This window comes from Streptacidiphilus sp. EB129, assembly GCF_041262645.1.
Lineage (GTDB): Bacteria > Actinomycetota > Actinomycetes > Streptomycetales > Streptomycetaceae > Streptacidiphilus.
In genome coordinates this window covers 337,821-395,491 of sequence record NZ_JBGCCS010000001.1, presented here as the reverse complement: position 1 = coordinate 395,491, position 57,671 = coordinate 337,821, and the positions used below count along the sequence as shown (strand labels likewise).

The following is a 57,671-nucleotide window of genomic DNA, read 5'->3' as shown; positions in this document are numbered from 1 at the left end:
ATGTCGCGGGACTCATGGGCTTCTTCGTCAACACCCTTGCGCTGCGGGTCGACCTGACCGACGCACCGACGGGGTCCGTCCTGCTCAAGCGGGTACGGACGGTCCTGCGGGGGGCGCTGGACCGGGTCGACCTGCCGTTCGAGCGGGTGGTGGAGCTGGTCAACCCGCCGCGCAGCGCCGCCTACAGCCCGTTGGTGCAGGCCATGTTCGCCTGGGTCCCCTCGATGACCGGCCTGCTGGATCTGCCGGACGTCGTGGTGCAGCCGCTCGCCGTTCCCCACGCTCCGGCCAAGTTCGACCTGGCGCTGTCGCTGACGGACGAGGGCGACCGCGTCGTCGGCCAGCTCGACTACGCCACCGCCCTGTTCGACCACGAGACGGTCGAGCGGTTCGCACGCTACCTGCCGCGGGTGCTGGCGCAGCTCGCCGAGCGGCCCGACCGGGGGGTGGCGGACCTGGACCTGATGGACCCGCAGGAGCGCCGGGAGCTGCTGGCCGCCTGGAGCGCCGCCGACGACGAGGGTGTGGCCTCGCCGTCCCGGCGCGGCGGCCTGGTGCAGCGCTTCGAGGCGCAGGTGCGTACCCGGCCCGACGCGCCGGCGGTGGTCTGCGACGGACAGCGGCTGGACTACGCCGGGCTGGACCGCCGGGCGAACCGGCTGGCGCACGCCCTGATCGGGCGAGGGGTGGGCCCCGGCCAGGTGGTCGGACTGCACGCGGGCCGGTCGGCGGAGCTGGTGGTGGGTGTACTGGGCATCCTCAAGGCCGGCGCCGCCTACCTGCCGTTGGATCCCGGCCAGCCGGCTGAGCGACTGGCCGCCATGGTCGCGGACGCCGCACCGACGCTGGTGCTGAGCGACGCCGACGCGCCGCCCGGCGACTGGGAGGCCCTCTGCGCAGTCGAGGCTTCGGGACGGCGCGAGGACGCCCCCGGAATCGTGGTCCGCCCCGCCGACCTGGCCTATGTGATCTACACCTCCGGTTCGACCGGCAGGCCCAAGGGCGTGGCGGTCACCCACGGCAGCGTCACCAACCTGTTCGACCAGTGGCTGGCGCGCTTCGGCGACCGGCCCGGCGAGGCCGCCTCGGCCTGGTCCAGCATCGGCTTCGACGCCTCGGTGCACGAATTGCTGATGCCGCTGACCACCGGCGCGGTGCTCCATCCGGTCCCCGACGCGCTGCGCGGCGACCCCGGGGCACTGCTCGGCTGGATGCGCGAACACCGCGTCACCCAGGCGTTCCTGCCCCCGTCCTACGTCACCTGGATCGACGAGGATCCAGCGGCCCGGCTGGACGGACTGGTACTGCGTCAGTTGCTGACCGGGGTGGAGTCCCTACCCGAGTCGGCGCTGTACCGGATCCGGCAGGCGCTGCCCGGTCTCAGCGTCTGCTACGGCTACGGGCCGACCGAGACCACGCTCTACAGCACCGCCTACACCGGCCCGCAGCCGCTGGAGCGGCCGTGCCCGATCGGCGGGCCGCTGCCCCGTACCCGCCTCTACCTGCTGGACGAGCGGCTGCGGCCGGTGCCGGCCGGAGTGGTGGGCGAGGTCCACCTCGGCGGCGCCGGCCTGGCGCGCTGCTATCTGCACCGGCCCGACCTGACCGCCGAGCGGTTCGTCGCCGACCCCTTCGCGCCGGGCGAACGCATGTACCGCACCGGCGACCTGGCCCGCTGGCTCGCGGACGGCAGTGCCGTCTACGCCGGCCGCCGCGACGACCAGGTCAAGCTGCGGGGCTTCCGGATCGAGCCGGGCGAGGTCGAGGCCGCGCTGCTGGAACTGCCCGGTGTGCGCGAGGCGGCGGTGCTGGCCGATCACGGCGGCGCCACCGGGGAACTGCGCCTGGTGGCGGGCATCGGCCGTGGCGACACGGCGTCACGAACCCCGCACGAGTGGCGGGCCGCGCTCTCCCGGCGGCTGCCGGACTACATGGTCCCGGCAGTCTTCGTCGAACTCCCGCGGCTGCCGCTGAACCGCAGCGGCAAGCTGGACCGGGCGGCGCTGCTGGAGCAGGCCCGGTCCGCCGCCCCCGCCCAGGTGAACACCGCCAGCCCGCGCGACCACGTGGAGATGGCGCTGTACCGGATCTGGAGCGGGCTGCTGCTGCACCCGGCCATCGGGGTCTCCGACAGCTTCTTCGACCTGGGCGGCACCTCGATATCCGCGATCAAGGTGGCCCACGCCATCCGCGAGGAGTTCGGCGAGACCCTGCCGATCCGGGACATCATCCTGCACCCGACCATCGAGGCCCTGGCCGAGCGGCTGCGGAAGGGGGCGGCCGGCCGGGCGGACGGCAGCCTGATCGAGTTCCGCAGCGGCGACGGCGGGCAGCGGGTGGTGTGCGTCCACCCGGCGGGCGGCACCGCTTTCTGCTACCTCTCGCTGGCAACGGCACTGCCCGACTCGGTGGGCGTGGTCGGCATCCAGTCGCCCGGCCTCAACGAGGGCGAGGTGCCGCTGCCCAGCGTCGAGGCCATGGCACAGGAGTACCTGAAGCTGATCGATCCGCGGCCGGACGAGTCGCTGGTCCTCTGCGGCCTCTCCTACGGTGGCCTGGTCGCCCACGAGATGGGGCGCCTGCTGGCGGGCGCCGGGCACACCCGGCTGAGCGTCGTCCTGCTCGACACCCACGGCACCGACGACGCGGCCCGCCGCGCGGCGGTCGAGCCGGTGGAGGCGTCCGAGTTCCGCGAGAAGCTGGTCCGCTTCAACGGCATGTACCCGGGCATCGAGGACGACCAGATCGACCGGTACTTCCGCATCTACAACCACAACCGGATGACCGCCGGAGACCACGACCCGGCGCCCTCGCCGGCCCGGCTGGTGTTCGTCCAGGCCACAGCGGACCCGGACGACGACGGGGACGGGACCGAGGTCGTCGGGTTCTGGCGGCGGCGCGCCGAGAACGGCCTGCTGGTCGAGCCCGTGCGCTGCGGCCACTGGGACCTGCTGGAGAGCGACGAGGTGCCGCGCGTGGCCGGGCTCATCGTCGCCGAGCTGGAGCGCGCGGCCGGACCGGACCTCGCACCAGGGCCGGACCACCCATCCGCCCCCGCCCCTGCTCCCGCTCCCCTGCCGATCGCCGGGGAGCCGACCGGCCCGTCCCACGCCCTGGAGTCCTGATGCGGTCCGCGACCGACCTCCCCGCCGCGTCCCCGCCCGTGTCCCCCGCCGTGCCGGAGGAGCCGTCCCCGGCCACCGGGCTCGCGCAGGGTGTGCACGTGCGGGCGCTGCGCACGCCGAACGCCGTCGCGTTGGTCGACGGCGGCCTGCGGCTCGACTACGCCGCCCTCGACGCGGCCGGCGCTGCGGTCGCCGACGGGCTGCGCCGCAGCGGTGTCGGCCCGGGGCAGGCGGTCGCGGTGGCGCTGCCGCGCTCCTGGCAGCTGGTCTGCGCGATGCTCGGCGTGCTGCGCCTGGGCGCGCAGGTGGTTCCGCTGGACACGCAGAGCCCGCCGGACCGCGCCCGCCACATCCTGACCGACTCCGGCAGCGTGGCGCTGATCCACGGCGGCACGGCTCCCGACGACCTGCCGGACGCCGTGCGACCGCTACCGGTCGCCGAACTCCTGGCAGTCGAAATCCCGGCGGCCGAACTCCCGGCGGCCGGCAGCGGCGAGGGCATCCACCCCGGGCCGCCGGCGTCCGCCGCGCCGGTCTCCTTCCTGTTCTACACCTCGGGAACGACCGGCACTCCCAAGGGCGTCGAGGTACGGGAGGCCGGAATCTGCCGGCTGGCCCTGCCGGGCTACCTCCGGCTGGAGGAGGGCGCACGCTATGCCTGCCTGTCCAACCCGGCGTTCGACGCACTGAGCTTCGAGGTCTGGGTGCCGCTGCTGACCGGCGGCTGCTGCGTGATCCTGGGCGACGAGGCGGTGCAGACCCCGCACAGGCTGGCGGCGGCGCTGCTGCGCGAGCGCATCGACACCCTCTTCCTGACTGTCGCGCTGTTCAACGCGGTGGTCGACACCGTGCCCGACTGCTTCGCCGGGGTGGGGCAGGTCCTGGTCGGTGGTGAGCAGCTCAACGCCCGGCTGATCCGCCGCTGGTACGAGCACAACGGCGCGAGCGGCACCCGGCTCCACAATGTCTACGGCCCCACCGAGAGCACCACCTTCGCGCTGTGCCACCCGATCCCCCGCGACTTCGACGGCGACGTGGTGCCGATCGGGCGGGTACTTCCCGGCACCGGCGCGGTCCTGGTGGTGCCCGGCGCCGACCGGACGGCCCGGCCCGGCGAGGTCGCCGAACTCCTGCTGAGCGGGGACGGCCTGGCGGCCGGCTACCGCAACCTGCCCGAGGAGACCGGGCGCCGCTTCGTGCTGCTGCCCTGGTACGACGGCGGCCGCGAGCGCCACTACCGGACCGGCGACCTGGTCCGCAGCGACGCCGACGGCCTGGTCGAGTACGTCGGGCGGGCCGACCGCCAGGTCAAGGTCCGCGGCTTCCGGATCGAGCCCGGCGAACTGGAACGGCAGATCACCGCGCACCCCGCGATACGCCAGGCGTATGTGTGCACCCGCCGCGACGGCGAGCACGGCCCGTACGAACTGCTGGCCTACCTGGTGCTCGGTGACGAGCTGTCGTTCGAGGAGTTCGGCCGCCACCTGGCGGCCCGGCTCCCGGCCTATATGAGGCCGCATCACATCCACCTGGTGGAGGCGCTGCCGCTGAACGGCAACGGCAAGGTCGACCAGGCCGCGCTGCTGCGCCGCGACGACCGCCCCTGGCGTCCGGAGGGTGGCCACGACGGCCCGGGACCCACCGCCTGGCAGCGCGAGGTGCTCGACCTGGCCGAGGACGTGCTGGGCGTACCGGAACTGCGGCTCGGGGACCACTGGATCGCGGTGGGCGGTGACTCGCTCAAGGCGCTGCGGCTGCGCTTCGAGGTCCGCCGGCGCTGGGGCTGCGAGCTGCCCCAGCACCTGGTGCTCCGCGCGGACCTGGCCGCCGTCGCCGAGGCCGTCGCCGAGGCCCGCGCCGCAGCCGTCACCGCGCCCGGCAATGGCACGGACGGCAATGGCAAGGACGGCGACGGCACGGACGGCAGCGGTACCGACCGGTCCGCCGGTGCCTCCCCCTATCCGGTGCCGGCCGCCCCGAGCGGGGCGCGCACCGCTCCGGCCACCAGTGAGCAGCAGCGGCTGTGGCTGCTGCAACAGCGCTCGCCGCAGTCCCGCGCCTACCACGTGGGGCTGGCCTTCCGGCTGGACGGCGCGGTCGACGCCGACGCGCTGCGCGGCGCGCTGCGCGGGCTGGTGGAGCAGCACCCGGCCTTGCGCACCGGCTTCGAGCCCGCGCCCGAGGGACTGCTGCAGACCGTCGGCGACCCCTACGACCCATGGGCCGGGCCCGGCCCGGGAGCCGTCCGCGACGAGGCGGGCGTCCGGGACTTCGCCGACCGGTTCTTCGCGCTGCCCTTCGACCTGGCGCAGCCCCGGATGCTGCGCGCGTGCTGGCTGCCGCAGGAGGGCGGTGGCGTGCTGCTGCTGCGGCTGCACCACATCGCCGTCGACGGCTGGTCGCTCAACGTCCTGTTCCACGACCTCTCGACCGGCTACGCCCGGGCCCTAGACGGCGCGGAGGGCGCGGAGGGCGCGGACGGACCGGTCGGCCCCGACTCGGCGCAGGTCCGCACCCCGCTCGACTTCGCGGCCTGGCAGGCCGAATGGTTCACCCGCCCCGGTTACCGGGCCCGGCGCGAGGAACTGCGGGCCCACTACGCCGCCCTGGACGAGGCCGGCGAGGCCGACGAGACCGGTGAAGCGGGCGGGACGGGCGACGGCGACGAGCCGCTGCGTCCCACCCGCGCGGGCTCCCGCCGCGAGGGGCGTCTGCTGCACACCTCGCTCGACGTCGTCCGCCGCACCACCGTGGACCGGCTCTGCGCCGAGCTGGGACTGACCCGCTTCCAGCTGCTGCTCGGCGTCTTCGCCTGGAGCCTGTACGGGGTGACCGGGCGCACCCGCCCGCGCGTCGCGGGCCCGGTGGCCAACCGTCCCGTACAGGAGTTCGAGTCCGGCGTCGGCATGTTCGCCAACACCGTGCTGCTGCCGCTGCGGGTCGCGCCGCAGGAGGACCTGCGCGGTCAGCTGCTGCGTCTCGGCGCCGGGACCCGGGATGTGCTGGACCGTCAGGAGGTGGTGCTCGCCGACGTCCTGAGCGACCGGGCGGCGAGCGGTGGCGAGGCGCCGTTCGACTTCCTGTTCGTCCTGGAGAACACCGACTTCGACGCGCTGGCGCTGCGGGACTGCTCCGCGCGTCCGCTGTGGTGGGCGCCGGCCGAGGCCAAGTGCCCGCTGACGCTGTCCGTGGTCGAGCGCCCCGACGGCCTGGCCTGCCTCTGGGAGTACTCCGACGACCACTTCAGCGCTGCCGAGACGGAGGCCATGGCCGCCCTGTTCCTGCGCGGCCTGGACCTGCTCGCCGAGGGCGGGACGGCGACCCCGGCCGAGCTGGTCGCCCCCTACCGCCGCACGCTGCCCGAGCCGGGCCGTGGCGCGTCGGTACCGCCCGGGTGGACCACGGTCGCCGAGGGCTTCGCCCGGCAGGTGGCGCTCACCCCCGACGCCCCGGCCCTCGCGACGGACGACGGCACCACCGTCGGCTACGCCGCACTCGACGCCTACGCGGCGGCGCTCGCCGCCGAACTGCGCGCCGTCCAGGGGCCGGCGGCGGACGACGGGCTGCCGCGCTGCGTCGTACTGCACCTCGGACCCTCGGTCGAGCACGTGGTGGCGCTGCTGGCGCTGGCCCGGCTCAACCTGACCATCGTGCCGCTCGACCCGGCCTATCCCCCGGCCCTGCTGCGGCAGTTCCTGGAGCAGCTCGACCCCCTGTGCGTGCTGCTCCCGCCGGGCGGGGAGCACGGATTCGACCAGGTCGACCCGGACGGCCGCATCGTCCGCCACCCGGTCATCCTGTCCACCGCCGCCGCGCCGGCGCTGCCCCCGCACGACGGCGTCCGCCCGCTCTACACGCTGTTCACCTCGGGCTCCACCGGCACGCCCAAGGGCGTGCAGGTCTCCGACCGCACGCTGTGCAACCTGCTGCTGTGGCAGACGGATTCGGGAGGCCTCGCGGCACCGGCCGACACCCAGCAGTTCTCCATGCTCTCCTTCGACGTGTCCTTCCAGGAGGTCTTCGGGACGCTGTGCGGCGGCGGCTGTCTGCACCTGGTGCGGCCGCAGTGGCGGCAGGACGCCCCGGCGCTGCTGGAGCAGCTGGAGTCGTCGGGCGTACAGCGCGTCTTCATGCCGTACGTGGCGCTGCAGTTGCTCGCCGAACACGGCGTCCACCTGGGCCGGTTCCCGACGCGGCTGCGCGAGGTGGTCACCGCCGGGGAGCAGTTGGTCTGCACCGACGCCATCCGCCGCTGGTTCGCGGGCATGCCGGGGGCGCGGCTGTTCAACCACTACGGGCCGACCGAGACCCATGTGGTCAGCAGCCTGTGTCTCGACGGCGACCCGATGCGGTGGCCGGACCGCCCGGCCATCGGCCGTCCCGTCGCCAACGCCGTGCTGCGGGTGGTGGACGGGGACGGCCAGGCCGTCCCGGCCGAGTGCACCGGCGAGCTGCTGCTCGGCGGGACCATGGCCACGCGCTGCTACCTGGGCAACCCGGCTCTCCACGACGAGCGTTTCGTCGAGCTGCCCGGCCTCGGCCTCTTCTACCGCAGCGGCGACCGGGCCCGTTTCGACCGCGAGGGCCTGCTGCACTACTGCGGGCGCGACGACCAGCAGATCAAGCTGAGCGGGCACCGGCTGGAACTCGGACAGGTCGAGGCGGCCCTGCTGCGGCATCCGCGGATCCTCAACGCCGTGGTGGTCCGCGACGGCGAACAACTGGACGGCGAGCAACTGGTGGCCTGCCTGCAGCTCCGTGACGGGGCACCGGCAGCGGAGGGCCCGGCGGCCGAAGAACTGGCGGCTCACCTCGCACCGCTGCTTCCGCCGTACGTGCGGATCGAGCGTTTCCGGGTGCTGGACGCCCTGCCGCGTACGCCCAGCGGCAAGCTGGACCGCCGGGGCGCACTGCGGGCGCCGGGCCGGGAGCTGCGCCGCCTGACCCGCACCGCCCAGCCGGACCGGCCCCAGCTGTCGGCCCTGGAGGCCCGCCTGGCCCGGGAGTTCGAGACGGTGACCGGTTCGCCCGTCGGCCCCGAGCAGACCTTCTTCGAGGCGGGGGCGTCCAGCCTCGGCCTGATGCGCTTCCAGCTGCGCTGCACGGCCGGACTGGGTCTCCGCTTCACCATCGCCGACCTGTTCGAACACGTCACCGTCCGCGCGCTGGCCCGCTTCCTCGACGGGCAGGACACCGCGACCACTTCGCCCGACCCGGGCCGCGCCGACGCGAACGGCAGCGGGAGGCCGGACGAGCCCATCGCCGTCATCGGGATGGCGGTACGACTGCCGGGCGCCGTGGACCTGCCCGCGTTCTGGGAGCTGGTCCGGACCGGCGGACGCGGCATGGAGCACTTCGACGCCCCGGACCCCCTCGTCGGGGTGCGCAGCCAGATGGACGGCCTGCTGGCCTTCGACCCGGACCACTTCGGGATCAGCCGGCAGGAGGCCCTGCTGATGGACCCCCAGCAACGCCATCTCCTGATGAGCTGTGTCGAGGCACTGGCGCACGCCGGGATCGCCGACCCGTCCGCCTCGCGGGTGGGACTGGTCGCCGGAGCCGGTGAGAACACCTACTTCCAGGCGATGCTGCGCGGGGCCGATCCCGCGCGACTGCCGGATGGCTTCCAGCTGGCGCTGCACCACGAGAAGGACTTCCTCACCACCAAGGCGGCCTACCACCTCGGGCTGACCGGCCCCGCCTTCACCACCCAGGCGGCCTGCGCCAGTTCGCTGCTCGCGGTGCACGTCGCCGCCGGGCTGCTGCGTCAGGGCGACGCGGAGGTGATGCTGGCCGGCGGCGTGCTCGTCGACACCGAACTGACCGACGGATACCACTACCGCCCGCAGCACATCTTCTCGGTGGACGGCCACTGCCGCCCGTTCAGCGACGACGCCAGTGGCACCGTGGGGGCCAGCGGCGTCGGCATGGTGGTGCTCAAGCCACTGCGCCTGGCCCGGCGTGACGGCGACACGGTCTACTCGGTGATCACCGGCTCGGCCGTCAACAACGACGGCTCCGACAAGCTCAGTTACAGCGCACCCTCGCTCGCCGGACAGCGCGAGGTGATCCGCGCCGCGCTGCGCCGGAGCGGCCGGACCGGGGCCGACCTCGGCTATGTCGAGGCGCACGGCACCGGCACCCGGCTGGGCGACCCGGTCGAGGTCGGCGCGCTGCGCCAGGCCTTCGCCGTGACGGAGCCCGACCGGTGCGCGCTGACCTCGGTCAAGAGCCAGATCGGGCATCTGGGAGCTGCCGCCGGTGTGGTCGGCCTGGTCCGCGCGACCCTCGCCGTGCACCACGGCCTGATCCCGCCCAACGTCGACTTCCACGCCCTCAACCCGCAGATCGGTCCCGATCCGACCCCGTTCTACATACCGTCCACTGCCCGGCCCTGGCCCGAGGGCCGGGAGCGGGTGGCAGCGGTCAGCAGCTTCGGCATCGGCGGAACCAACGCCCACCTGGTCATCGAGTCGGACCAGGCCCAGGTCCCGGCGGCCGGGCCAGTTCCGCATACCCCGTCAACCGCGCCGGCCGCGGCGGTGGTGCAGCCCTGTCTGGTGCTCTCGGGCAGCAGCGAGGCCGCCCTGCGCACTGACGCCGCCCGTATCGCCGACTACCTGGAGGGCCGTCCCGAGTCCTACCCGCAGGTGCTGCGCCACCTGCAGGCCGGTCGGCCGCCGCGTCGCCTGCGGATCGCGGCGGCCTGCCCGGACGCGCCCTCCGCCGTCGCGTGGCTGCGCGGCGCAACGGTGTCGGCCACTCCGGTCCCGGTCCCGGCGACGGGCGGGCCGGGGGTTCCGGCAGTGAGCCGTCCGGCGACGGACCTCGCCGGGGACTGGCTGGCCGGGCGGGCGATAGCCTGGCCCACCGGCCCGGCCCAGGCCCCGTGGGACTTCCCGCCCCCCGCCTTCGCCCTCGCCGACTACGACTTCGACCGCGCCCCGCGTCCGGCGGACACCCTCGAAGCGCCCCGAACCGCCGGGGCCGGCACTGCTGCCGGTTCTGCCGGTTTCGAGGCACCGCCACGGCTCCCGGAGGCTGACTGGCTGCACCAGCCCCAGTGGGTGCGACGCCACCGCGCCGCCGCCACCGCCCCGACCGCCGGTCCGTCACGCACCGGGCGGCTGCTGGTGCTGATGACGGACGGTCAGGCCCCCTCGGCGGCGGTCCGCACCTTCGACGCGGTCTACGACCGGGTGGTGCGGGTGGAAGCCGCCGACACCTTCGCGCGGCACGGCGACGATCTCTTCGAGGTCGACCCCGCCGACGCCGTGTCGCTGCGCCTGCTGCTCGACTCCCTGGCGGACGCGGGCCCGGACGGCATCGACTGGCTGCACGCCCTGCCGCTGGGGGTCGACGGACCGGTCGGTCCGGACTCCCTGGAGCGCGCCCGCCGGGCGTGCCTGGACACGGCGGCCGCCCTGGTCCAGGCGGCAGCCGGCGCTCCGTGGGCAGCGCGGCTGCGGCCCTGGTGGCTGTCGTACCGGGCCAGGCCGGTCGACGGGCGATTGCTGCGGCCGGAACTGGGCCTGCTGGCCGGTGCCGGGGAGGTGGTACCGCAGGAAAGCCCTGTGCGCGGCCACTGGATCGACCTGCCACACGCCGACCCGTCCCGCTGGGCCCCGCAACTGGCGACCCTGCTGGCGCAGGCCCGTCCCGGATCCGACACCTCGGCCGGGCTTCCGCGACAGCTGGCGCTGCGTCAGGGCTTCTGGTGGGAACAGGTCGCGCTGCCGGTGGCCCCAGGCGGGATCGCGCCCCTGGCACTGCCCGCCGGACCCGGCGTCCACCTGGTCCTGGGCGGTACCGGCGGCATCGGCGCGGCGCTTGCGTCCTGGCTGCTGGCGGAGACCGACAGCAGGGTCCTGCTGCTGGGCAGACAGCCGCAACCGCCGCAGGAGCTGGCGCCCTGGGCCGACCGCGTCGAGCTGATCGCCGCGGACCTGGCCGAGGAGCCGCTGCACGAGGTGCTCTCCCGGATCGCCGGGCGCACCGCCCGGATCGACAGCGTGGTCCACGCCGTCGGCCTGGCGGCGGGCGGTCTGATCGTCCGGCGCGACACCGCGACAGCGCGGGCCGGTACCGAGGCGAAGCTCCGGGGCGCACTGCTGGTGGAACGGCTGATCGAGCGGTACCGGCCGACGCTGGCGGTCTACTGCTCCTCCATGTCGGCGCAACTGGGCGGCGTCGGCCAGTTCGACTACGCGGCCGCCAACGGCCTGCTGGACGGCTTCGCCGGGCACCGCACCGACGACGCGGAGACCACCGCCCGGATCAGCATCGCCTGGGACGTCTGGGCGGAGACCGGCATGGCGGTACGGGTGATCCAGCCGGACGCACGGCACCGGGCCCATCTCGCGGTCGGCCTGTCGGTCGAGGAGGGGAAACGTCTCTTCGCACGCGCCGTCGGGCTGCGACTGCCGCAGGTGCTGGTCTCCACCACCGACGTCGACGCCTCCCGCGCCTTCTACGCCGGAGCGATCACGACGGCCGCGCCCGCGCCCGCCCCCACGACGACCCCTGCCACGGCCACGGAGCCGGCCCCGTCCAGCGCGACTCCCGCCGGGATCCTCTCCGAACGGCTCTGCGCATGGCTGGGCGTCGACGGATTCGACCCGGACCTCTCGCTCTACGACCTGGGCGCCGACTCGCTGACCATGCTGGACCTGATCGAGGAGGTCAAGCGCCGCTTCGACGTCGAACTGGAGCTCTCGCAGCTCAGCCACCGGGTCTCGCTCAGCGAGATCCTGGACCGGCTGCGGCAGGCCACGGCGGCGTCCGACGTACTCGGGGCCGGCGAGGTGACGGTGGAGGTCTGGCAGCAGGGCACCGGGAACCAGGTGCTGTGCCTGGTGCACCCGGTCGGCGGCGACATCCAGGCCTACCGTTCGCTGGTGTCGGCACTGGACGCCCGGCTGACGGTCTGTCTCATCGCCGACCCGGCGCTGCGGCAGCCCGGAACGTCCGCCTGGACACTGGCCGAGCGGGCGCGCCGCTACCACGCCGCACTGCAGGCGCGCTTCCCGCACGGCACCTGGCGTCGGCAGGTCGCCGGGTGGTCCTTCGGCGCCTGGGTCGCGGTGGGAATGGCCGCCGAGGCGGAGGCCGCCGGTCGTCCGCTGGACGCACTCCACCTGCTCGACCCGCCCCCACCCGGTGCCGGGGCGCTGCTCCGCCGCTACGACGAGAGCCAGCTCGCAACGGTGTTCGCCAACGAGCTGGGCCACAGCGGGACAGGATCGGCCGGCCCGCAGGCCCAGGCCTACGCCGAGCGGCTCGCCGAGTGCTGCCGGGCCAACCTGCGCAGCATGACCGACCACCAGGTGCCCCGCCTGGCCGCCACACCCAGTCAGCTCTGGCTGGCCGGGCAGCCGGTGGACGGCCTTCCGTCGTACGGCACGCCCGAGCGGCAGCAGGCGCTGTGGCGGGGCCACCTCCCCGAGCCGAGCGACTGGCACCGGCTCGACACCACGCACTACGGCATCGTCCGGCCGCCGTACGCGGACGCGGTGGCCGCAGCGATCAACGCCGCGTCGCAGCACCCGTCCAGGAACCGCTGACCCGCCGACCCCCTGACCCGCCGATCCGCCGACTGGAGACCGACTCCTTGAACCCCTACCAGGCACTGCCGGCGCGCTCGTTCTGGCGCCCCGCGGTGGCCGAGCCGGACCCGTTCGCCATCGACGACCTGTGGACGCCCGCGTTCACCCTCGGACAGGACGACCCGGTCCTGACCGCCGGCTCCTGCTTCGCCGCCCGGATCGGTCCGGCCCTGCTGGAGCAGGGGATGAACTGGTACGACGCGGAACCGGCGCCGCCGGGGCTCACCGAGGAGCAGCGCCGGGCCCGCCACTACGGCGAGTTCTCGTTCCGCACCGGCACCGTCTACACCCCAGCCATGCTGCGGCAGTGGCTGAGCTGGGCCTTCGGTCGATCGGCACCGCCCGAGGCGGGCTGGGTGGAGGACGGCCGCTGCTACGACCCCTACCGCCCGTCCGTCGAACCCGAGGGCCACGCGTCGGTCGAGGAGATGCTGGCGGCCCGCGCCACCACCCTCTCCGCCATCCGCCGTGCCGTCGGCGGAGCCCGCTGCCTGATCTTCACCATGGGCCTGACCGAGGCCTGGCTGGACCGGATCGACGGCACCGTTCTCCCGGCCTGCCCCGGCACCGTGCGCGGCGCTTTCGATCCCGGGCGGCACACGTTCCACAACTACGGCTTCGTCGAGCTGCACCGCGATCTGAGCGAGGCCGTCGCCCTGCTCCGGGAGGCCAGTCCGGAGCTGCGGGTGCTGCTCACCGTCTCCCCGGTTCCGCTGACCGCGACCGCCACCGGCGGTCATGCACTCACCGCGAACACCTACAGCAAGTCCCTGCTGCGGGCGGTGGCCGGCCAGCTGGCACTGGAGGACGACCACGTCGACTACTTCCCGTCGTACGAGCTGATCACCGGCGCTCCCTTCAAGAGCGCGTTCTACGCCCCGAACCTGCGCACGGTCACCCCCGAGGGAGTGGCGTTCGTGATGCGCCACTTCGCGGCCGCGTTCGGCCCCGGCCGCGACGCCACCGCGCCGCAGAGCCGTCGCCCGCTCGTCAAGGGAGGGGACAGCTGTGACGACGCCGTACTCGACTACTACAGCCCCCGCTAGGTTCCTGCTCCTGGGCGACTCGCACGCCGGACCGATAGGGCGGGCCGCACAGGCGGCCGGCATCCCGTTCCAGGGCGGCCCGATCGGCGCCGGGCGCGAGTTCACCGACGGTTTCTTCGAGCCGAGCGCGAGCGACGTCGCCTTCCACAACCCCGAGGCGGACGCGTACTACCGGGGTTTCCTGAAGGAACTGGACGCACCCGGCCTCGGCGGCCTCACCGTCCCGCTCGTGGCGACCTTCGGGTTCAGCGCCCACTTCATGGCCACCAGGGAGAACTGGCACGTCTACCGGCGACACGACGGCGGCTTCCCCGAGGGCTTCCTGACGAGCCCGTTGTTCGACGCCATCGTCTGCGCCATGGTGCGCGACGCGCTGGCCTTCTACCGGCACGCGTGCACCCTGGGCCTGCGGGTGCTGGCGGTGATGCCGCCGCAGCGGGTGCCGGGGCTGTCCGACCCGGCGGTGTTCATGGCGGCGCAGGAATGCGTTCGCCGGGCGGTCGTCGGGCTGGGCGTCGAGGTGGTCGACCTGCGGGCCCGGACGACCGGTCCGGACGGGTTCCAGCGTCCCGAGCTGTGCGAGGCGGACGACGAGATCCACGGGAACCTCGCCTCGGGCCGCCTCATCCTGGCCGATCTGCTGGCCCGCGGCCTGTAGCCGTCATCGCTTCTCCCCTCCCCCCTGTCGCCCCATCCCATCGCACAGAGAGACGACTTCATGGAGCAGTACGAACTGGACGCCATCAGAGGCATCACCACCCGGCCCGCACAGAAGTACCGCACCATCGCGGTCGACACGCTGACGCCGGTCATCGGCGCCGAGATCTCCGGGGTCGACCTCTCCCAGGAACTGACGGAGGAACAGCTGGCCGAGGTGAAGGCCGCGTTCCTGGACCACCATGTGCTGGTCTTCCGCGACCAGACCATCACCCCCGAGCATCAGAAGCGTTTCGCGGGCCACTTCGGCGAGCTGCGCCCGGTGAACCCGCCGCCGCCGGAGGGCGACCCGTACATCCTGGAGATCAGCACCACTCCCGAGGCGGAGAACGTCGCGGGCAACGGCTGGCACGCCGACGGCACCGCGGACGCCGAACCCTCACTGGGGTCGATGCTCTACATCACCCGCGTGCCCGAGACCGGCAGCGGCGGCGACACCCTGTTCGCCAACATGCACCTGGCGTACGAGATGCTGTCCCCGGTGATGCGGGACCTCCTCGACGGAATGACCGCCGTGCACGACGGCGCGATCGCGTTCCAGGGATACACCCCGCCCCCCGGGTACGTGATCCCCAAGGCCGAGCACCCGCTGATCGTCCGACACCCGGAGACCGACCGCAAGATCCTCTACGTCAACCCGGCCTACACCGGCCGCATCCCGCAGCTGTCCGCGGACGAGAGCCGGGCCCTGCTCGACATGCTGTTCAGCGTGGTGCCGCGCCGGCCGATCCTCAGCTGCCGGGTCCGCTGGACCCCCGGCACGCTGGTGTTCTGGGACAACCGCTGCGTCCAGCACCACGCGGTCTACGACTACTACCCGTTCACCCGCTACGGCCAGCGGGTCGCCATCAACGGCGGTCCGCTCAAGGCCTGAGGCCGCCACGGAGGAAGCCGCGCCCCGTCGAGCAACGACTCGGCGGGACGCGGCTCGGCCGGGCGCGCGGCTCGCGCGTGCGGTCAGCCGATCAGGCCGGGGCGCCGACGCCCGCCCGGGCCAGGCAGTCGGCGAGGCCGTCGGCCAGCCGCGAGCCGACCTCCTGACGCTTCACCACGTCCAGTTCGGCGTGCGCTCGGAGACACGCCTGCACCTGGGCGAACGGATAGGTCGCGGCGTAGGCGGTCGCGTCCGCCGCCGCGAAGGCCGCTGCCGTCGCCGCCGCGACCGCCAGGGCGTTCGCGTCCGCGTGGGCCCGGACGTTGGCCTCGGTGCTCGACCCGGCGTAGGTCTCGCCGTACTCGGTGGCCTCGATCTCGTCGTAGCCACGCGACAGAGCGAAGGCGCGCGCGGCCCCGGAGGCGGTGGCGTAGGCCTCCGCGTAGGCGTAGGCGTGCCGGTAGACCTCCCGCAGCGCCGGTTCGAGCGCGCTGCGCCAGTCCGGCTCGGCGACCTGTTCACCCGCCAGCGCCCGGAGGTGCAGCAGCCGCACCGCCTGGTGCGCCGCCGCGTCGCCGCCGCGCCGCGCGCTCGCCTCGGCGGTGAGCGGACCGAGGCCGGAGGCGTGCCAGTCGTGGACCACGCTGAACGGCACACCGTCCAGCCGCTCCAGTTCGCCGGCGACCCGGCGCGCCCAGACCTCGGCCCGCTCGGAGCCCATGACGTCGCAGAGAACCTCGGCCACCTGCGCCAACCAGCCGGGCACCCGCCCCTCGGGCAGCGTCGCGGAAGGTGTCTGAAGAGAGTTCAACTGCTCGGCTCCTGCGTCGGCATGGGACAGGGCATCCAGCGCTCGCCCGGCCCGGCGCGGCGCGCCGGTGTCACGGCTGGCGATCACCCTACCCGGGCGGTGGTCGCTCACGTCCTGCCCGGGGGTGTGTCCACCAGCGTTCGGATTCGGCCAGGAGGCCCGCCGGGCGAGGGTGGTGCGGATGTGACCGAGGTGTCCTGGAGTGGCTGAGGAAGAAGACTCTGCCGGCCACCGGGAAGCGTGCCGGCCGAGGGCCGGAAACGGAACCGGAGGCAGGCGTCCTCCCTTGCCGCAGCCCTGGGGCCGACTCGGCGCGGGGCTCCGGGAGAGCGGTCGACGGGGGCGTCCAAGCAGCGGTCCGCCGGGCCGGCGGCGGATGGTTGGTGGTCGATGGATTGAGCCAAAGCGCCCGGCTCCTCTGGCCCATGGCGTCGGAAGCCGCCTAGGCTCCTGGTCGTCGAGGAAGTGACGCGTACATGCCCCAGATGACAGCCCGACGAGCGAGGGGATCTGCCGTGGACATGCGCTACGAGGCCTACTCCTACGCCGATCCGGTGTTCTACGACTCGCCGGTCCGGTGGGGCTCGGTCGAGGAGTTCCCCCAGGTCGCGGCCCCGCTGCCGGCCGGGTGGACGGCCCAGGACCGGGGCGTGTGGGCCGCGGCGCACCCGGACGGGGTCCGGCTGCCGCTGCAGGGCTGGAAGATCCATGTCTCGGCCTGCCTGGACAACGCCGAGGAGATCCTGGACGTGGTCCGCGCCTACTGCCTGGGCGAGCGGATCTCGTTCAAGTACCTGCGCGGGCTGCCGATGCTCCAGGTGCAGAACGCCAAGTACGCCCCGCGCGGATCGAGCGGGAAGTTCTGCACCCTGTATCCGGCCGACGACGCCCAGCTCCAACGATGTCTGGTCGACCTGGGCGACCGGCTGCAGGGCCGTCAGGGCCCGTACATCCTCAGCGACCTGCGCTGGGGCGAGGGCCCGCTCTACCTGCGGTACGGGGCGTTCGCCGAGCGCTGGTGCCGTACCGGGACGGGCGAGCAGGTGCTGGCGTTCGCCGACCCCGAGGGCCGGCTGGTGCCCGATGTGCGGGCCGCCGTGTTCGAGGTGCCGTCCTGGGCGCCGGTCCCGGAGTTCCTCCAGCCCGTGCTCGCCGCCCGCGCCGCCGGCCGGGGACGGCAACTGCCCTACGCGGTCGAGAAGGCCCTGCACTTCTCCAATGCCGGGGGTATCTACCTGGCCCGGGACCGCGACTCGGGCGAGCAGGTGGTGCTCAAGGAGGCCCGTCCGCACGCCGGACTGGACCAGCGCGGAACGGACGCGGTGGCCCGCCTGCTGCACGAGCGCGACATCCTCGCCCGCCTCGACGGGCTCCCCTCGGTGCCGGGGCTGCGGGCCCATCTCACCACCTGGGAGCACCACTTCCTGGTGCAGGAGTTCATCGAGGGCCAGACCCTCAACGACTGGCTGATCCACGAGTACCCGCTGGTCCACCCGGACCCGGACCCCGCCGACGTGGCCGCCTACACCAGACGGGCCCTGGACATCCTCGACCGGGTGGAGCAGGGTCTCGACGCCATCCATGCCCGGGGCGTGGTCTTCGGCGACCTTCACCCGCGCAACCTGATCCTGCGCCCGGACGGCACGGTCGTCTTCGTCGACTTCGAACTGGCCAGCCCCATTGAGGAGTTCACCCGCCCGGCGCTGGGCGCGGCCGGATTCGCGGCCCCGGCCGGCCACACCGGCACGGAGCTGGACCATTTCGCGCTGGCCGCGCTGCGGCTCTGGCTCTTCCTGCCGCTTCCGCAGTTGCTGATGCTCGACCCGGGCAAGGCCGACGACCTCGCCGATGCCATCGAGCAGCGTTTCCCGATACCGGCCGGCTGCACGGCGCAGATCCGCGAACGCCTCGTGCCCCGGCCGACGGCCGTCCGGCCGGGCCTGGAGGCCCTCGGCCACCGCCGCGCGGAGCTGACCGCACTGCTCGCGGCCCCGCAGCCCGACTGGGAGGCGATCCGCGACTCGCTCGCGGCCGGCATCGGCGCAACCGCGACCCCCGACCGCACCGACCGTCTCTTCCCGGGCGACGTCGCCCAGTTCACCCACGACGGCATCGGCCTGGCCTACGGCGCCGCAGGCGTGCTCTACGCCCTGCACACCACCGGCGCCGGGATCAACCCCGAGCACGTCCGCTGGCTCATCCATGCCGCGCGCGCCAGACCGGCCACCCCCGGCCTGTACACCGGCGGCCACGGCACCGCCTACGTGCTGGACCTGCTGGGCGAGCAGGACGAGGCCCTCGACCTGCTGGAACGCCTCGCCCTGAGCCCGGTGGACGAGCTGGGGGCCGGGCTGGCGGGCGGCCTGTCCGGCGTGGCGCTGACCCTGCTGCACTTCGCCGCCGCGACCAAGGACGAGCGCCTGCTGGACCAGGCACTCGCCCTCGCCCACCGCGCCGACGCCGTCCGCGCCGACGCCATCCGGGCCGACGGCATCCGGGGTGACGGGCCGTCCGGCCCGGCAGCCGCCAAGGTCGGCCTGATGCACGGGGCCTCGGGCACCGCCCTCGCCTTCCTCCGCCTCTACGAGCACACCGGCGAGCCCGGGCTTCTGGACCGGGCCGAGGCGGCGCTCCGCCGGGACCTCGACCAGTGCGTGACGCATGCCGACGGCACCGTCCAGGTCCACGACGGGGCGCGGGTCCTGCCCTACCTCGAATCCGGCAGCGCGGGCATCGGACTGGTCCTGGAGAACCTGCTGGTCCATCGTCCCGACTCCGCTCTGGCCAGTCGTCAGGAGGCGGTCCGGCGCGCGGCCGAGCCCGAGTTCATCGTCCAGCCCGGGCTCTTCAACGGCCGCGCCGGACTGCTCGGCTACCTCCGCCTGCTGCGTCGGGGCGGCCCCGACACCGCGCGGGTCCTGGCGGTCGCGGACCGGCACCGGCGGCTCCTGGCCTGGCACCAGGTCTCCTATCACGGCCACCTGGCCTTCCCCGGGGACCAGTTGCTGCGCCTGTCGACGGACCTCGCCACCGGCTCCGCCGGGGTTCTGCTGGCCCTCGGCACCGCACTGGCGGACACGCCCTTCCTGCCCTGGAGCACCGCCGCGCCAGCCACGACCGCGCCAGCCCGGACCACCCGCGGCCGACCCGCACGGGAGAGCAGCACCGTCGCGTCCGGCGGATGTGCCGCAGTCGGATGAGCCGCAGTCAGCACACCGGGCCCAGGGCCCACCATCGGGCACGGCCACCGTGCCCCCACCTGCCGCCCGGCCGACCGGCCGGGGGAACGCCGCACCAGTGAAGGAGAACAGTCATGGAGATTCTTGAGCTGCAGGGCCTGGAACTGCCCGAGGCCGTCGGTGAGGAGCAGAACGAGAGCACCCTGAGCGTCATCAACTGTGGTGTCAGCACCACCAGCACCATTCTCTGCCTCTGATCCCCACGGCCAACACGACACGCACCTGAACGTCACCGGCACGCGGTGAGAACCGCTCCGGTCATGGCCGGCCCCGGGGGCATCCGCCCCCGGGGCCGGCACAGCGACGCGGGCCCCGCGCGAGCGCCCGGGACACCCGTGCGGCCCGGCCCCACCAGCCCTCAAGCAGAAAGCGCCCCAGATGGGAGCGGACCAGCCGGACGCAGAGCCGCACACAGCCCCGGACGCGGCGCCGTACGCCGACCCGGACACGGAGCCGGACGCAGTGCCGATGGCGGAGCCGACCGAAGCGCTGCGCGGTCGGCGTGGTGACCGGCTGCTGCGGCAGTGCACCCGCGCAGGTGCGGTGCCCACCGCCGCCCTGCTGCTCTCGGTCGTGGTGAGCACCACGGCGGCGGTCCTGCTGCCCGCCGCCCTGGCCCGCGCGGTGGACGCCGGACTCAGCGGCTCCCGCAACGACGCGGTACCCGTCTTCCTGACCCTGCTCGGCGTCCTGACCGCGGCGGAGACCCTGACCCAGTTCGCCGAACCCTGGTGCGCCGCGCACAACACCGGCTATCTGAGCCGCCGTCTGATCCGGCACTGCCTGGCGATCGGCGTTCCGGGCACCCACCGCTACACCACCGGCGATCTGGTCGGACGCCTGGTCACCAGCGCGCCCGAGGCGGGTGCCGCGAGCGCGGCCCTGGGCTACGCCGCGGTCCAGACGGCCGGTTCCCTCGGTGCGGTCGTCGCCCTCGCGCTGATCGATCCCTGGCTCGCGGTGGTCGTCCTGCTCGGCGCGCCGCTCGGCTTCGTGATGGTCCGGCTGTTCGTACGGCGTGCCTCGCTGGTCGCCACCGACTACCAGCGGGCGCAGGCGGCGCTGGTGAACCGGCTGCTCGACGCCCTGGCCGGGATCCGCACCATCAACGCCAGCGGCACCCGGGACCGCGAGGTCGAACGGGTGCTGGCACCCCTGCCCGAACTGAACCGGGCCGGACGCGCCCTGTGGGAGAGCCAGCGCACCGTGCTCTGGCGGACCGGTCTGCTGCTGCCGATCCTGCAGATCACCGTGCTGAGCGTGGCCGGTGCCGAGGTCGGCGCCGGGCAGGTCAGCCCCGGGCAGTTGCTGGCGGCCGTCGGCTACACGACGCTCGCGCTCGGATTCCTCGGCAGCGCCCAGAGCCTGCTCGCCCTCGCGCGGGCCAGGGCCGGAGCGGTCCGCATCGCCGACGTGCTCGCGCACCCGACGATGGTCCCCGGCGACCGTCCCCTGTCCGAGGGGCCGGGCGAACTGGTCGTCGAGGACGTCACCGTGCGCCTCGGGTCCACACCCGTGCTGCGCGGACTGTCCCTGCGCGTCCCGGCCGGCACCAGCGTCGCCCTGGTGGGCCGCACCGGGGCGGGGAAATCCACCCTCGCGGCGGTGATCGGCCGGCTGATCGACCCGGACGAGGGCCGCGTGCTGCTGGACGGCGTCCCGCTGCGCGACCTCCACCCGCACGACCTGCGCCGCGCGGTCACCTACGCGTTCGCCCAGCCGGTGCTGCTGGGGGACACCGTCGGCGACGCCCTGGCCTTCGGCGGTCCGCCGACGCCGGACGCCGCACGGGTACGCGAAGCCGCGCGCACGGCCGACGCCGACACTTTCGTCGCACGCCTGCCGCACGGCTACGACACGCCCCTGCGCCGCGCGCCGATGTCCGCGGGCCAGGCACAGCGGCTGGGACTGGCGCGGGCGATCGCCCACGCCGGACGCCTGCTCATCCTGGACGACGCCACCTCCAGCCTGGACACCGCGACCGAGGCCCGGGTGAGCACCGCCCTGCGACGCGCCCTGCCCGGACGCACCAGGGTCCTGATCGCCCACCGGGTGACCACGGCGGCCGACGCCGACCTGGTCGCCTGGCTCGCCGACGGCCGCCTGCGCGCCCTCGCCCCGCACCGCACCCTGTGGGCCGACCCGTCCTACCGAGCCCTGTTCAGCCCCCACCCGGCCGACGGCACTGCCGCCCTCACCGCGCCGGACAGCACAGATCCGGACAGCACAGATCCGGACACCACAGAGACGGGCGCCATCCCGCCGCGCCACGCGAGCGCGAGGTCCGAGTGAACCGGACCGGGATGCGGAAGACCGGAAGGAACCGGGCGAGGGTCGGCCCGACCGGCTGGGCACTGCTCTGGGGTCAACTGCGGCTGCGCAAGCGCCCGCTGGTCCTGATGACGGCCTGGACCGCGGCGGAGGCGCTCCCCGCCGCACTGTCCGGACGCCTGATCGCACAGGCCCTGGACGCGGGCTTCCTGGCCGGCCACGTCGCCGCAGGCATCGGCTGGCTGCTCGCCCTCGGCGCCGCCACCGTCGTCGGCGCCTGGGGCCAGCGCCAGGTGTACCCCCACCTCGCCGACGTCGTCGAGCCGCTGCGCGACGCCCTCACCCGGCGCGTCGTGACCGCCACGCTCAGCGCGCCCCAGTACGCCCTGGCCCCCGACACCACCGCGGTCTCCCGCCTCACCCGCCAGATCGAGACGGTCCGCGACTGCGTCGCCGGCCAACTCCTCGTCATCCGCCATTTCGCGATCACCGCGGTCTTCGTCATCCTCGGCGCCGCCTCGCTCGGCACCGCCTTCCTGCCCCTGATCGGCATCCCGCTGGGCGCGGCGCTGCTGCTCTTCGTCCTGCTGATGCCCCTGCTGGCCACCCGTCAGTACGCGCTGCTGGCAGCCGAGGAGGAGTTCGCCCACCTCGCCACCGAGAACCTCACCGCCCTGCGCGACGTCATCGCCTGCGGCGCCGCCGACCGCAGCGGTACCGTCCTGGACGACTCCGTCAGCACCCAGACCCGCGCCCGGTACGCGCTGGCAGGCATCGGAACCCTGCGTCGCCTGGCCGTCGGCGTGGGAGCCCACCTGCCCGCGGCGCTCATCGTGATCGACGCCGCGCGCCTGGTCCGCCACGGCCTGCCCCCCGGCGCCGTGGTCGGCGCCCTCGCGTACCTCACGCTGAGCCTCGAACCCGCCCTGCGCACCCTCGTCCAGGGCATCGGCGCCTCCGGCCTGCGGCTGACGGTGGCCCTGGACCGCCTCGCCCGTACCACCTCCCAGGCCCCGGCCGAACAGCCCCCCGAGCGTCCTCCGGCAGTCGGCGCCCGCAGCCCGCAGGGGTCCGGCGTCGACCTCGACCACGTCACCTTCGCCTACCACCCGCAGGCCGAACCGGTGGTGGACGCGCTGACGCTGTGCCTGGCGGACGGCGAGCACCTCGCCCTGGTCGGGCCCAGCGGCACGGGCAAGTCCACCGTCGCCAACCTGGTCGCCGCGCTCACCACCCCGACCGGCGGAGCGGTCCGCCTCGGCGGAGTGCCCCTGGACACCCTCCCACCACGGGAACTCGCCACCCTCAGGACGCTGATCCCCCAGCAGGCCTACGTCTTCGACGGCACCGTGCGCGACAACCTCGGCTATCTGCGCTCCGACGCGACCGACCACGCGATGGGCCGCGCCGCCGAGCTGCTCGGCCTGGCCCCCCTGCTGCACCGCCTCGGCGGACTGGGCGCGCACCTCGACACCCGGGCCCTCTCCTCCGGTGAGAAGCAGCTGATCACCCTGGTCCGCGCCTACCTGTCCCCGGCCGCACTGGTCATCCTCGACGAGGCCACCAGCCACCTCGCCCCCGCTGCCGAGGCCCGGATCGAGGAGGCGTTCCGCGCCCGCCCCGGCACGCTGATCGTCATCGCCCACCGCATCAGCTCAGCCCAACGCGCGGACCGCGTCCTGCTGATGGACGGCCCCGGCACCGCCACCGGCACCCACCGCGAACTGCTGGCCAACTCCCCCACCTACCGGGAGCTGGTCGGTCACTGGACCGGCGAGCCCGGTTGAACGCGGACGGACGTCGTCACCGGCCCGTCCCCGGCGGGAGGTAGGTGTCGGCGAGCTCGGTGGGCGCGGCCTGGCGCCAGGAGTCGACCAGGATGTCGCGGAGCTCGTCCAGTCCTTCCAGCGCCTTCAACCGGACCCGCACCCAGGAGGAGTTGGCCTCGTGCGGCGGCACCCAGAACTTCTCCGGCTCGGAGGCCATCAGCTCGTAGCGGTCGATCCTGGGGCAGCGCACGGCAAACGACGTCCCCTCGTCGGGGACGGTGACGAACATGCGGCCCGCGACGTGGAAGGTCGGGTGGTTCCAGAGTTCCCGCTCCACCGTCTGCGGCAGGGACAGGGCGATACGACGGACGTCGTCGGCGTCGAGCACGGTGGTTGCCTTCCCTCTTCCATCGGCACGTGGGGATACCCGCGGGGGTGGGCCGGCGCACCCGGGGCGGGCCCGCGCACGGGATGGCGACTCCGACAGTGTACGGCGCGCCACCCCGCCGTACCCGGCGCCGCACCCCGACGACCACGGGGTGCGGCGCCGCACGGAACGCTGCCGCCGAATGCTGCCGCCGCCTGTTACCGCCAACGGCTCCTACAGCGTGCGCTCCAGGCGGTCCGCCATCAGCGTGATGAACCGCGACGGGTCCTTGAGTTCGCCTCCCTCTGCGAGCAGCGCCATGCCGTACAGGAGTTCCGCCACCTCGGCGGTGCCGGGCCCGTCCGGGGCCTCGGTGTGCGCCCGGTTGAGGCCGCTGACCAGCGGGTGGTCCGGGTTGAGTTCGAGGATCCGCTTGGCGCGCGGCACGTCCTGGCCCATGGCCCGGTAGAGGTTCTCCAGGGCCGGCGTCGCGTCGTTCGTGTCCGAGACGACGCAGGCGGGCGAGACGGTCAGCCGCGAGGAGAGCCGGACCTCCTTCACCTCCGCGTCCAGCTGCCCGGTCATCCAGGTCAGCAGCTCGGCGAACTCCTGCTGCCGCTTCTCGCGCTCGGCCCCGGCCTCCTTCTTCTCCTCCTCGGTGCCGAGGTCCACCTCGCCCTTGACGATGGACCGCAACTGCCGGCCGTCGAACTCGGGAACGGACTCGACCCAGACCTCGTCCACGGGGTCGGTGAGCAGCAGAACCTCGATGCCCTTGGCCCGGAAGGCCTCCATGTGGGGCGAGTTCTCGATGCTCTGCCGGGACTCGCCGGTCACGTAGTAGATGTGCTCCTGCCCGTCCTTCATCCGCTCCACGTACTGCTTCAGGGCGGTCGGAGCCTCCGGGTCCGCCGTCGAGGCGAACGAGCAGACGCCGAGGATGCTGTCGCGGTTCTCGAAGTCGCTGAGCAGCCCCTCCTTCAGGACCCGGCCGAACTCCCGCCAGAAGGTCAGGTACTGGTCGGGCTCGCCGGCCATCATCTCCTTGAGGGTGGACAGCACCTTCTTCACCAGCCGGCGGTGCATCATCTGGATCTGGCGGTCCTGCTGCAGGATCTCGCGCGAGACGTTCAGCGACAGGTCCTGCGCGTCGACCACACCCTTGACGAAGCGCAGGTACGGCGGCATCAGCTCTTCGCAGTCGTCCATGATGAACACGCGCTTCACGTACAGCTGCACGCCGCGCTTGTGACCCTGCATGAACAGGTCGTGCGGCGCCTGCGACGGGATGAACAGCAGCGCCTGGTACTCGAAGGTGCCCTCGGCCTGCAGCCGGACCGTCTTCAGCGGGTCGTGCCAGTCGTGGCTGATGTGCTTGTACAGCTCGTGGTACTCGTCGTCGGACACCTCGTCGCGCGAACGCGCCCAGAGCGCCTTCATCGAGTTCAGCGTCTCCGGCTCACGCGGCACGGGCGGCTCCTCGTCCCCCTCCGTCGCCGCGGTGGCGGTGTCGGGGCCCTCGGTGGCCATCCTGATCGGCCAGGTGATGAAGTCCGAGTAGCGCTTGACGATCTCCTTGATCTTCCAGGGAGAGGCGTAGTCGTAGAGCTTGTCCTCGTTGTCCACCGGCTTGAGGTGCAGCGTGACCGTGGTGCCCTGCGGCGCCTCGTCGACGGTCTCGATGGTGTAGGTGCCCTCACCGCTGGACGTCCAGCGGGTGCCGTGCGTCTCGCCGGCCCGCCGGGTCAGCAGGGTGACCTGGTCGGCGACCATGAAGGCCGAGTAGAACCCGACGCCGAACTGCCCGATCAGCCCCTCGGTGGCGGCCGAGTCCTTGGCCTCCTTGAGCTCCCGCAGGAACGTCGCGGTACCGGAGTTCGCGATCGTCCCGATCAGCTGCACCACCTCGTCGTGCGACATCCCGATGCCGTTGTCGCGCACGGTGAGGGTGCGGGCGTCCTGGTCGGCCTCGATATCGATGTGGAGGTCGGAGACGTCGGCGCCCTGCGCCTCGTCGCGCAGGGCCTCCAGGCGCAGCTTGTCCAGCGCGTCGGAGGCGTTGGAGATGAGTTCGCGCAGGAACACGTCCTTGTTCGAGTAGATCGAGTGGATCATCATCTGCAGGAGCTGGCGGGCTTCTACCTGGAACTCGAACGTCTCAGTCGGCATGGTTTGCGATTTCCTTCTCAGGTCACCAGGTGACGGGAGTTGACCCGGACACTCTAATTCACTCCCCGGCCGAACCGATCACCTGACCGGCCGGCTCCGCGGCCTCGGGCAGGTCGGCGAGGAGGTCGGCCGTGGGGGTGAAGAAGAGGCCGCCGGTCACGGCGGTGGAGAAGTCGAGGATCCGGTCGTGGTTGCCGGGCGGGCTGCCCAGGAACATGTTCCGCAGCATCTGCTCGGTCACCTCGGGGGTACGCGAGTAGCCGATGAAATAGGTGCCGAACTCGCCTCGCCCCACCGCGCCGAAGGGCATGTTGTGGCGCAGGATCTGCTGCTGGGAACCGTCCGGCCCGGTGACCGTGGTCAGCGCCACGTGCGAGTTCGACGGCTTGACGTCGTCGGCCAGCTCGATGTCCGACAGCTTGGTACGGCCGACCGCACGCTCCTGCGCCTCGGTCGGCAGCCGGTTCCAGCTGTCCAGGTCGTGCAGGTACTTCTGTACGACGACGTAGCTGCCGCCGGCGAAGTCCGGGTCCTCCGCGCCGATGGAGACCGCGGCCAGGGCGGCCCGGCCGGCCGGGTTCTCGGTTCCGTCGACGAATCCGAGCAGGTCGCGTTCGTCGAAGTACCTGAAGCCGTGGACTTCGTCGACGACGGTGACGGCCCCGGCCAGCCGGTCCGTAATCCGCAGGGCCAGCTCGAAGCACAGGTCCATCTGCCTCGCCCGGATGTGGAACAGCAGGTCACCGGGTGTCGCCGGGGCCCGGTGCCGGTCACCGGCCAGCTCCCGGAACGGGTGCAGGCCAGCCGGCTTCGGACCGCTGAACAGTCGTTCCCACGCCGTCGAGCCGATACTGGTCACGCACGACAGCCCGGCCGAGGGCACCCGGAACCCGACCGACCGCCGAAGCCCGGCAAGGTCGGCCAGCACTTCCCTGACCACGGGTTCCCCGCCCGGATCGATCGTCGCCACGAGGAACACCGCCGCACTGCTGAGCGGCGCAAGGACGTCCTGCGGCTCGGAGTCGAGCGGCGACGGCGGCACTGCGGTCATACGGGCACACTCCAGAGGTCCAGACAACTCACCGTGCTGACCCGTCAAGTCTGGCGCAGGCAGCCACCGCCCGCGTGTAGATCACGCGCGTCGTGCCGGGATGTCGTCGGGTCCAGTCGCTGCGGTCGCCCAGTTGGGCGTTATCTCGGCTGTGGTGGGTCACTGCGAGGGCTTCGTCCTGCTCGCGGGGGGCGATGTGATCGAGGCGAGGCAACGTGTCGGAGATGAGGAGGCGCCCGTGCGCCATGGAGCGCTGCCAGACATCGTAAACTTCGTCGGTCTCGGGCCAGATGGAGAACAACGCTTCGGCCAGGACCGGCCCGGTGTCGACTCCGGCGTCGATGGCGTGAATGGTCACGCCGTGCAGGTTCTCTCGGTTCCGGAGGGCCCAGTTCACCGGTCGTACCCCCCGGTAGTGGGGGAGGCGGCCGGGGTGGAAGTTGATGATGTGTTCGGCGCGGTCGATGAGGTCGGGGCCGATGATCCGGTCGTAGAGCACGCTGAAGACGAGGTCGAAGTGTCCCTCCAGGTCGTGCCAGTCGCCCGAGCGCACGAGGCACGTTGCGGGCCAGCGGTCGGTCACGTAGCCGGACAGGCGGATATCCCAGTCGGGCTCCTCGGCCACAGGGACCACGGTGTCCAGAACGGTGTCGGGCAGTGCTGCGATCGTCTCGCAGGCGTGGGCGGCCAGACTGCCTTTACCGAGCACGGCTGCACGCTTCACGTTGCGCCGCCCCCTCTCCTCAACTGCGTTCAGTAGATGAATGGTTCACTTCACATGGGCGAATAGCCTGCTATCGTCCGGCAATATCCCAATCGTCCGTCAGGCCGGGGCCAGCCTCGGCACAGCCAGACAGGAACTCCCGCCATGTCCAGCGACCCCGTCAGCGACCTGCCGTTCGGCCCGGAGCGGGCGTTTCGCCTGATCGTGTCGGGAGGCGGCACCGGCGGACACACCTATCCCGCGCTGACTGCGGTGCGGGCGCTGGCCGCACGGCTGGCCGCACACGGCCGTACGCTGGAGGTGCTGTGGGTCGGGACCGCCGGGAGCCTTGAGGAGCGCGTCGCCACGGACGAGGGCATCGCCTTCGCCCCGGTGGCCACGGGCAAGATCCGCCGATCCAGCAACCCGCTGAAGATGCTCTCCGTGGCGAACGCGAAGGACATGGGCCGGGTGCCGCTGGGTGCCGCGCAGGCCCGTTCGATCGTCGCCGACTTCCGCCCCGACGTGGTGCTGGGCACTGGCGGCTACGTGGCCGTCCCCATTGGCCTGGCGGCGAAGGTGTGCCGGGCGCCGTTGGTCATCCATGAACAGACCGTCCGGTTGGGTCTGGCGAACAAGGCGTTGGCCCGGGCAGCGGCCCGGGTGGCGGTCTCTTCGGAGGCGTCGCTGGCATTGCTGCCCGACTCCGCCCGCCGCACCGCCGTGGTGACGGGCAACCCGGTGCGTCCGGAGGTCCTTGTCGGGGAGGCGGACAAGGCCGTCGCGGCGCTCGGCCTGTACGGGTTCGACCGCACGCTGCCGACCGTGTATGTCACCGGCGGTGCGCAGGGCGCCCGGCAGATCAACCAGGCCGTGGCCGCCGCCCTGCCGTGGCTGCTGGAGCGGGCCAACGTGATCCACCAGAGCGGGCCAACCGCCGTCGGGGAACTGACCGCCCACGCTGCCACATTCCCGGCCCACCTGACGGCTCGCTACTTCGTCACCGGCTTCATCGGCCCGGAGCTTCCCGACGTTCTCGCCCTGGCCGACGTGATGGTCTCCCGCAGTGGTGCCGGCACCATCGCGGAGATCACTGCCTTGGGCAAGGCATCGGTACTGGTTCCACTGGCCACATCGGCCGGCAACGAGCAGGCCCACAATGCCGCTCACCTGCAGCGGGCCGGGGCCGCCGTCGCGCTGCTCGGCGAAGTGAGCCCGGAGGCGCTGTGCGAGGTCGTCGCACCGTTGCTGGCCGACCCGGGGCGGCGCGCCGAGGTGGCGCGCCAGGCGCGTGCTCACGGCCGCCCCGAGGCGGCCGAACTGCTGGTCGACGTACTGCTGTCGGTCGTCGCCGAGGGCCGCCCGTAGCGCGCGGACGTGGACGCACTGGTTCGGGTGGCGTGCAACGCGTGGCCGAGCACGGTGACGACGTGGACCACGTCCGTGGTGGTCATGGCGGGGTGAAAGGGCAGGCTCAGGATTTCCAGCGCCACCTGCTCGGTGGCGGGCAGGTCGCGACGCCACTGCGCGAAGGCGGGCTGGAGGTGGTTGGGCGGGTAGTGCACGCCCACTGCTACCCCCTCGGCGTGCATCAACTGGAAGACGTCGTCCCGTCTCGGGACACGGACCACGCAGTTGAAAGGGACCGCGCTGTCGATGCCGACGTCGACCAGAGCCGCCTGGTCGAGGTTGTGCAGAGCAGCCCGGTAGGCCCGCCACAACGTCTTTCGTCTGGTCTCCAGTGTCCCGAAGTGCTGCAGCTGAACCCGCCCGATAGCAGCGTTGATACCCGACAGCGGTGCGCGGAGCCCGATGCGCTCGACCGTGTAGGCGGTAGTCCGCAAGCGCTCGCTCTGCGGTTGGGCGATGCCCAGAAGCCGCAGACCGCGCGCAGCCTCGGCCTCCTGCTCGGTGCGCGGCACGATTGCTCCGCCTTGACCGCAGGTCAGCTGCTTGATCGGGCCGAACGAGAAGCACGTCGTCACCTGCGGGCGTGCCCCGACCCGCTGAAGGCCGCACCGGGAGCCGAACGCCTGCGCGGCGTCCTCCACGATCGTGACGCCAGAAGCCGCGAGGGTGTCGTGGACGGCGCTCAGATCTACGGCCCGCCCGCCATACAACACGGGCATGACCGCTCGCGTGGCCGGGGTGACGGCCTCCATGACAGTGCGTTCGGTCATGCACAGCGTGACGGGGTCGACCTCGGCAAAGCGCGGGACCGCGCCGCACATCACGATCGCCTGGACGCTCGCGCAGAACGTCATCGACGGCACTACCACATCGTCACCGGCCCCGACGCCCGCCACGAGCAAGGCGATGTGGAGCGCGTCGGTGCCCGATGCCACAGCCACCACGTCAGGAACGCCCAGAAACTGCGCCACCTCGCCCTCGAACGCCTCCGTTTCCCGGCTGTGCCCGTACTGGCCCTCGGCCAGCACCGCAGCGACCGCGTCCGCCTCGGGGCCGTGGATGAACGGCCTGGCGTTGACACCGGCCTGCGTGGGGTTCAGCGTCATCCGGATCTCCCTTCCACAGCGGTGGGCGCGGCCAGTTCGAGCAGGGCGGTTGGCTTGCGCAACATCGGCGCCCACCGGTCGGGGTTGGTGCGGTACCACTCCACGGTCTGCGCCAAGCCCGTCCGGAGGTCGTGACGCGGCTGGTAGCCGAGCGCCTGGACCGCCTTGGAGCAGTCCATCGAGTAGCGCAGGTCATTGGCGGTCCGGTCGGGGATGTAGGTGACCGCCTCCCAGGTGGCGCCGCAGGCGTCCAGGATCATCCCGGTCAGTTCGCGGCTGGTCAGGTCGGTTCCGCAGCCGAGGTTGTAGACCTCGCCAGGAGTGCCATGACGCAGGACCAGCTCGACTCCGGCGCAGTGGTCGGCGACATGCAACCAGTTGCGGACGTGCTGCCCCCGGCCGTGCAAGGTGACCTGCTCCCCCTTGAGAAGCCGGGTCACGAACAAGGGGATGATCTTCTCCGGGTGCTGGTGGGGCCCGTAGTTGTTGCTGGAGCGGGTCACACACAGCGGCAACCTGCTGGTCTGCCAGTATGAGAGCGCGATCAGGTCGGAGGCGGCCTTGGACGCGGCGTAGGGGACCGAAGGGCGCAGAGGTGCGTCCTCGGCAGCCGAGCCGGACAGTAACGGTCCGTAGACCTCGTCGGTGGAGACATGGACGAAGCGTTCGCCGCCGTGGCGCTGAGCGGCGTCCAGCAGGGTCTGCGTGCCCATCACGTTGGTGGTCAGGAAGGTCCCCGCCGCGTAGAAGCTGCGATCGACGTGGGACTCGGCGGCGAAATGCACCACCGCCTCGTGCCGCTGGACCAGTTGGTCCACCAGCGGCCGGTCGAGGATATCGCCCTCGACGAAGGTCAGCTTGGGCGAGAGGAACGCCTCGCCCAGGTTGTGGATGTGCCCTGCATAGGTGAGTGCGTCCAGAACGGTGACCTGGCCGATGTCGTTGGCGGGCAGGATTCGCTTGACGAAGTGCGAGCCGATGAACCCGGCTCCGCCGGTGACGAGTACGTCCATGGTGGTGAACCAATCCGGGAGGGCCCGACATCGTCCGGCCAGCCGCGTTGCAAGGGCGAGATCAGGGAGTCGAGCAGTTGTCGGCGACGGGTCGCTCGTGGCTGGTCGGGCAGCGGCAGCTCCGCCCACACCCGCTTGCCCGTCGCGGTAGTGGCTGTGCCCCAGCGGCCGACGGTCAGCGCGTCGACCAGGAGCATCCCCCGACCGTCCTCCGCCTGATCGCCGACCCTGCGCACAGCGGGCTGGGCGCGGTTGCCGTCCAAGACTTCGATCACCACCGACGGCTTCGTGACACTGGCGTACAAGCCCACTGTCACCACCGGCCCGGGGTCGTGCAGGACGGCATTGGTGACCAGCTCCGAGACCAACAGTCTGATGCTGTCCACGCAATCGGGGTCGAGGTAGATCCCCCACAGCCGCAACGAGGCCACCGCCCGGTCCCGGGCCACAGCCACCGCCGCCGGGGTGGACGGGAGGAACCACCGCGTCCCGTAGGCGGCCTGGCTGGTCATGACGTCGGCTCGCAGTCGGCCAGCGGCACTTCGGCGGCCGCCTCGTCCACGGCTTCGTGCTGCTCGCGTCGCGGAAGCGGGTCGAGGGAGGTGATCGGTGGGTACACGGGCACTCCTGGCAGGCAGCGTTCTTCGGCTGGGGTGCGATGCTGGGAAGGGCTACGGTTGCCGTCCTCACCGTTCCTCCGTGCCGCGCAGACCCCGGAGCTGTCCGCCCGGCCAGGGACTTTTCCCTCGCTGGGCTGACAACCATTCAACGGGGGTACACAGAGCGTGAGAACGGAGGAGACTGCGGAGAACCTTGAAAGCGTTGAAAGTTCGGGGGTTGTCATGGCAGTACGAACCCGCACACCCAACATGGGGCTCGCCCGTCTCATGGCCGAAGCAGGCTGGGGCAATGGACAGTTGGCCCGCGCCGTCAACCGCGCCGGACTGGAATCAGGGCTCGATCTCAACTACGACGAGTCAGCCGTGTCGCACTGGCTGACCGGCACCCTGCCGCGCCGCCAGGTACGCCCGGTCATCCTGGAAGCCCTCTCCCGTAAGCTCGGCCGCCCGATCACCTCCCACGAGGCCGGCTTCGGAGACGATGCCGACGCCCTGCCCCAGACCGACCCGGTGGCCGCAGTGATGGACCTCGGCCAAGCCGACATGGACCCCTCCCGGCGCAGCGTACTGGCCGCCGGGATGTACTCGGCCGCGCTCATGGTCCCGGACTACACCGAGCTCTCGGGCCGCCTGGAGGCGTCGCGCACCGGCCGCACCACCCACATCGGGGCCGGCGAGGTGAGCACGGTGCGCACCATGACCGACCGCATCGCCGATATCCTCGACGAACTCGGGGGCGCCCACGCCCGCCCGATGGCTGCCGCATTCCTGGTCAACACCGTCGGTCCCTACCTGAAGGCATCCGCCAACGAACGGGTCAGGACCGACATGCTCGGCGCCGCCTCCGACCTGGTGTACCTCACCGGCTGGATGGCCATGTACGAGAAGGCCCACGGCCTGGGCCAGCAGTACTATGTCCAGGCCCTCAACCTGGCCGCCGCAGCCAAGGACCACGTGACCTACTGCCGCACCCTGCGCGGTATGGCCTTGCAGGCCTCCAACCTCGGCTACGGCAACAAGGCCCTCCAACTCGCCGACTCCGCCTCCGAGGCAGCGCCCGCTGCCGGCCCCCGCCTCCAGGCGTTCCTGGCTGGACAGCAGGCCCACGGCGCGGCCATGGTCAAGGACCGCAACCAGGCGTTCGCCCGGCTCCGCGAGACCGAGACCGCGCTGGCCAAGGCCGACTCACGACGCGACGCGGTGGGCGGCTACGACGAGTCCGCCTACCAGTTCCACACCGCCCATGTCCTGTACGAACTCGGCGACCTGCCCGGCTCCATCAAGGCCCTCCAGCAGTCCAACCGGGTCCGCCCCACCCAGGAACGTCAGGGCCGCGTGCACGCCAACGGCCTCCTGGCCCAGCGTCAGCTCGAACTCGGCCACGTCGAAGCGGCCTGCGCCACCTGGCAGGTCTTTCTCGACGACTACGCCTTCGTCTCCTCGGCGCGAGGCGACGACCACTTCCAGACCATGCGCATCAGCCTGCGCCCCTATCGGCAGAACCGCGCCGCCCGCGAACTCGACGAACGCGCCCGCACCGTGGCCCGGCAGAAGGCGTAGTGCCCGCGCCCATCTCCCTGGCGTGGGCAGGATCAGCTCCTGACGGACGGTGAGGATCGCCTTCGGCCACAGGCATGCGCGTGTGTTTGCGCCGTCCGCTCTCGTGCCCGCCAGATAGGTGCACGGGGGCCGGGGGGAACGTTCGGCCGCCCGGTCTCAGGGGATGATGACGACCTTGCCTCGGGTCCGGCCGGCGTCGCTGGAGCGGTGGATGTCCGCGAGGTCGGCCAGTGGGCGTGACTGGCTGATGTCGATGGTGACCGCGCCCGCGTCGACGAGTTCCACCAGCGCCGCCAGCTGCGCCACATCGTTGCGGGCGACCATGTGCATCGCCGTCACCCCGGCGTCGGCAGGTGGCTCGACCGGGGTCGCGATCGAGACGATCCGCCCGCCCGGTCGCACCAGAGGCACCAGAGCCGCGGCGTCCGGCGGGCTCAACGGGACAAGATTGAGCAGAGTGTCCACCGGGCCGTCGAGCGCGGCGCCGACCGGCCCGGTGGTGTAGTCGATCACTCGGTCCGCCCCTTGCCGCAGGACCGTCTCGGCACTGCGGGCGCTGGCGGTGGCGATCACCTCTGCCCCGGCGTACTTCGCGAGCTGCGTCGCGAAGCCACCGACGCCGCCGCCCGCACCATTGATCAGCACCCGCTTCCCGGCGGCTGTGTTCCCGTGCTCGAACACCGCCTGCCATGCCGTCAGACCAGCCACAGGAAGAGCGGCGGCGTTCGCGAGAGGGACGGAGTCCGGCACCGCGACCAGCACGGCGACGGACGCACGCACGTACTCCGCAGCCGCACCTCCGCCGTCGAGCCGCCCGATGACCCGGTCACCGACCGCGAACCCGTCCGCCCCCGTGCCGATCTCGGCCACGGTGCCGGCGACGTCCCAGCCGAGCGTGTAGGGCAGGTCCACGGGGAAGAACGTCTGCAGCAGTCCGGCGCGCAACGCGGCCTCGGTGGGGGCACACCCTGGCCGACAGTCCCGAATCCCTGGCCACAGCCCCCGCCTGCGGCCCCGGCGACCACCAGCTCTCGGAGCGCTGTGCCTCGGACAGCGTCGACCGGAGCGGAGACGGCGGTCCGGTCACCACCGTGCTCTGCGGGGCCTATGAGCTCGACGCGTCCCGTACTCACCCGCTGTTGCTGACCCTGCCGGATCTGATCCACCTGCCGGCACACGCGGGCCACCGTCCCGAGTTGGGCGCAGCCGTGGCGCTCCTGGCCGCCGAGGTGGAGCACCCGCGCCTGGGCACGGACGCGGCCGTCCCCGCACTTCTGGACACTCTGCTGCTGTACATCCTGCGCCTCTGGTTCAACGAACAGCCCTCCCGGGGCAGCACCACCGGCTGGGCCGCCGCACTGAACGACCCGCCGGTCACCGCCGCACTCCACGCCATCCACCGAGCCCCGGCATCGCCGTGGACAGTGGCGAAACTCGCCGCGGAAGCCGGGCTCTCCCGGGCACCGTTCGCCCGGCGCTTCGCCATGCTGACCGGCCAACCGCCCCTCGGATACCTGACCTGGTGGCGGATGACCACGGCAGCGCGCCTGCTGCGGACATCGGACGCACCGTTGAGGTCCATCGCCGCCCAGGTGGGCTACACATCCGAGTTCGCCTTCGCCAACGCGTTCAAACGCACCCACGGGACGGCACCCGGCACGTACCGGCGCGGGAGCTGAATCCGGGCGTTGCCCCAAGGCCGGCATGCGCGGTTGTCAGTGGTGCGTGCCCGGCGCCGGGAAGCCCTCCTGGCCGCCCGGCCGGGTCGGCGTGGCGTCACTGCCCTCCGATGAAGTCGGCCAGGTCACGCTCGAGGGCTGCCTTCGGCTTGGCTCCCACGATGGTCCTGACGACCTCCCCGCCCTGATAGACGTTCAGCGTCGGGATGGACTGGACCCCGTACCTGGCGGCGGTGTCCGGATTCTGGTCGATGTTGAGCTTGACCACCTCGATCTGGTCGCCGTACTCGGCGGCAAGCGCCTCCAGGCTCGGCGCGACCTGGCGGCAGGGGCCGCACCACTCGGCCCAGAAGTCCACCAGAACCGGCTTGTCGCTCTGCAGGACATCCTCGTCGAAACTCGCGTCGGTAACGGCCTTGAGCGCCATTCGTGTCTCCCCAGTCATATGGACGTGCGGTGATGCCTCGCCGCAACTGTGCCCCGACGAGCCCCGGTGTACTCCGGTTCGGGGTCACGGGCCCCCATCGGCCGCCCGATCATCTGTACGCGGACAAGTTCGGGCGCTCCGGCAGGCCGAGTTGTTGGCCGGCAGGGGCGGCGTCATGCTGAATCCATGGAGCCGGTCAGCGGAGGCGACGGCGATCACGCGCTGGATCACGCGCTGGTGGAGTGGGCGTTCCGCCAGGCCTCCGTGTCGATGTCCGTCTTCGACGCCCAGCAGCGGTACCTGCGGCTCAACGACACCGCCTGCGAGGCCATGGGGGTCGCCGAGGGGGCCCTGCGCGGTCGGGCCTTCCCGGCCGGCGTCCCGCAGGACGTCGACCAGCTGGGCACGCTGCAGGCACTGCGTGACGTCGCGGCTGCCGGCGAGCCGGTGCACTACGAGAGCTACACCCGGGCGCCCTCCGGGATCCGCGAGCACGCCTGGAACCTGGAGATGTGGCCGATCCGGGACGCGTCCGGAGCGGTCTGCGCGGTCGGGATGGCCGCGTTCGACAGCAGCGAGCAGCACTGGGCGCGGCAGCGGCTGGCCGTGCTGGACGAGGCCGCGGTGTCGATCGGCACGACCCTGGACCTGGGCCGTACCGCGCGGGAGCTCGCCGAGCTGGTCGTCCCCCGCTTCGCCGACTTCGCCAGCGTGGACCTGCTGGAGGCGGTCCTGCGCGGCGAGGAGCCCGCCACCGGTCCCCCGGACGCCACGGTCGTACTGCGCAGGGTCGCGCACCTGTCCACCGTCCCGGGGACCCCGGAGGCCGTCATCGGCCTCGGTGCCAGCGACACCTACCCGTCCTACTCGCCGCCCGCCCGGGCCCTGCACTCCGGACTGGCGGTGCTCAGCGGCAACGGGGACCCGGACTTCGACCACTGGATGGAGAGCACGCCCGCCCGGGCGGAGAAGATCCGCGGCTTCACCGTCACCTCCCTGATGGCGGTGCCGCTGATCGCCCGCGGCACCACGCTCGGCGTCGCGGTGCTGCTCCGTACCCGGCCGGACGCCTTCACCAAGGACGACTTCACCCTGGCCAGGGAACTGACCAGCCGCGCCGCCGTCTGCGTCGACAACGCCCGCCGCTACACCCGCGAGCGCATCACCGCGATCACCCTGCAGGAGAGCCTGCTGCCGCGCGGCCCCTCCCGGCACTCGGCGGTGGAGACCGCCTGCCGCTACCTGCCGACCGACTCTCTGGCCGGTATCGGCGGGGACTGGTTCGACATCATCCCGCTCTCCGGCGCCCGGGTCGCCCTGGTGGTGGGCGACGTGGTCGGCCACGGCCTGCACGCCTCCGCGAACATGGGCCGGCTCCGCACCGCCGTACAGACCCTCGCCGACGTCGACCTGCCGCCGGACGAGCTGCTGGCGCACCTGGACGACCTGGTGCTGCGGCTCGGCGGCGACCCGGACGGCGATGGACAGGGGGTCGGCGGCGAGACCAGCGCGAGCTGCCTGTACGCCGTCTACGACCCGGTGTCGCGGACGCTGACCGTCGCCAGCGCCGGGCATCCGCCGCCCGTCCTGGTGCTGCCGGACGGCAGCACCAGCGTCGTCGAGGTCACTCCGGGGCCGGTGCTGGGTGTGGGCGGGCTGCCCTTCGAGTCCACCGAGCTCACGCTCCCCGAGGGCAGCCTGATCGCGCTCTTCTCGGACGGCCTGGTCGAGGCCGTGGACCACGACCCGGACCTCGGGTACACCCGGCTGCGCCGGGCGCTCACCGGTGCGACCGCCTCCCTGGAGACCTGCTGCGACCGGGTCCTCGCCGCGCTGCTTCCGGAGCACCCCGCCGACGACGTCGCCCTGGTGCTGGCGCGCACCACGGCGCTGGGTGCCGACCACGTCCGGGTCTGGGACCTGGCCCCCGACTTCGCCGGCGTCGCCGAGGCCCGCAGGATCGCCGCCGCCCAGCTCGACGCCTGGGGCCTGACCGAGGCCGGGTTCGTCACCGAACTGGTCGTCAGCGAGCTGGTCACCAACGCGATCCGCTACGGCGCACCGCCGATCCAGCTGCGCCTGATCCACGACCGCTCGCTGATCTGCGAGGTCTCGGACGGCAACCCGAGCTCCCCGCACCTGCGCCGCGCCCGGGTCTTCGACGAGGGCGGCCGCGGCCTGCTCCTGGTCGCCCAGCTGACCACCCGCTGGGGCACCCGCCACTCCCCCACCGGCAAGACGATCTGGACCGAGCAGGCCCTGCACCGGCACGCGTGAGCAGCCGTCCGTCAGCCGCCCGTTGCACCGTTCACAGGCCGCCCTGTGCGCGCCCTTCGTGAGCAGGTCCCGGCCGGCCCCCGGGCACCGGTCGGGACCGGGCGCTCAGGCGGTCGGGACAGCGGGCCGGGGAGCGTGGTCGGCATCGGACCACCTCCTGAAAGGCCGGAACGGTCATGTGCAGAATCCACGGTCATTTCGACGCCACCAGCTCACCCCACGAACTCCGCGCCGCGGGCGCCCTGCAGCGGCACGGCGGACCCGACGACAGCCGGGTGGCCTGCGGACCGGGCTGGGGCCTCGGCAGCAGCCGGCTCGCACTCACCGACCCCGCCGGCGGACGCCAGCCGTACGAGCTCGCCGGGGGCCGGATCAAGGTCGTCTTCAACGGGGAGATCTACAACCACGCCGAGCTGCGGGCCCGCCTGGAGACGCGCGGGCACACCTTCGCCGACCGGTGCGACGGCTCGGTCCTCCCGGCCGCCTATGCCGAGTACGGGCGGGAGTTCACCGAGCAACTGGACGGGATGTACGCCGTCGCGCTGATGGACCTGCGCGCCGAGCCGACCCTGCTGCTGGCCACCGACGACGCCGGCATGAAGCCGATCTACTACCACTGGGACGAGGCCCGCCGCCGGCTCTTCTTCGCCTCCGAGCTGCCCGCGCTGCTCGCGCTGGCCCGGATCCGTCCCGCGCTCTGGGAGCCCGGGCTGGACAGCTACCTCGCCACCAAGACCCCGTTCGGCGAGGAGACCATGTTCGAGGGGATCCGCGTCCTGCCCCCGGGCACGACCGCCGTCTGCTCCAGCAGCAAGGGCCTGCGGCTGTACCGGCGGCAGGCGGCCGAAACGCCGCTCCCGCCCGGTGAGCCGGGCGAGCTGGTGCGCGGCGCGCTCACCGGCGAGGTGCGGCGGCTCGCCGTCGCGGACGCCGAGGTGTGCGCGATCACCAGCGGCGGCCTGGACTCCAGCCTGGTCACCGCGCTGGCCGCGCAGGACTCCACCGCCGGCCTGCACTCGTTCACGATCGCCTACCGGGGCGAATGGCCGGGCGACGAACGGCACTTCGCGCGCGCCGTGGCCGAGCGCTGCGGCACGGTGCACCATCAGGTCGAACTCGACATCGCCGACTTCCCCGAGCTGCTCCCCGAGGTCGCCTGGCATCTGGGGCAGCCCAACGCGGACCCGATCACCCTCAGCACCTTCGGACTGTTCCAGGCCGTGCACCAGGCCGGTTTCAAGGTGGCGCTGACCGGCGACGCCGCCGACGAGATCTTCGCCGGCTACGGACGCGTGCACGCGGCCGTCGCCGCGCGCGGGGCCTGGATCCCGGCCTACGTGGACGCGCTGGCCGCGATCCCGCAGGAGGCCCGGAGCCGCCTCTACAGCGCCGACTACCGCGCCTACATCGGCGACCGGGGCAGCGCCTCGGAGGCGATCGCGGACCGGCTGCGCGAGGACGCGGTCCGCCGCAGCCGTCTCGACGTGCTGAGCGACTTCGAGACGCGGGTGCGCCTGCCCGCGTACCACCTGCGCCGGGTGGACCACCTGAGCATGGCGCACGCGGTCGAGGTGCGGCTGCCGTTCTGCCAGCGCTCGGTGAGCGGCCTGGCCCTGGCCCTGCCCGCGGAACAGCGGGTGGGCGAGGGGCGCGGCAAGGTCGCCCTGTACGCCGCCGCGTCCGGACTGCTGCCGCAGTCGGTCCTCAGCCGGCCGAAGCAGCCGTTCACCCTCCCGATCACGGCGATGCTCGCGCCCGGGACGCCGCTGGCGGCCTACGCCCGCGAGGTGCTCAGCCCGTCGCGGCTGCGCGCCGCCGGTCTGCTGGACCCGACGGCGGTGGACCGGCTGCTGGCCGCGCAACGCGCCAGGCCGACCGACTGCCTGGCGCTGGCGATCTGGTCACTGCTGATGTTCGAGCTGTGGCGCGAGGAGTTCGGCGTCTCCGGGCGGGTGCCGCAGCAGGCGGCGGGCGCCCGTACCGAAGCGGAGCCGTCCCTGCTGGAGGTGACCTCATGAGTACCGCGACGATCAGCCGCACCCGGGTCCGGGACGGCCGCGCACAGCTCGCGCGCGCGGTGGGGGCGCCCGGCCCGACCCTGGTGCTGGACGCCGACACCCTGCCGTCCCGTGACGGGGAACTGCTCGCGTCCCTGGCCGCCGTCCGGCTCGGGCTGCGGGCGGCGCACCCCGCCCCGGGCGCCGACGGACCCGACAGCGGGCAGGGCGGCGACGGCAGCGGCGAGCAGGGCGAGGTGCTGAAGTGGGCGCTGTTGGCCCCCTCCCCGCACCCCCTGTTCGACCTGGACTACCGCTTTGTGCAGGCCATGCCCGGCAGCCACGACCGGTTCGACCTGAACGGCAACTGCGGACACTCGCTCCTCGCCGCGATCACCGCGACGGCGGGCCGGGGCCGGCTCGACCGGCTCGCCGTCGGCGACCGGGTGCGGGTCCGGGTGCTCAACAACGGCGACCAGGTGGTGTGCGAGGTCGACGAGACGGCCCGGGGGCGCGCCGTGTTCACCGCGCACTTCCTGACGCCGCCGCACACCCGGCTCGGCTCGCTGCTGCGGGACGGCGGACGGGTCGTCAGCATGGGCAACCCCTACCTGTTCGTCGACGCGGCCAGGCTCGGGGTGCGCAGCCCCGAGCAGTTGTTCGGCGAGCCGCCCGGCCTCTGCCAGGCGCTGGCGCGGCTGCGCGAACAGCAGGCGGCCCGCCTGGGCTGGCCCGTGGACGGCGCGTTCCCCAAGGTGGCCGCCGTGGTGGCGGCCGGACCCGGACGGCTGGCGGTGCGGGCACTCACCGTACCCGGCTGGCATCCCGGTCTCGCGCTGACCGGCGCGGTCTGCCTGGCCGCGGCCTCGGCGCTGCGCGGCACCGTCCCGCACCGGTTGTCGCACGTCTTCGGGGCGCCGCCGTCCGGGCGGATCCAGATCGACACCCCGTCAGGACCGGTCGAGGCCCGCTACGCCGCGACCGGGGACGGGCAGGACGACGAACTGCTGTGGGTGAGTGTGGGCGGCAAGGAGGTCCACCTGCTCGGACCGGTCGCGGTCGACCTGCCCGACCTGCCCGACTCGCCCGACCTGCCGAACTTGCCCGACCTTGCAGGACCCGCCGCTTCGGACGCCGAGGAGCTGTCGCATGCCTGAGACCGTGTCCGCCCCGCGCACGGCAGCGGAGCCGCGCTACGACCTGGTCGTCACCGGGGTCCGCCTGGTCACCCCGGAAGGGGTGGCCCCCGGCGGGATCGCCGTGACCGGCGGAGTGATCGCCCGGGTCCTCGGTCCGGGCGAGCGGCCACCCGCCGCCCGTACCGTCGACGGCGGCGGTCGGCACCTGCTGCCCGGGCTGATCGACTCCCATGTCCACTTCCGCACCCCCGGCCTGACCCACAAGGAGGACTGGGCGCACGCGAGCCGCGCGGCGGTCGCGGGCGGTGTCACCACGGTGATCGACATGCCCAACACGGTGCCGCCGCTGCTCACCGCGGCCGACGCCCACCGCCGGGCGGAGCAGATCACCGGCCGGTCGCTGGTGGACTTCCGCTTCCACCTGGGCGTGGCGGGCGACGACCCGTCACCGCTGCTGGAGGTCACCGCGCGTGAGGCGACCAGCGTGAAGGTGTTCCTGGCCGGGCACCACACCGCCCCGAACGTGGTGCGCGACCCGGTGGCCCTGGACCGGATCTTCGGCACCGCGCGGGAGGCGGGGCTTCGGCTGCTGCTGCACGCCGAGGACGACGGCGTCTTCGCGCTGCTCGACCGCTGGCGCGGGGAGCCCCGCGCCTACCGCGACTACGAGCGCTTCCGGCCGCGTACCGGGGCGATCGCGGCCGTCGCGCGGGTGCTGGAACGGGTCGCGACCCACGGCACCGCCGTGCACGTGCTGCATGTGTCCACCGAGCAGGAGGCCGACCTGCTCACCGCCGCCGCCCACGCCGGCCTGCCGGTGACCTTCGAGGTGACGCCGCACCATCTCTCCTTCACGGCGGCCGACACGGCCCGCATGGGAGCCCGGGTGCGGCTCAGCCCCGCGATCCGCGACGTACCGGACCAGCACCGCCTGTGGGAGGCGGTCCGGAAGGGCCAGGCCGCGACCCTGGGCAGCGACCACGCCCCGCACGTCCTGGCGGAGAAGCTGCGCCCGCCGGCCGACGCCCCGCCCGGGCTGCCGGGCGTACAGGAGATGCTGCCCGCCGTCTTCACCGGCCTGCGGCGACACACGCCGCTGGAGTCCGCGGACGCGCAACTGTCGTGCATCGCACGGCTGCTGGCGTCAGGGCCGGCCGAACTCTTCGGCCTGGACGGCCGCAAGGGACGTCTGCGCGCCGGGCTCGACGCGGACTTGACCCTCTTCGACGCGGACGAGCGGTGGATGCTGGGGCCCGGCGACGTCCAGTCCAAGTGCGGCTGGTCGGCGTACGAGGGCTGGACGCTGACCGGTCGGGTGCGCCTGACCGTACGCCGCGGCGAGACCGTGTACGAGCTGGGCCCGGACGGAGCCGCCCGGTTCGGCCGCCCCGACGGGCAGTGGCTGGACGCGCGCGCCCCGGTCGCCGACGGTCGGGACGGCCGGGAGCCGGTGCCGCGGGGCGCCCGGTGACCGCCGGGCGCCCGGTGAGCGCGCAGCGCCCGGTGACCGCCGGGCGCGGCGTCCTCGCGGCGACGGCGCTGGCCTGCGGGGTCGGCGTGGCGGGGATCTACTACGCCCAGCCGCTGCTCCCCGCACTCGCCGCCGCGTTCGGCGTGGGCCAGGCCGGGGCGGCGGCCGTGGTGACCTCCGGTCAGATCGGCTACGCGGCGGGGCTGCTGCTGGTCGTCCCGCTCGGCGACCGCCATGACCACCGGGTACTCGCCAGGACGCTGCTCCTGCTCGCCGCCGGGGCCGCGGTGCCGGCGGCCGCCGCGCCCAGCCTGCCGGTGCTGGCCGCGGCCGCCGTCGCGCTGGGGGTGACCGGCAGCGCCGCGCAGGTGCTGGTCGCGCTGACCGCCGCACGGGCTCCCGCCGCGCGGCGCGGGCGCGCGGTGGGCACGGTGATGGCCGGACTCACCGTGGGCATCCTGCTGGCCCGGGTCCTCGCCGGCTCGCTGGCCACGGTGTCCTCCTGGCGCGCCGTGTACGCGGCGGCGGCCGTGCTGTTCGCGATCGCCGCCCTGCTGGTGCACACCGTCCTGCCCGCCGCCGGCGCACCGCGCGGCGCGGACCCCGGGCGGCCCGGGTACCTCCGACTGCTGGCCGGGACGGTCCGGCTGGCGGCGCGCGACCCGGTGGTGCGCGGCAGATGCGCGCACGGGTTCGCCTCCTTCGCCGCCTTCTCCGCGTTCTGGACGCCGTGCGCCTACCTCCTCGCCGCACCGCCGTACCGGTTCGGCGAGGCCGCAGTCGGTCTGTTCGGGCTGGCCGGGGTGGCGGGGGCGCTCTTCGCGCAGCCTGCGGGCCGGTTGTGCGACGGCGGACACGCACGCGCCGCGGGCGCCTGGTTCACCGTGCTGATGGCCGTGTCGTTCGTCCTCCTCGCGGCCGGGCGGGGCAGTCTGGTGGCGCTGGCGACCGGGGCCGTGCTGCTGGACCTCGGGCTGCGTGGCGCCCAGACCGCCAACCAGCACCGGATCTACCAGCTCCCCGCCGCCCTGCACAGCCGGCTCACCACCGCCTACATGACCTGCTACTTCCTCGGCGGCGCGGTCGGCTCGGCACTGTCCGCCGCCGTCTACAGCCGGGCCGGCTGGACCGGCGTCTGCCTGCTCGGCACGGCGCTGGCCGCCGCACCCCTGCTCCCGCTGACCGTCTCCCTGCTCCCCCGGGCCGCCCGCCCGCGCGCGACGCGCCGCCGGGCGGTGCCGGACGGACCCACCCGCTCCCCCGCTCCCACCGCCACCCGACCAGCCGAGGAGTCCCGATGACCACCACCAACACCACCACGACCAGCACCGCCAGCACCAGCACGGCCGGCACCAGCGCCGCCCCCACCGCCGGAGCCCTCACCAAGTTCGCCGATCCGCTGCCCATCCCGCCCCGGCTGCGCCCGGACCCCGGCGACCCGCTGCCGCACCTCACCATCCGCACCGAAGCTGCTGAGATCCAGCTCCACTCCGAACTGCCGCCGACGCCGCTCTGGACCTACCAGGGCTGCTTTCCCGGGCCGGTCTTCGACGTCCGCCGCGACCAGCGGATCCGGGTCACCTGGAGCAACCACACCACCACCCCCTACCCGGCCCTGGTCGCCCACCTGGCCGACGCCCCCGGCAACCCGTCGCTGGCCATGAACGACCCGGGGATCGGCGCGGCGACGCCGGTTCCCGGCACCGACGCGATCCCCGCGTGGTTCGTCACCCACCTGCACGGCGCGGTCACCGGCGGCGGCAACGACGGGTGGACCGAGAACGCCCTGCTCTACGGCGACGCGCAGCTGTCGGAGTACCCGAACCGGCAACCGGCGATGACCCTCTGGTACCACGACCACGCGATGGACATCACCCGACTGAACGTCTACTCCGGGCTGGTCGGCATGTACCTGCTGCGGGACGAGGAGGAGGACCGGCTGCACCTGCCCCACGGCGACCGGGAGATCCCCCTGATCATCTGCGACCGCAACCTGGCCACCGACGCCGAGGGCCGCCCCACCGGGCAGCTCCTGCACAAGACCACCGGCACGCTCCCGTTCGTCGGCCCGTACACCCTGGTCAACGGGCGGATCTGGCCGCATCTGGAGGTGCGGCCCGGCTGGTACCGCTTCCGGCTGCTCAACGCGTCCAACTCGCGCAGCTACCGGCTGCACCTGCTCGATGCGGCCGGCGACCGGGTGAGCGGCGCGGCCTGGCAGATCGGCACCGACAGCGGACTGCTCGGCGCCCCGATCCCGCTCGCCGCCGAAGGGCTGGTGCTCGCCCCGGCCGAACGCGCGGACCTGCTCGTCGACTTCGGCGCCTTCCCCGGGACGGAGCTGCGCCTGGTCAACTCGGCGCAGGCGCCGTTCCGGGGCGACCCGCTGCCGCCCGGTGTGCGCCCGGGCGATCCGCTGCCCGCCGCCAGGCTCCCCGAGCCGGACGTGATGCTGTTCCGGGTCGCCGCCGAGCCCGCCGACGACGGTTTCCGTCTGCCGGCGGTCCTCTCCCCCGGCTTCACCCGGCTCACCCACGAGGCGCTGCCGCCCGACCACGAGCACCGGATGCTGGCGCTCGCCGCCGACCCCGACGGCACGCTGGGCCTCTGGGAGCTCGCCGAGGTCCCGCCCGCCCAGGGACCCACCGCTCCGGGCCAGGTGCTCGACGGCATCGTCCAGGTCCGGGCCGCCGACGGCACGGTGACGACCTATCAGCGGCTCGCCCGGCACTTCGACGACACCCTCAACTGGCGCGCCCGCATGGACGGCTGGGAGCAGTGGCGGATCCTCAACCTGAGCGGCATCCTGCACCCGATCCACATCCACCTGATCCGCTTCCAGCTGCTGGGGATCGACGGCTACGCCACCGGCTCCTTCGACCCCGCGCACGGCGGGACGGCCACCGGAGCGCCCGTCGGCTACCTCGGCGCGCTCCCGATCGACGCCACCCAACAGGGCTGGAAGGACGTGGTGCGGGTGCCGCCCGGCGCGATGGTCTCGATCGCCGGGCGCTTCGGCGGCGCCGCCGGGCGGTACATGTACCACTGCCACATCCTGGAGCACGAGGACGCGGGCATGATGCGGCCGTTCAGCGTGATGCCCGGCCCGGTGCTGGCCCTCGACCCCGGGATGGGCGGGGGCGGCATGGGGATGGGCTGACCGGCCCGACCGCAGGCCGGCACAGCATCCCTACGCAGTGCGTCCGCCCCGGGACCGAGGTCCCGGGGCGGACGTGTGATGGTGGTCGACGGTTGCCGTCCCGTCCTGGGCGGACGTTGCGGTCAGCCACTGCGGTCAGCCGTTGTGGTCAGCCCCTGTGGTCGGGGCCGGGCGGCGAGGGCGGGCACGGCCAGTGGTGGCACTCGGCCGGACCCGGGGTCTCGTCCGTCGGCGGGCACGGGTCGTGGTGGCACTCGGCCGGGCCCGGCGTCGGCTCGGCCGGACCGCCGACACCTTCCCTGCCCTGCGTGCTGGTGTTCTCCTGCATCTGGTGCTCCTGACTCTCGAAGCCCCGTTTCCAGGGGCGGACCGGAAGATTCCGTCCTCGAACAATGTGCGCCCCCACACGGCCCGGGCACATGGGACCGTGGTCCCGACCACGTCCCGACCCCGCGCTAGCCGTGCCCCGGGATCGGGATGACGGCGCGGACGACCACGCCCGCGGTGCCCCGGGGCCCGTCCCGGCCGCTGACGACCAGCGTGCCGCCGAGCTCCTCGGCGCGCTCCGCCATCGAACGCAGGCCGACCCCGCCGGTGGCCCGCCCCTCGGTACCGCGGCCGCCGGGTCCCTGACCGAACCCCCCGCCGTCGTCGCTGATCTCCACCCGGGCCGAACCGTCCCGTACACACAGCCGCAGCCAGGCGTGCCGGGCCTCGGCGTGACGCACCACGTTGTGCAGGCCCTCGGCGGCGATCCGGTACAGCGCGACCTCCAGGCCCACCGGCAGCACCGGCAGCGGATCGGGGTCGAGATCGGCGCTGACGCACAGCCGGGGGCTGGTCAACTGCCCGGCCAGCTGCTCCAGGGCCCGGCTCAGGCTCTCCCGGTCCAGCACCGCGGGCGCGAGCCCCTCGGTGATCCGCCGCAGTTCGACGATGGAGTCCGCGATGCCCTGCGAGACGCCACTGAGCGGCCGGTCCGACGGGTGGTCGCCGGGCAGTGCGGCCCGCGCGGCGTCGAGCTGCAGCCGCAGTCCCGACAGCGACGGCGCGATGCCGTCGTGCAGGTCGCGCCGCAGCTGGCGGCGGGCCTCCTCGCGGGCCAGCACGATCCGCTCGCGGCCCGCCTGGAGCTCCTCGTACAGGCGCAGCGCGGCGATCGCGGGGGCCGACTGGTCGGCGAGGAAGAACAGCACCTCGGCGTCCTGCTGGTCCAGCACCGCCTCCCCCGCCCGCGCGGCGGCCTCCAGGCTGCCGATGTGCGCCCCCTCGTAGGTCAGCGGGAACCGGTGCCACAGCGGCCCGGAGGCCGTGCCGAGAACGGCCGCCTCACGGGAGCCCTCGCTGGTCTCGACCAGGACCCGCGCGGCCGGGAAGCGGAGCGTGTCCACCACGCTGGTGCAGAGCAGTCGCGGCGCGTCGGCGGGGTTCACGGTGCGGCTCAGCCGCCCGGCGAGGTCCCGCACGACCTGGTACGGCTGGGCGCGCTCCCCGTAGTAGAACTGGTCGACCACGCGCACGGCCCGCCCCGCCCCGGCCCGCAGCAGCAGTCCGAGCACCAGCGAGGCCGCCGCGAGCACCAGCGCCCCGGGCGTGCGCGAGCCGGGCAGGACCCGGGACAGCGCGAGTGCCAGCCCGACGAACGTCAGCAGCAGCACGACCAGGGACACCAGCACCACCAGCACCCGCCGGGTGGCCCGGTCCAGGTGCGCGGAGCGGTCCCGGACGAAGACCAGCCCCAGGCCCAGCGGCCACAGCAGCACCGGCACGTAGTAGACCGCGAGCGACAGGTCGCCGCCGAGCGGCAGGTAGTATCCGGCGTACCCGGCGGCCATCCACAGCAGGAACGGCATCAGCAGGAACAGCGGCACCAGCGGGCGGCCGAGCAGCCCCGCAGGGCTCGGCCCGGTCTCCGCGCGGCGGCGGCCGCGCCGCCAGCGCACGGTCATCACCACGCAGCCCAGCAGGGTCAGGCCGACCGGCACCAGTTCCAGCGGGACGCTCAGCACACTCCCGAGCCTTTCGGTGAAGGCCGCCCACGGGGAGCCGGCGAGCGGGTCGTCCATCCCGTACCAGTGATCGCGGGAGGCGTCGTCCATCCACACCTCGCCGAGCGTCCACAGGGCGATCACCATCGCCAGCGCGCGGCCCCACCAGCGGCCGGGGAGTCGCCCGTCGGGGAGCCAGAAGGGCAGCCCGTAGAGCAGGTAGGTGTACAGCACATCGCCCAGCAGGGCGACCAGGACCACCACGGTCCGGGCCGGACCGCCCGTGCCCAGCGCCGCGACGGCGGCCGACGCGCCGTGACCCACCAGTTCGGCCGCGCCCACGAGCAGCAGCCGACCCACCGCGCCGCCGGAGGGATGGGCCAGCACGAACGCCCCGGCCAGCACGCAGACCAGCGAGAACAGCATCCGTGCGCCGAACGGCACCAGGTCCAGCCGCGCCAGCCGGGCGCCGCCCAGGTCGGTGAAGCCGAGCATCGTCCACACCGCGCCGGCGACCAGGGCGAGACCGCACGCGACGTAGGCGAACGCCATACCGCTCCCACGTGCGGGCCCCGCGTCAGCTGTGGTCATGCCGGCCTTCCCGGGTCTTCGGTCCACTGTCCGATCCGCGCGACGCCCCCCGCGCGACGCGAGTCCTCCAGTGTCGGTGCCGGGCTGTCCCGAGCGCATGAGGCAGCGGTCCCGCCGAGGTCCGCTCCCCGCCCGGCCCGGGAGCCTCCGGGACCAGGAACCGCAGGACCAAGCGCCGCAGGACCAGTCACCGCGGGACCGAACGCCGCGGGGTTCAGGCGCTTCCGCCCGCCGCGCCCGGCTTCTCGCCGAGGCCCGCGTCGCGGGCCCGGGCCACCGCCTCGGCCCGGGTGGCGACCTGGAGCTTGTCGAAGATGTGCGAGAGGTGGTTGCGCACCGTCTTCTCCGCGAGGAACAGCTCGCGGGCGATTCGCCGGTTGTCCAGCCCGCGGGCGACCAGCTCCAGTACCTCGACCTCACGCGCCGTCAGCGCCGGGAACAGCAGCTCCGCCTCCCGTTGCCGGCCGCCGGCCATCAGCGCGGCGATCCGGTCCGCGACCTCGCGGCCGAAGACCGCGCCGCCGCAGGCCACCGTCCGCACCGCGTGCAGAACCTCGTCCCGGCTCGCGCCCTTCACCAGGTAGCCGCGGGCCCCTGCCGCCAGCGCGGCGAGCAGGCTGCCGTCGTCGTCGGCCATCGTCAGCATCAGCACCGGCAGCCCGGGATGACTCTCCGCCAGGTGCCGGGTGGCGTCGATCCCGGAACCGTCCGGGAGCGACAGGTCCATCACCACCACGTCGGCCCCGTGCTCGGAGACCGCCGTGCGCGCCGCGGCCACGGTCTCCGCCTGCGCGACCACGCTCACTCCGTCGGCGCTGTCCAGCGCCGCCCGCAGCCCCTCCCGGAAGAGGGGATGGTCGTCCACGATGACCACGCGCACCGCACCCTGTCCGCCGTCCAGCCGATCCGTGTACTCCACGAGTAACTACTATACGTGCGTGCACGGACACTCTCCGCACCATTGTCTGGGGTCACGCCGTCCCCGCCGAGGTGAACACGCGGCTCACCCGTTCGGTCTGACGGTCAGTTTGACCATGACGGCTTCGGGGAGGGATGCACCGATATGCGGTCTGCGTCAGTGCGGTCTATGTCTACGCGGTCCACGTCCGGACAGACGTCCAAACAGAAGGGGTCTCGCTTCCATGGGAGAGTCGCTCGCTTCCCGCAGGACCATGCTTTCGCTCGGCGGGCTCCTGGCGCTGAGCGTCTGCGCGGACGTCACGTCGGCACCCGTCGCGGAGGCGGAGTCATGGCCGCGACGGACGGCGGTCGGGCACAAGCCCCAGTACTACGTCCACAAGGGCCCGCGCGCGGTCGCGCTGACCATCGACGACGGACCGCACCCGGACTGGACCCCGCAGGTCCTGGACATCCTGGCCAAGCACCGGATCACCGCGACCTTCTGCCAGGTCGGGGCCCAGGTGCACGCCTACCCCGACCTGGTGCGCCGGGTCGCCGCCGAGGGGCACCTGCTCGCGAACCACACCTGGACCCACTGCGATCTGGCGAAGGTCCCGACGTCCACGGTACGCAACGAGATCGAACGCACCAACGACGAGCTGCACCGGGTCTCCGGCCGGCGTCCCGACATCTTCCGCGCCCCTTACGGCGTCTGGTCCCGGGCGGCCTTCGCCGAGTGCCGGCGGCTGGGGCTGCGTCCGGTGGACTGGTCGGTGGACCCGCGCGACTGGTCCAGGCCGGGAGCCCAGGAGATCGTGGAAGTGATCGAGCGCCACACCCACGCCGGGTCGATCATCCTGGAACACGACGGCGGCGGTGACCGCTCCGAGACCGTGGCCGCCCTGCGCGTGGCCGTCCCCTGGCTGCTGGACCAGGGGTACCACTTCGTCACGCCCTGACCGCCCGGTGCTCCTCGGCTGTGCGATCCTGGCGCGGTGACATGGGCGTTCGGTGTGGCGGAGTTCGAGCTGGTCCTGCTGCGGCGGATGGCCGACTTCCAGCCCGGCCTGGCCGAGCGGGCCCGCGCCGGACTCGGCTTCTCGGCGACGGACATGCGCCAGGTCAACGCCGACTGGCAGCGCTTCGTCCGGTCCCGGACGGCGCCACGCGGAGTGGCGCGTTTCCGGGCGGTGCTGGGGCCGCAGACCGCGGTCCTCGAACAGCGGACCGGCGATCTCACCTCCCGGCTGCACCGCTGGTTCCTGCCGCTCTGGCCCGACCTGCTCTTCGAGGCCGTCGAGGGCCCCGGCGGCGGGGTCTGGCAGGAGTGGCTGGTCAGAGCGCCGGGAACGAACCCTCCGCCACTGCCCCCGACCGGGACTCCCGCGCCCTGGCAGTACGTGGTCGGTGATCTCCCGCGCCTGTTCCCGAACGTCGTCCACCTCCCGGAGGACGCTCCGCATCGGTGGGTCAGCCGGTTCGCGCTCCCGGACGACTCCGGGACCATGTACCTGCACCGCGCCCGCTTCGCCTACGGCCTGCTCCAGGACGTGTCCCCGGTCGACTGACGCACACCCGACCGCGCAAGGCCTGCCGTCGACCATGGACACCTTCTGAAATCTGATGGATAGTCAGATAATGCATCCGCCGAAGCAGGGCCGTGTCACGCATGCCCCGCATCGCCGCGCGACCACCCACGGGGCACCCGTGACGAACCAGGAGGACCAGCCGTGGAGTTCGGCATGTTCATCAACGGATTCATCCCCGGCCCGGCCGCGCACGACCGCGCCTCGGAGCATCTCGCGCTGCGCCGCGAGATGGACATCGCCATCAAGGCCGACAAGCACAACTGGAAGTACGTCTGGTTCGGCGAGCACCACTCCCTCACCGAGTACAGCCACATGTCCGCGCCCGAGGTGGTGATGGGCTACGTGGCCGCCAGGACCGAGCGGATCCACCTCGGCACCGGCATCAACTCGCTGTCCCCGCGCAAGGAGCACCCGGTCCGCTTCGCCGAGCGGGCGGCCATGCTGGACCACATCACCGAGGGCCGCTTCGAGTGGGGCACCGGCCGGGGCGCCGGGTCGCACGAGCTGAAGTCCTTCAACATCATGGACACCGACTCGACCAAGGCCGAGTGGGACGAGGTCTCCCGCGAGATCGTCCGGATGTGGGAGCAGTTCGACTACTCCTTCCAGGGCGAGCACTTCACCGTGCCGACCCCGCACAACATCCTGCCCAAGCCGTACGGCCACTCCCACCCGCCGATCTGGATGGCCTGCGGCAACCCCGGGTCGTTCGCCAAGGCCGGTTCGCTGGGCATCGGCGCGATCGCCTTCAACTTCGAGCCGATCTACAACCTCAAGGGCCGGATCGAGGCCTACAAGGAGGCGGCGGAGAACCCGGTCGAGATCCTCGGCGACTACCAGAACAACAACGTGATGATGACCAACGCGGTGGTCTGCCTCAACGACCGCAAGCGGGCCCGGGAGATCGCCCTGTCGGCGGGCAACGCCTACATCGTCACGCTGGTGAACCTCTACCACGACACGATGCCCAAGTCCGCCGACGGGATCACCTGGCCGGAGCCGCCGATCAACCTCGGTGCGCTGGGCGGCGAGGACCTGCTCGACGAGCTCATCGCCGGCGGCTACCTGCTCTGCGGCACCCCCGACGAGGTCTGCGAGCAGGTCGAGGCCTACCAGCGGGTCGGCTGCGACCAGTTGGTGTTCGGCCTGGCGGCCGGCATGTCCTTCGAGGAACACCTGGAGATGGTCGAGCTCTTCGGCGACCGGGTGATCCCGGAGTTCGACCGGAGCCCCGAGCACTCGACCGCGGTCTACCGCAGGGGTGCCGCCGGCCCCAAGTACCCGTCGCTCAACGCGCCGGTGGACCCGGACCTGAAACACTCCGTGCTGCCGCTCAGCGCGATCCTCCCGCTGGCGGACTGAGCACCGACGGACTGAGCACACGGACCGGGGGCCGCCCCCGCCGACTGCGGCGGAAGCGGCCCCGGTTGCGTGCTCAGTACCGCGCGGTCAGTACTGCGTGCTCAGTACTGCGAGGTCACGGTGACTCCGCTGAACGCGGTGTTGGCGTAGAGGCTGACGTAGCGGTAGCCCGCGTCCGTGTTGGTGACGGTGATGGTCTGGTCGTTCCCGGAACCGGTGGACGCGGCGGTGTGGTCGGCGCTGGTGGCCCAGGTGCTCGGGTTGTAGTAGAGGTAGGCGTTGCCGGTGCCGCCGGTCGTGGTGACCTTCAGCGTCGTGGTGCCGGCCGGGAGGTAGAGGTACAGGTAGTCGGTGTCCCCGGCCGCGGCCGACAGGTCGGCGATGGAGCAGTTCTGGCCCAGCTCACGCGAGTCCGCCCCGGTGCACTGCGGCTCGGTCGGCACCGCGTTGCAGGCGCCGGCCGCGCAGGCGTCGAGCCAGCTGTTGAAGTCGGCGTCGTAGCGGGTGCCGATGCCGGAGTTGTAGACGGCGTAGCCGCCGTTGTAGTCGCCGACGCGGAACTTGGCGAGCATGGCGTACATGTCCTGCGGGTGCTTCTCCCACATGTACCGCACCGCGAGGTAGCCCCAGGGGTACGTCCGGGTGACGTCGCTGTTGGCGTAGGTGTTCTGCCACAGCGTGCTCAGCGCGTAGGTGTGCTTGGCTGCCTCGGCGACCGCCTCGTCGTCGGTCACGCCCCGGTAGGTGTACGAGACGTACTCGGCGATGCCCTCGATCCACCACACGTCGGGGACGGCCGTCTCCGACGCGAAGTCACCCTTGGTGTTGTAGACGGCGTCGAGGTAGTGCGTGAACTCGTGGTTGAGGTTCCAGATCCCGCCGACGAAGCCGTCGTCGGCGCTCTTGACGTACATGATGGACATGGCCTGGTTGTTGGGGTCGGTCGGGTCCCCGGTCAGGGTCATGCCGCCGTTGTTGGTGTCGATCCCGAAGATCACGCCGGCGTAGGTCTGGTAGTCGGCGGGGCTGGCGAAGACGACCAGCTTGATGCTCGACTCGTTCTGGCCGGGGATCGGGCCGGTGGCCTGGACCAGGTTCCGGAAGAACGCGTCCTGGTGCAGGACGCTGCTGCATGCGGCGTCGAGGTCGGCGGCGCTCAGCGACTGCGCCAGGAAGGTGTGCGTCGCGTCGCAGCTGTGGGTGATCGGCAGCGCCGCCGCGGTGAGCTGGGCGGCCAGGTTGCAGGTGCCGTAGTACGAGCAGTTCGCCTGGTCGTAGGCGTCGGCCATCCCGGCGACGCCGACCCACAGCGGTGCGGTCGCCCCGGTCTTCGAGGAGACGTCCAGCAGACCCTTCATCAGCGGGCGTACCTTGCCCTGGAACTCGGTGTGCTGGACGAAGCGGCCGAGCTCTGTCCCGGCGTTGGACTCCAGGTAGGCGTTGCCCGTACCCAGCAGGGCGAGGTGGTTCTGGGCGAAGGCGTCGAGGGTGTCGATGATGCTCGGGTCGGCGTCCACCGCGCTGACGAAGTCCGCGTTCTGGTGGCCCCGGAAGAGCGGGGTGTAGACGTCGTTGACGGCCGCCATCATGCTGTCGACGGCGTCGTAGGAGCTGTTGTATCCGTTGAGCAGTTGCTGGTAGACGCCGAGGTAGCGGCCCTGCAGGTTCGCGCTGTCGGTGAGGACGACCGCGTCGCCCAGGACGTCACCGTTGGCCGCGGTGACGTCGCGGGACTGCGGGTTCGCGAAGAACGCGTCCAGACCGCCCTCCACCGGCGTGGTCAGCGACGCGTCGTAGGCGCCGACGTCGGCCGTGTCGTTGTACTCCACGTAGTAACCGGCGCGCAGGAAGAGGATCAGCTGCCACTCCCCGGTCGAGTCGTCGCCGGGATACGCGGCGGCCGAGCTCTGCAGGGCGTCGGCTATGGCGATCATCTGCGGCTCGCGGAAGGCGTTGGCCGCGTCCGTGCCGGTGACGCCGAAGAGGGTGTTGACGCAGTCGGTGGTCGAGGCCTCGACGAACGACACCAGCGCGGATCCGCTCCGGCTGCCGAAGTCGGCCGGGGTACAGGAGACCGTGGCGGTCCGCGCGGCGCCCTTGGGCCGTACCCCGGCATGCGAGGCGGGGGGCGCCGTCGCCGGAGTCCGCGGCGGGAGCTGGGCCGGAGTCAGCCGGTGCTGCTGGTCGGCGGGTTGGTCGGATCTGGCCAGGGTGCGGCCGGCCGGCGAGAACGAACGAGCGGGCGTCGGGGCCGCGAGCGCCGGCTTGACGGCGCCGCGCGGCTGGGGTGCCGCGAACGCGGGCGTCGTCAGTCCGGCGAGCGCGACGACGGCGGCCAGACCGGCCGCCACGCATCCGGGCAGGGTGGAGCGGTAGCGCATCTGTACTCCTTCATGGATAGATGCGCCTCGAAAGGGTGCTGAGGCGTGAGAGGGACGCTCCCATCGCGCACCTGCCGCCGACAATACGGTGTGACATAGCACTTTGAGGGGCGCCCCATAACACTGCGCGAGCCAGGGCATAGGACGCGCCGCCCCACACCGGATCCCCCGCACCGCATGCCCGCCGCCGGACGATCAGGCGCCCGAGGCCCACGCCTGGAAGTGCGGCGCCTGTGCGATGAGGTCGTGGTAGGCCGCGGTGGCGCAGCTGAAGAGCGTGTCCGCGACCTCGCCGGCCAGGCCGTCCCGGCGCCAGGCCAGCACATAGCGGCACCACAGCGGTGTCCCGGTCAGCGGCTTGATCAGGACGTCGGGGATCGGCCGCAGCGTCGCCTGGACGACCGAGACGCCGAGGCCGTCGGCGATCATGTTCTGCAACTGGAACTGGTCGCCCAGGAACTCATGGACGACCGCCGGGGTGATCCCGGCCGCCTCGCACGCCGCATGGAACACGCCCGGCCAGCCGGCGCCGTCGTCGGGCGTCAGGAACCAGGCGTCGTCGGCCAGGTCGGCGAGGTCGACCTCCAGGCGGTGCCGGAGCCGGTGCCGCGCGGGCAGTGCGACAAAGCACGGCTCGGTCACGATGCCGCGATGCGCCACCGCGTCCGAGTGCCGCAGTCCCAGCCCCGGCTGGTCCGCGGCGATGGCCGCGTCGACCTCGCCCCGCTCCAGGAGTTCAACGATCTCCGAGGACGAGTAGACACTGCTCACGGTGAGCCCGAGGTCGGGGATCCGGTTCCTGATCCGGACCACCATCCCGGACAGGATCGGGGAGTTGGTCGCCGCGATGCGGAGGGTCTGCCGCGTTCCCGGTGTGCTGCCGCGCGGGCGGTGCCCGATCGCGTCCGCCCGCGCCAGCACGTCCCGCGCCTGGGCCAGCACCTCCGCGCCGTACTCCGTCAGCACCACGCCGGACACCCTGCGCTCGAACAGCGACTCGCCGAAGAAGCCCTCGATCCGCCGCAGCTGGGTGCTCATGGCCGGCTGCGAGTAGCCCAGGACCGAGGCGGCCCGGCCCACGCTCCCGGCGTCCGCGATCGCACAGAGCACTCGCAGGTGCCGCAGCTCCAATTCCATCAGCACTCTCCCGCATCAGTACCATCCTCCAGCCGCAGTCTCCTCCCCGGCGCAACTCTCCTCTCCTCCGCCCCACATGAACAGATCACCAACGGAGCGCAGCAGCCACATGGACGGGCCCACGGCGTTCCGCCTTCACAAGGCGAAGGCAGAACCTCCTGCGAAAACCGGGCCTTGGACAACTATTGACGTGTGTCCATGCCAAGGTCGATAGTTCCCTCAGACCACACCCCCATCCGGTGGATCCAGGCGCACCCGGCAGAGAGCGCTCTCCCCCTGGTGCGCCCTTGCTGATCCCCCATCAGTTCAGCGCCGTCGCCGCCGCCCCCACGCGGTCGTGCCAGGCGCACCTCTGGGAGCCGCAGATGATCCGTACCAGTGAACGAACCCCGCGCACCCCACGGCGCGGGCTGTCCCTCCTCCGGCGCGGCCGCAGCTCCGTCCTGCTGGCAACGGTCGCACTCGCCGCGTTCGCCGCCTTCCCCACCGGCGCGAGCGCGGACTCGGTGCCCGGGCCGCCCTCGGGGTGGAGCACCGCGTTCAGCGACAACTTCGCCGGGGCCGCCGGCAGCGGGCCCTCGTCCTCGAACTGGATCTACGACACCGGCCCGGGATCGAACTTCGGGACCGGCGAGATCGAGACCATGACCAACTCCACCAGCAACGTCCACCTCGACGGCAACGGCCACCTGGACATCACCGCCCTCAACAACGGCGGCAACTGGACCTCCGGCCGGATCCAGACGCCCAGCGCGAACGTCGGCGCACCGGCCGGCGGCAAACTGGAGGTCACCGCGTCGATCCAGCAGCCGAACCCTGGCAACGGCCTGGGCTACTGGCCCGCGTTCTGGATGCTGGGACCGGGCCAGTGGCCCGAGAACGGCGAGGTCGACATCATGGAGGACGTCAACGCCCTGTCCCAGGTGGCCGGCACGATCCACTGCGGCACCTACCCCGGTGGCGTGTGCAACGAGGGCAACGGCATCGGCAGCGGGCTGCGTGCCTGCTCGGGCTGCCAGAGCGGTTACCACACCTACTCGATGATCCTGGACCGCACCAACACCTCGGCCGAGACCATCACCTGGTACCTCGACGGGACGCAGTACTTCAGCGTCAGCGAGAGCCAGGTCGGCGCCTCGACCTGGCAGGCGGCCTTCGACCACAACCTGTCGATCATCTTCGACCTGGCCATGGGCGGCGGATTCCCCAACGGCGTCTGCGGCTGCACCAGCCCCAGTTCCTCCACCAGCTCCGGCGGGACCATGAGCGTCGGCTATGTCGCCGCGTACACCACCACCGGCGGAGGCGGGGGCGGTGGCGGCGGCTCGGGCAGCGCGATCACCGGGTACGGCGGCCTGTGCCTGGACGACCGCTCGGCGAGCACCGCCAACTACAACCCGATCCAGGTCTACACCTGCAACGGAACCCCGGCCCAGCAGTGGACCTTCGTCCAGGCCGGCACCACCCTGCACGTGCTGGGCAAGTGCCTGGACATCAACGGAGGCGGCACCGCCGACGGCACCGCCGTGGACCTCTACGACTGCAACAACACCGCGGCCCAGGTCTGGATCCCCCAGTCCAACGGCGCGCTCTACAACCCGCAGTCGAACAAGTGCCTGGACGACACCGGCTGGTCCACCACGCCAGGCACCCAGGTACAGATCTGGGACTGCACCGGTGGCGCCAACCAGCAGTGGAAACTCCCCTCCTGACCTGGTGTCACCGTATTCGGACCCCGGTCCCCGCCGCCGCACCACGGCGTCGGGGGCCGCGTTCGGTCAGGACGCCGTTCGGTCAGGACGCCGTTCGGTCAGGACGCCGTTCGGTCAGGACGCCCGGGCCGGCCGCCGCCGGAACCCGGCGATCAGCAGCGGCGTGAGGGCGACCAGGGCCAGCGCCTGTCCCGCCAGGGCGCGGACCTTGTCGGTGTACCAGATCGGCTCGTACATGTTGGGGAACGGACCGAAGGCACCGAGGTCGTCGTAGCGGTAGACCAGCAGGGCCGCGATGCCGGCCCCGGCGGTCAGCCATCCGAACAGATCGCCCACCGGACGCCGCCAGAGCAAGACCAGCAGGGCGGCCAGTGCCGCTGCCCCGGCTTCGATGCGAAACAGGTC

At 72.7% G+C, this 57,671-nt stretch carries 36 protein-coding genes and 1 pseudogene (2 of these 37 cut by a window edge); 22 read left to right on the top strand and 15 right to left on the bottom strand.

Features of this window, described 5'->3' with window-relative positions; translation table 11 throughout:
* The 5 genes in view from ABH925_RS01755 to ABH925_RS01735 are tightly spaced (at most 60 nt apart) and all read left to right on the top strand, a layout consistent with a single transcriptional unit that may run on beyond the window.
* On the top strand, positions 1–3,125 hold the 3' portion of the coding sequence (locus ABH925_RS01755) for an amino acid adenylation domain-containing protein (RefSeq protein ID WP_370144938.1). The gene continues 832 nt to the left of window position 1, outside the view; only the last 3,125 of its 3,957 coding nucleotides appear in the window; the start codon falls outside the window, past its left edge; its stop codon occupies positions 3,123–3,125.
* Entirely contained in the window at positions 3,125–12,688 is a 9,564-nt protein-coding gene (locus tag ABH925_RS01750) for an amino acid adenylation domain-containing protein (RefSeq protein ID WP_370144811.1), read from the top strand. The genes ABH925_RS01755 and ABH925_RS01750 overlap by 1 nt, the downstream gene beginning before the upstream one ends.
* Positions 12,689–12,735: 47 nt before the next feature.
* Positions 12,736–13,776: a GSCFA domain-containing protein gene (locus tag ABH925_RS01745; protein ID WP_370144810.1), complete on the top strand. Its 1,041-nt coding sequence runs from the start codon at positions 12,736–12,738 to the stop codon at positions 13,774–13,776.
* On the top strand, positions 13,739–14,434 hold the full coding sequence (locus ABH925_RS01740) for a hypothetical protein (RefSeq protein ID WP_370144809.1): 696 nt from the start codon (positions 13,739–13,741) through the stop codon (positions 14,432–14,434). Before ABH925_RS01745 ends, ABH925_RS01740 begins: the two co-directional genes overlap by 38 nt.
* A gap of 60 nt (positions 14,435–14,494) precedes the next feature.
* Entirely contained in the window at positions 14,495–15,367 is an 873-nt protein-coding gene (locus ABH925_RS01735) for a TauD/TfdA dioxygenase family protein (protein ID WP_370144808.1), read from the top strand.
* 91 nt (positions 15,368–15,458) lie between these two features.
* Here ABH925_RS01735 and ABH925_RS01730 read toward each other — a convergent pair whose 3' ends face one another.
* A complete protein-coding gene (locus ABH925_RS01730; RefSeq protein WP_370144807.1) occupies positions 15,459–16,178 on the bottom strand; it encodes a SpcZ in 720 nt (239 codons plus the stop codon).
* 521 nt (positions 16,179–16,699) lie between these two features.
* On the opposite strand from ABH925_RS01730, the gene lanKC reads away from it, so the two are divergent.
* The 4 genes from lanKC (at position 16,700) to ABH925_RS01710 (ending at position 23,475) form a co-directional block, all read left to right on the top strand.
* Positions 16,700–19,378 carry a class III lanthionine synthetase LanKC gene (lanKC, locus tag ABH925_RS01725; RefSeq protein ID WP_370144937.1) on the top strand — a complete coding sequence of 893 codons (2,679 nt, stop codon included), beginning with the start codon at positions 16,700–16,702 and terminating at the stop codon, positions 19,376–19,378.
* A 113-nt stretch (positions 19,379–19,491) separates the two neighbouring features.
* Complete coding sequence (locus tag ABH925_RS01720; RefSeq protein ID WP_370144806.1) at positions 19,492–19,614, top strand: SapB/AmfS family lanthipeptide; 123 nt, start codon at positions 19,492–19,494, stop codon at positions 19,612–19,614.
* A gap of 181 nt (positions 19,615–19,795) precedes the next feature.
* Positions 19,796–21,709, top strand: a complete 1,914-nt coding sequence (locus ABH925_RS01715) for an ATP-binding cassette domain-containing protein (RefSeq protein ID WP_370144805.1) — start codon at positions 19,796–19,798, stop codon at positions 21,707–21,709.
* 11 nt (positions 21,710–21,720) lie between these two features.
* Positions 21,721–23,475, top strand: a complete 1,755-nt coding sequence (locus tag ABH925_RS01710) for an ABC transporter ATP-binding protein (RefSeq protein ID WP_370144804.1) — start codon at positions 21,721–21,723, stop codon at positions 23,473–23,475.
* 16 nt (positions 23,476–23,491) lie between these two features.
* On the opposite strand, the gene ABH925_RS01705 is transcribed toward ABH925_RS01710, so the two are convergent.
* The 4 genes from ABH925_RS01705 to ABH925_RS01690 form a co-directional block, all read right to left on the bottom strand.
* On the bottom strand, positions 23,492–23,845 hold the full coding sequence (locus tag ABH925_RS01705) for an MmcQ/YjbR family DNA-binding protein (protein WP_370144803.1): 354 nt from the start codon (positions 23,843–23,845) through the stop codon (positions 23,492–23,494).
* Between the two features lie 213 nt (positions 23,846–24,058).
* Positions 24,059–25,993 (bottom strand): molecular chaperone HtpG, encoded by a 1,935-nt coding sequence (gene htpG / locus ABH925_RS01700; RefSeq protein ID WP_370144802.1) that lies wholly within the window; start codon positions 25,991–25,993, stop codon positions 24,059–24,061.
* 58 nt (positions 25,994–26,051) lie between these two features.
* The gene (locus ABH925_RS01695; RefSeq protein WP_370144801.1) at positions 26,052–27,044 is read right to left on the bottom strand and encodes a Dyp-type peroxidase; all 993 of its coding nucleotides are present in this window, start codon (positions 27,042–27,044) and stop codon (positions 26,052–26,054) included.
* A 28-nt stretch (positions 27,045–27,072) separates the two neighbouring features.
* The gene (locus tag ABH925_RS01690) at positions 27,073–27,768 is read right to left on the bottom strand and encodes a formyltransferase family protein (protein WP_370144800.1); all 696 of its coding nucleotides are present in this window, start codon (positions 27,766–27,768) and stop codon (positions 27,073–27,075) included.
* A 144-nt stretch (positions 27,769–27,912) separates the two neighbouring features.
* Here ABH925_RS01690 and ABH925_RS01685 point away from each other — a divergent pair, with 144 nt between their 5' ends.
* Positions 27,913–29,115, top strand: coding sequence for a glycosyltransferase (locus ABH925_RS01685; protein WP_370144799.1), 1,203 nt, complete (start codon positions 27,913–27,915; stop codon positions 29,113–29,115).
* Here ABH925_RS01685 and ABH925_RS01680 read toward each other — a convergent pair.
* The 3 genes and pseudogenes from ABH925_RS01680 to ABH925_RS01670 all read right to left on the bottom strand — a co-directional run.
* Positions 29,043–30,263, bottom strand: coding sequence for a DegT/DnrJ/EryC1/StrS family aminotransferase (locus ABH925_RS01680; RefSeq protein WP_370144796.1), 1,221 nt, complete (start codon positions 30,261–30,263; stop codon positions 29,043–29,045). The genes ABH925_RS01685 and ABH925_RS01680 overlap by 73 nt on opposite strands.
* Positions 30,260–31,276, bottom strand: a complete 1,017-nt coding sequence (gene rfbB / locus ABH925_RS01675; RefSeq protein ID WP_370144795.1) for a dTDP-glucose 4,6-dehydratase — start codon at positions 31,274–31,276, stop codon at positions 30,260–30,262. The genes ABH925_RS01680 and rfbB overlap by 4 nt, the downstream gene beginning before the upstream one ends.
* Before the next feature lie 185 nt (positions 31,277–31,461).
* A pseudogene (locus ABH925_RS01670) lies at positions 31,462–31,788 on the bottom strand (ATP-binding protein); the annotation flags it as partial.
* Positions 31,789–32,118: 330 nt separating this feature from the next.
* On the opposite strand from ABH925_RS01670, the gene ABH925_RS01665 reads away from it, so the two are divergent.
* Positions 32,119–33,456 (top strand): hypothetical protein, encoded by a 1,338-nt coding sequence (locus ABH925_RS01665; RefSeq protein WP_370144794.1) that lies wholly within the window; start codon positions 32,119–32,121, stop codon positions 33,454–33,456.
* A gap of 156 nt (positions 33,457–33,612) precedes the next feature.
* Here the strand turns inward: ABH925_RS01665 and ABH925_RS01660 are convergent, their stop codons facing one another.
* Positions 33,613–34,401, bottom strand: coding sequence for an NADP-dependent oxidoreductase (locus tag ABH925_RS01660; RefSeq protein WP_370144793.1), 789 nt, complete (start codon positions 34,399–34,401; stop codon positions 33,613–33,615).
* A gap of 23 nt (positions 34,402–34,424) precedes the next feature.
* Here ABH925_RS01660 and ABH925_RS01655 point away from each other — a divergent pair, with 23 nt between their 5' ends.
* Positions 34,425–35,135, top strand: coding sequence for an AraC family transcriptional regulator (locus ABH925_RS01655; RefSeq protein ID WP_370144936.1), 711 nt, complete (start codon positions 34,425–34,427; stop codon positions 35,133–35,135).
* A gap of 97 nt (positions 35,136–35,232) precedes the next feature.
* Here ABH925_RS01655 and trxA read toward each other — a convergent pair whose 3' ends face one another.
* Positions 35,233–35,562, bottom strand: coding sequence for a thioredoxin (gene trxA / locus ABH925_RS01650; protein ID WP_370144792.1), 330 nt, complete (start codon positions 35,560–35,562; stop codon positions 35,233–35,235).
* A 186-nt stretch (positions 35,563–35,748) separates the two neighbouring features.
* On the opposite strand from trxA, the gene ABH925_RS01645 reads away from it, so the two are divergent.
* From ABH925_RS01645 to ABH925_RS01620, 6 genes are all read left to right on the top strand, one after another.
* Entirely contained in the window at positions 35,749–37,839 is a 2,091-nt protein-coding gene (locus ABH925_RS01645; protein ID WP_370144790.1) for a SpoIIE family protein phosphatase, read from the top strand.
* Positions 37,840–38,015: 176 nt separating this feature from the next.
* On the top strand, positions 38,016–39,857 hold the full coding sequence (asnB, locus tag ABH925_RS01640; protein WP_370144789.1) for an asparagine synthase (glutamine-hydrolyzing): 1,842 nt from the start codon (positions 38,016–38,018) through the stop codon (positions 39,855–39,857).
* Positions 39,854–40,993 (top strand): PrpF domain-containing protein, encoded by a 1,140-nt coding sequence (locus ABH925_RS01635; RefSeq protein WP_370144788.1) that lies wholly within the window; start codon positions 39,854–39,856, stop codon positions 40,991–40,993. The genes asnB and ABH925_RS01635 overlap by 4 nt, the downstream gene beginning before the upstream one ends.
* Complete coding sequence (locus tag ABH925_RS01630) at positions 40,986–42,446, top strand: dihydroorotase family protein (RefSeq protein ID WP_370144787.1); 1,461 nt, start codon at positions 40,986–40,988, stop codon at positions 42,444–42,446. Before ABH925_RS01635 ends, ABH925_RS01630 begins: the two co-directional genes overlap by 8 nt.
* Positions 42,443–43,747 carry an MFS transporter gene (locus tag ABH925_RS01625; RefSeq protein WP_370144785.1) on the top strand — a complete coding sequence of 435 codons (1,305 nt, stop codon included), beginning with the start codon at positions 42,443–42,445 and terminating at the stop codon, positions 43,745–43,747. The genes ABH925_RS01630 and ABH925_RS01625 overlap by 4 nt, the downstream gene beginning before the upstream one ends.
* A complete protein-coding gene (locus tag ABH925_RS01620) occupies positions 43,744–45,606 on the top strand; it encodes a multicopper oxidase family protein (RefSeq protein WP_370144784.1) in 1,863 nt (620 codons plus the stop codon). Before ABH925_RS01625 ends, ABH925_RS01620 begins: the two co-directional genes overlap by 4 nt.
* A 455-nt stretch (positions 45,607–46,061) precedes the next feature.
* On the opposite strand, the gene ABH925_RS01615 is transcribed toward ABH925_RS01620, so the two are convergent.
* Entirely contained in the window at positions 46,062–48,185 is a 2,124-nt protein-coding gene (locus ABH925_RS01615) for a histidine kinase (protein ID WP_370144783.1), read from the bottom strand.
* 214 nt (positions 48,186–48,399) lie between these two features.
* On the bottom strand, positions 48,400–49,104 hold the full coding sequence (locus ABH925_RS01610) for a response regulator (protein WP_370144782.1): 705 nt from the start codon (positions 49,102–49,104) through the stop codon (positions 48,400–48,402).
* 223 nt (positions 49,105–49,327) lie between these two features.
* Here ABH925_RS01610 and ABH925_RS01605 point away from each other — a divergent pair, with 223 nt between their 5' ends.
* The 3 genes from ABH925_RS01605 to ABH925_RS01595 all read left to right on the top strand — a co-directional run bounded on the left by ABH925_RS01605 (position 49,328) and on the right by ABH925_RS01595 (position 52,036).
* Positions 49,328–50,044 carry a polysaccharide deacetylase family protein gene (locus ABH925_RS01605; RefSeq protein WP_370144781.1) on the top strand — a complete coding sequence of 239 codons (717 nt, stop codon included), beginning with the start codon at positions 49,328–49,330 and terminating at the stop codon, positions 50,042–50,044.
* Positions 50,045–50,080: 36 nt separating this feature from the next.
* A complete protein-coding gene (locus tag ABH925_RS01600; protein ID WP_370144780.1) occupies positions 50,081–50,653 on the top strand; it encodes a hypothetical protein in 573 nt (190 codons plus the stop codon).
* 162 nt (positions 50,654–50,815) lie between these two features.
* The gene (locus tag ABH925_RS01595; protein WP_370144779.1) at positions 50,816–52,036 is read left to right on the top strand and encodes an LLM class flavin-dependent oxidoreductase; all 1,221 of its coding nucleotides are present in this window, start codon (positions 50,816–50,818) and stop codon (positions 52,034–52,036) included.
* Between the two features lie 101 nt (positions 52,037–52,137).
* On the opposite strand, the gene ABH925_RS01590 is transcribed toward ABH925_RS01595, so the two are convergent.
* Positions 52,138–54,417, bottom strand: a complete 2,280-nt coding sequence (locus ABH925_RS01590; RefSeq protein ID WP_370144777.1) for a collagenase — start codon at positions 54,415–54,417, stop codon at positions 52,138–52,140.
* A gap of 195 nt (positions 54,418–54,612) precedes the next feature.
* A complete protein-coding gene (locus tag ABH925_RS01585; RefSeq protein ID WP_370144776.1) occupies positions 54,613–55,554 on the bottom strand; it encodes a LysR family transcriptional regulator in 942 nt (313 codons plus the stop codon).
* A 365-nt stretch (positions 55,555–55,919) separates the two neighbouring features.
* On the opposite strand from ABH925_RS01585, the gene ABH925_RS01580 reads away from it, so the two are divergent.
* Positions 55,920–57,266: a ricin-type beta-trefoil lectin domain protein gene (locus ABH925_RS01580; protein WP_370144775.1), complete on the top strand. Its 1,347-nt coding sequence runs from the start codon at positions 55,920–55,922 to the stop codon at positions 57,264–57,266.
* Positions 57,267–57,380: 114 nt separating this feature from the next.
* Here the strand turns inward: ABH925_RS01580 and ABH925_RS01575 are convergent, their stop codons facing one another.
* Positions 57,381–57,671 carry the 3' portion of a hypothetical protein gene (locus ABH925_RS01575; RefSeq protein WP_370144774.1) on the bottom strand. Its footprint extends 120 nt past the window's final position, so only the last 291 of its 411 coding nucleotides appear in the window; the start codon falls outside the window, past its right edge; it ends in the stop codon at positions 57,381–57,383.

Excerpts from the sequence above, each read along its gene's own strand:
- asnB (WP_370144789.1), top strand. The coding sequence starts at position 38,016 with ATGTGCAGAATCCACGGTCATTTCGACGCCACCAGCTCACCCCACGAA.
- ABH925_RS01635 (WP_370144788.1), top strand. The coding sequence starts at position 39,854 with ATGAGTACCGCGACGATCAGCCGCACCCGGGTCCGGGACGGCCGCGCA.
- ABH925_RS01645 (WP_370144790.1), top strand. The coding sequence starts at position 35,749 with ATGGAGCCGGTCAGCGGAGGCGACGGCGATCACGCGCTGGATCACGCG.
- ABH925_RS01665 (WP_370144794.1), top strand. The coding sequence starts at position 32,119 with ATGGCAGTACGAACCCGCACACCCAACATGGGGCTCGCCCGTCTCATG.
- ABH925_RS01605 (WP_370144781.1), top strand. The coding sequence starts at position 49,328 with ATGGGAGAGTCGCTCGCTTCCCGCAGGACCATGCTTTCGCTCGGCGGG.
- ABH925_RS01590 (WP_370144777.1), bottom strand. The coding sequence starts at position 54,417 with ATGCGCTACCGCTCCACCCTGCCCGGATGCGTGGCGGCCGGTCTGGCC.
- htpG (WP_370144802.1), bottom strand. The coding sequence starts at position 25,993 with ATGCCGACTGAGACGTTCGAGTTCCAGGTAGAAGCCCGCCAGCTCCTG.
- ABH925_RS01695 (WP_370144801.1), bottom strand. The coding sequence starts at position 27,044 with ATGACCGCAGTGCCGCCGTCGCCGCTCGACTCCGAGCCGCAGGACGTC.
- ABH925_RS01735 (WP_370144808.1), top strand. The coding sequence starts at position 14,495 with ATGGAGCAGTACGAACTGGACGCCATCAGAGGCATCACCACCCGGCCC.
- ABH925_RS01720 (WP_370144806.1), top strand. The coding sequence starts at position 19,492 with ATGGAGATTCTTGAGCTGCAGGGCCTGGAACTGCCCGAGGCCGTCGGT.
- ABH925_RS01630 (WP_370144787.1), top strand. The coding sequence starts at position 40,986 with ATGCCTGAGACCGTGTCCGCCCCGCGCACGGCAGCGGAGCCGCGCTAC.
- trxA (WP_370144792.1), bottom strand. The coding sequence starts at position 35,562 with ATGGCGCTCAAGGCCGTTACCGACGCGAGTTTCGACGAGGATGTCCTG.
- lanKC (WP_370144937.1), top strand. The coding sequence starts at position 16,700 with ATGCGCTACGAGGCCTACTCCTACGCCGATCCGGTGTTCTACGACTCG.
- ABH925_RS01580 (WP_370144775.1), top strand. The coding sequence starts at position 55,920 with ATGATCCGTACCAGTGAACGAACCCCGCGCACCCCACGGCGCGGGCTG.
- ABH925_RS01715 (WP_370144805.1), top strand. The coding sequence starts at position 19,796 with ATGGGAGCGGACCAGCCGGACGCAGAGCCGCACACAGCCCCGGACGCG.
- ABH925_RS01680 (WP_370144796.1), bottom strand. The coding sequence starts at position 30,263 with ATGACGCTGAACCCCACGCAGGCCGGTGTCAACGCCAGGCCGTTCATC.
- ABH925_RS01685 (WP_370144799.1), top strand. The coding sequence starts at position 27,913 with ATGTCCAGCGACCCCGTCAGCGACCTGCCGTTCGGCCCGGAGCGGGCG.
- ABH925_RS01750 (WP_370144811.1), top strand. The coding sequence starts at position 3,125 with ATGCGGTCCGCGACCGACCTCCCCGCCGCGTCCCCGCCCGTGTCCCCC.
- rfbB (WP_370144795.1), bottom strand. The coding sequence starts at position 31,276 with ATGGACGTACTCGTCACCGGCGGAGCCGGGTTCATCGGCTCGCACTTC.
- ABH925_RS01620 (WP_370144784.1), top strand. The coding sequence starts at position 43,744 with ATGACCACCACCAACACCACCACGACCAGCACCGCCAGCACCAGCACG.
- ABH925_RS01585 (WP_370144776.1), bottom strand. The coding sequence starts at position 55,554 with ATGGAATTGGAGCTGCGGCACCTGCGAGTGCTCTGTGCGATCGCGGAC.
- ABH925_RS01710 (WP_370144804.1), top strand. The coding sequence starts at position 21,721 with ATGCGGAAGACCGGAAGGAACCGGGCGAGGGTCGGCCCGACCGGCTGG.
- ABH925_RS01615 (WP_370144783.1), bottom strand. The coding sequence starts at position 48,185 with ATGACCACAGCTGACGCGGGGCCCGCACGTGGGAGCGGTATGGCGTTC.